Annotated in this window: 48 protein-coding genes, 3 tRNA genes, 1 other RNA gene and 1 pseudogene (1 of these 53 running past the window's edge); 34 read left to right on the top strand and 19 right to left on the bottom strand. The window is 58.6% G+C overall.

What is annotated here, in order from left to right:
• A protein-coding gene (gene htpX / locus MAF45_RS09220; RefSeq protein ID WP_237979786.1) for a protease HtpX crosses the window boundary here: on the top strand, nt 1-306 show its end. The gene continues 588 nt to the left of window position 1, outside the view; 306 of the gene's 894 nt are visible here — the last part of the coding sequence; the start codon falls outside the window, past its left edge; its stop codon occupies nt 304-306.
• 570 nt (nt 307-876) lie between these two features.
• On the opposite strand, the gene MAF45_RS09215 is transcribed toward htpX, so the two are convergent.
• From MAF45_RS09215 to MAF45_RS09200, 4 genes are all read right to left on the bottom strand, one after another.
• Nucleotides 877-2,133 carry an IS110 family RNA-guided transposase gene (locus MAF45_RS09215; protein WP_237979784.1) on the bottom strand — a complete coding sequence of 419 codons (1,257 nt, stop codon included), beginning with the start codon at nt 2,131-2,133 and terminating at the stop codon, nt 877-879.
• Nucleotides 2,134-2,384: 251 nt separating this feature from the next.
• Nucleotides 2,385-3,779, bottom strand: coding sequence for an MATE family efflux transporter (locus MAF45_RS09210; RefSeq protein WP_237979783.1), 1,395 nt, complete (start codon nt 3,777-3,779; stop codon nt 2,385-2,387).
• Nucleotides 3,763-5,520: a glycosyltransferase family protein gene (locus tag MAF45_RS09205; protein ID WP_237979781.1), complete on the bottom strand. Its 1,758-nt coding sequence runs from the start codon at nt 5,518-5,520 to the stop codon at nt 3,763-3,765. The genes MAF45_RS09210 and MAF45_RS09205 overlap by 17 nt, the downstream gene beginning before the upstream one ends.
• A gap of 81 nt (nt 5,521-5,601) precedes the next feature.
• Complete coding sequence (locus tag MAF45_RS09200; RefSeq protein ID WP_237979778.1) at nt 5,602-5,889, bottom strand: type B 50S ribosomal protein L31; 288 nt, start codon at nt 5,887-5,889, stop codon at nt 5,602-5,604.
• Nucleotides 5,890-6,193: 304 nt separating this feature from the next.
• On the opposite strand from MAF45_RS09200, the gene MAF45_RS09195 reads away from it, so the two are divergent.
• Entirely contained in the window at nt 6,194-7,669 is a 1,476-nt protein-coding gene (locus MAF45_RS09195; RefSeq protein ID WP_237979769.1) for an ISAs1 family transposase, read from the top strand.
• 21 nt (nt 7,670-7,690) lie between these two features.
• On the opposite strand, the gene rho is transcribed toward MAF45_RS09195, so the two are convergent.
• Nucleotides 7,691-8,953, bottom strand: a complete 1,263-nt coding sequence (rho, locus tag MAF45_RS09190) for a transcription termination factor Rho (RefSeq protein WP_237979766.1) — start codon at nt 8,951-8,953, stop codon at nt 7,691-7,693.
• Nucleotides 8,954-9,063: 110 nt separating this feature from the next.
• On the bottom strand, nt 9,064-9,390 hold the full coding sequence (gene trxA, locus MAF45_RS09185; RefSeq protein WP_237979755.1) for a thioredoxin: 327 nt from the start codon (nt 9,388-9,390) through the stop codon (nt 9,064-9,066).
• A 436-nt stretch (nt 9,391-9,826) separates the two neighbouring features.
• On the opposite strand from trxA, the gene ffs reads away from it, so the two are divergent.
• The 20 genes from ffs to greB all read left to right on the top strand — a co-directional run bounded on the left by ffs (nt 9,827) and on the right by greB (nt 25,960).
• Nucleotides 9,827-9,925: signal recognition particle sRNA small type (gene ffs / locus MAF45_RS09180), an RNA gene on the top strand.
• A gap of 136 nt (nt 9,926-10,061) precedes the next feature.
• Nucleotides 10,062-11,834, top strand: coding sequence for a DNA polymerase III subunit gamma/tau (gene dnaX / locus MAF45_RS09175; RefSeq protein ID WP_237979753.1), 1,773 nt, complete (start codon nt 10,062-10,064; stop codon nt 11,832-11,834).
• The gene (locus MAF45_RS09170; RefSeq protein ID WP_237979741.1) at nt 11,831-12,148 is read left to right on the top strand and encodes a YbaB/EbfC family nucleoid-associated protein; all 318 of its coding nucleotides are present in this window, start codon (nt 11,831-11,833) and stop codon (nt 12,146-12,148) included. Before dnaX ends, MAF45_RS09170 begins: the two co-directional genes overlap by 4 nt.
• Nucleotides 12,149-12,165: 17 nt before the next feature.
• Nucleotides 12,166-12,786, top strand: coding sequence for a recombination mediator RecR (recR, locus tag MAF45_RS09165; protein ID WP_237979732.1), 621 nt, complete (start codon nt 12,166-12,168; stop codon nt 12,784-12,786).
• A 336-nt stretch (nt 12,787-13,122) separates the two neighbouring features.
• The gene (locus MAF45_RS09160; RefSeq protein ID WP_237979720.1) at nt 13,123-14,160 is read left to right on the top strand and encodes an ABC transporter substrate-binding protein; all 1,038 of its coding nucleotides are present in this window, start codon (nt 13,123-13,125) and stop codon (nt 14,158-14,160) included.
• Between the two features lie 66 nt (nt 14,161-14,226).
• Nucleotides 14,227-15,051, top strand: a complete 825-nt coding sequence (locus tag MAF45_RS09155; RefSeq protein WP_237979708.1) for an ABC transporter ATP-binding protein — start codon at nt 14,227-14,229, stop codon at nt 15,049-15,051.
• Between the two features lie 3 nt (nt 15,052-15,054).
• Nucleotides 15,055-15,876, top strand: coding sequence for an ABC transporter permease (locus tag MAF45_RS09150; RefSeq protein ID WP_237979706.1), 822 nt, complete (start codon nt 15,055-15,057; stop codon nt 15,874-15,876).
• Between the two features lie 81 nt (nt 15,877-15,957).
• Nucleotides 15,958-16,566: a D-sedoheptulose 7-phosphate isomerase gene (gene gmhA / locus MAF45_RS09145; RefSeq protein ID WP_237979704.1), complete on the top strand. Its 609-nt coding sequence runs from the start codon at nt 15,958-15,960 to the stop codon at nt 16,564-16,566.
• Nucleotides 16,567-16,806: 240 nt separating this feature from the next.
• Nucleotides 16,807-17,283 (top strand): transcription elongation factor GreA, encoded by a 477-nt coding sequence (gene greA / locus MAF45_RS09140; RefSeq protein WP_237979693.1) that lies wholly within the window; start codon nt 16,807-16,809, stop codon nt 17,281-17,283.
• A gap of 24 nt (nt 17,284-17,307) precedes the next feature.
• Complete coding sequence (locus MAF45_RS09135; RefSeq protein WP_237979691.1) at nt 17,308-17,766, top strand: YhbY family RNA-binding protein; 459 nt, start codon at nt 17,308-17,310, stop codon at nt 17,764-17,766.
• A 20-nt stretch (nt 17,767-17,786) separates the two neighbouring features.
• Nucleotides 17,787-18,431 (top strand): RlmE family RNA methyltransferase, encoded by a 645-nt coding sequence (locus MAF45_RS09130; RefSeq protein WP_237979689.1) that lies wholly within the window; start codon nt 17,787-17,789, stop codon nt 18,429-18,431.
• Between the two features lie 174 nt (nt 18,432-18,605).
• On the top strand, nt 18,606-20,585 hold the full coding sequence (gene ftsH, locus MAF45_RS09125; protein ID WP_237979687.1) for an ATP-dependent zinc metalloprotease FtsH: 1,980 nt from the start codon (nt 18,606-18,608) through the stop codon (nt 20,583-20,585).
• Between the two features lie 197 nt (nt 20,586-20,782).
• Entirely contained in the window at nt 20,783-21,637 is an 855-nt protein-coding gene (folP, locus tag MAF45_RS09120; protein ID WP_237979676.1) for a dihydropteroate synthase, read from the top strand.
• A gap of 11 nt (nt 21,638-21,648) precedes the next feature.
• Nucleotides 21,649-22,992 carry a phosphoglucosamine mutase gene (gene glmM, locus MAF45_RS09115; RefSeq protein ID WP_237979673.1) on the top strand — a complete coding sequence of 448 codons (1,344 nt, stop codon included), beginning with the start codon at nt 21,649-21,651 and terminating at the stop codon, nt 22,990-22,992.
• 4 nt (nt 22,993-22,996) lie between these two features.
• The gene (locus MAF45_RS09110) at nt 22,997-23,695 is read left to right on the top strand and encodes a response regulator (protein WP_237979671.1); all 699 of its coding nucleotides are present in this window, start codon (nt 22,997-22,999) and stop codon (nt 23,693-23,695) included.
• Nucleotides 23,696-23,719: 24 nt separating this feature from the next.
• Entirely contained in the window at nt 23,720-25,045 is a 1,326-nt protein-coding gene (gene phoR, locus MAF45_RS09105; RefSeq protein WP_237979670.1) for a phosphate regulon sensor histidine kinase PhoR, read from the top strand.
• Between the two features lie 34 nt (nt 25,046-25,079).
• Nucleotides 25,080-25,156: transfer RNA gene (locus tag MAF45_RS09100), tRNA-Pro, on the top strand.
• 28 nt (nt 25,157-25,184) lie between these two features.
• Nucleotides 25,185-25,261: transfer RNA gene (locus MAF45_RS09095), tRNA-Arg, on the top strand.
• Between the two features lie 12 nt (nt 25,262-25,273).
• A tRNA-His gene (locus MAF45_RS09090) sits at nt 25,274-25,349 on the top strand.
• Between the two features lie 65 nt (nt 25,350-25,414).
• The gene (gene greB, locus MAF45_RS09085) at nt 25,415-25,960 is read left to right on the top strand and encodes a transcription elongation factor GreB (protein WP_237979668.1); all 546 of its coding nucleotides are present in this window, start codon (nt 25,415-25,417) and stop codon (nt 25,958-25,960) included.
• Nucleotides 25,961-25,993: 33 nt separating this feature from the next.
• On the opposite strand, the gene MAF45_RS09080 is transcribed toward greB, so the two are convergent.
• The 6 genes from MAF45_RS09080 to MAF45_RS09055 form a co-directional block, all read right to left on the bottom strand.
• A complete protein-coding gene (locus MAF45_RS09080; protein WP_237979647.1) occupies nt 25,994-27,166 on the bottom strand; it encodes a nucleotide sugar dehydrogenase in 1,173 nt (390 codons plus the stop codon).
• A gap of 414 nt (nt 27,167-27,580) precedes the next feature.
• Complete coding sequence (locus tag MAF45_RS09075; protein ID WP_237979635.1) at nt 27,581-28,573, bottom strand: glycosyl transferase family 90; 993 nt, start codon at nt 28,571-28,573, stop codon at nt 27,581-27,583.
• A 3-nt stretch (nt 28,574-28,576) separates the two neighbouring features.
• Complete coding sequence (locus MAF45_RS09070) at nt 28,577-30,877, bottom strand: RelA/SpoT family protein (protein ID WP_237979633.1); 2,301 nt, start codon at nt 30,875-30,877, stop codon at nt 28,577-28,579.
• 117 nt (nt 30,878-30,994) lie between these two features.
• On the bottom strand, nt 30,995-31,198 hold the full coding sequence (gene rpoZ, locus MAF45_RS09065; RefSeq protein ID WP_237979631.1) for a DNA-directed RNA polymerase subunit omega: 204 nt from the start codon (nt 31,196-31,198) through the stop codon (nt 30,995-30,997).
• A 38-nt stretch (nt 31,199-31,236) separates the two neighbouring features.
• On the bottom strand, nt 31,237-31,869 hold the full coding sequence (gene gmk, locus MAF45_RS09060) for a guanylate kinase (protein ID WP_237979619.1): 633 nt from the start codon (nt 31,867-31,869) through the stop codon (nt 31,237-31,239).
• 108 nt (nt 31,870-31,977) lie between these two features.
• The gene (locus MAF45_RS09055) at nt 31,978-32,880 is read right to left on the bottom strand and encodes a YicC/YloC family endoribonuclease (protein WP_237979616.1); all 903 of its coding nucleotides are present in this window, start codon (nt 32,878-32,880) and stop codon (nt 31,978-31,980) included.
• Between the two features lie 156 nt (nt 32,881-33,036).
• On the opposite strand from MAF45_RS09055, the gene rph reads away from it, so the two are divergent.
• The 8 genes from rph to MAF45_RS09015 all read left to right on the top strand — a co-directional run bounded on the left by rph (nt 33,037) and on the right by MAF45_RS09015 (nt 41,817).
• Nucleotides 33,037-33,768: a ribonuclease PH gene (gene rph, locus MAF45_RS09050; RefSeq protein ID WP_237979614.1), complete on the top strand. Its 732-nt coding sequence runs from the start codon at nt 33,037-33,039 to the stop codon at nt 33,766-33,768.
• Between the two features lie 30 nt (nt 33,769-33,798).
• Entirely contained in the window at nt 33,799-34,395 is a 597-nt protein-coding gene (gene rdgB / locus MAF45_RS09045) for an RdgB/HAM1 family non-canonical purine NTP pyrophosphatase (RefSeq protein WP_237979612.1), read from the top strand.
• Nucleotides 34,396-34,448: 53 nt separating this feature from the next.
• Complete coding sequence (gene hemW, locus MAF45_RS09040; RefSeq protein ID WP_237979600.1) at nt 34,449-35,579, top strand: radical SAM family heme chaperone HemW; 1,131 nt, start codon at nt 34,449-34,451, stop codon at nt 35,577-35,579.
• Between the two features lie 26 nt (nt 35,580-35,605).
• Nucleotides 35,606-36,418 carry a glycosyltransferase family 2 protein gene (locus MAF45_RS09035; protein ID WP_237979598.1) on the top strand — a complete coding sequence of 271 codons (813 nt, stop codon included), beginning with the start codon at nt 35,606-35,608 and terminating at the stop codon, nt 36,416-36,418.
• 214 nt (nt 36,419-36,632) lie between these two features.
• Nucleotides 36,633-38,045 (top strand): type I glutamate--ammonia ligase, encoded by a 1,413-nt coding sequence (gene glnA / locus MAF45_RS09030; RefSeq protein ID WP_237979597.1) that lies wholly within the window; start codon nt 36,633-36,635, stop codon nt 38,043-38,045.
• A gap of 67 nt (nt 38,046-38,112) precedes the next feature.
• Nucleotides 38,113-39,225, top strand: coding sequence for a nitrogen regulation protein NR(II) (glnL, locus tag MAF45_RS09025; RefSeq protein ID WP_237979577.1), 1,113 nt, complete (start codon nt 38,113-38,115; stop codon nt 39,223-39,225).
• Between the two features lie 30 nt (nt 39,226-39,255).
• The gene (gene ntrC / locus MAF45_RS09020; RefSeq protein WP_237979567.1) at nt 39,256-40,701 is read left to right on the top strand and encodes a nitrogen regulation protein NR(I); all 1,446 of its coding nucleotides are present in this window, start codon (nt 39,256-39,258) and stop codon (nt 40,699-40,701) included.
• A gap of 42 nt (nt 40,702-40,743) precedes the next feature.
• The gene (locus MAF45_RS09015) at nt 40,744-41,817 is read left to right on the top strand and encodes a radical SAM protein (protein WP_237979565.1); all 1,074 of its coding nucleotides are present in this window, start codon (nt 40,744-40,746) and stop codon (nt 41,815-41,817) included.
• Here MAF45_RS09015 and MAF45_RS09010 read toward each other — a convergent pair.
• From MAF45_RS09010 to MAF45_RS08985, 6 genes are all read right to left on the bottom strand, one after another.
• Nucleotides 41,762-42,520 (bottom strand): glycosyltransferase family 2 protein, encoded by a 759-nt coding sequence (locus MAF45_RS09010; RefSeq protein WP_237979553.1) that lies wholly within the window; start codon nt 42,518-42,520, stop codon nt 41,762-41,764. The two genes, MAF45_RS09015 and MAF45_RS09010, sit on opposite strands and share 56 nt — an antisense overlap.
• Before the next feature lie 31 nt (nt 42,521-42,551).
• Entirely contained in the window at nt 42,552-43,364 is an 813-nt protein-coding gene (gene xth, locus MAF45_RS09005; RefSeq protein WP_237979551.1) for an exodeoxyribonuclease III, read from the bottom strand.
• The gene (locus tag MAF45_RS09000; RefSeq protein WP_237979549.1) at nt 43,361-45,394 is read right to left on the bottom strand and encodes a M3 family metallopeptidase; all 2,034 of its coding nucleotides are present in this window, start codon (nt 45,392-45,394) and stop codon (nt 43,361-43,363) included. Before MAF45_RS09000 ends, xth begins: the two co-directional genes overlap by 4 nt.
• A 109-nt stretch (nt 45,395-45,503) precedes the next feature.
• Nucleotides 45,504-46,367 carry a bifunctional methylenetetrahydrofolate dehydrogenase/methenyltetrahydrofolate cyclohydrolase FolD gene (gene folD, locus MAF45_RS08995; RefSeq protein WP_237979539.1) on the bottom strand — a complete coding sequence of 288 codons (864 nt, stop codon included), beginning with the start codon at nt 46,365-46,367 and terminating at the stop codon, nt 45,504-45,506.
• A 27-nt stretch (nt 46,368-46,394) separates the two neighbouring features.
• Nucleotides 46,395-47,060: a response regulator transcription factor gene (locus MAF45_RS08990; protein WP_237979537.1), complete on the bottom strand. Its 666-nt coding sequence runs from the start codon at nt 47,058-47,060 to the stop codon at nt 46,395-46,397.
• Between the two features lie 255 nt (nt 47,061-47,315).
• Nucleotides 47,316-49,667, bottom strand: coding sequence for a PAS domain-containing sensor histidine kinase (locus tag MAF45_RS08985; protein WP_237979535.1), 2,352 nt, complete (start codon nt 49,665-49,667; stop codon nt 47,316-47,318).
• Nucleotides 49,668-49,821: 154 nt separating this feature from the next.
• Here MAF45_RS08985 and rpiA point away from each other — a divergent pair, with 154 nt between their 5' ends.
• Nucleotides 49,822-50,487, top strand: a complete 666-nt coding sequence (rpiA, locus tag MAF45_RS08980; RefSeq protein WP_237979525.1) for a ribose-5-phosphate isomerase RpiA — start codon at nt 49,822-49,824, stop codon at nt 50,485-50,487.
• A 110-nt stretch (nt 50,488-50,597) separates the two neighbouring features.
• Here rpiA and MAF45_RS08975 read toward each other — a convergent pair whose 3' ends face one another.
• Nucleotides 50,598-50,882: an oxidative damage protection protein gene (locus MAF45_RS08975; RefSeq protein WP_237979523.1), complete on the bottom strand. Its 285-nt coding sequence runs from the start codon at nt 50,880-50,882 to the stop codon at nt 50,598-50,600.
• Between the two features lie 750 nt (nt 50,883-51,632).
• On the opposite strand from MAF45_RS08975, the gene hrpA reads away from it, so the two are divergent.
• From hrpA to MAF45_RS08960, 3 genes and pseudogenes are all read left to right on the top strand, one after another.
• On the top strand, nt 51,633-55,400 hold the full coding sequence (gene hrpA / locus MAF45_RS08970; RefSeq protein ID WP_237979513.1) for an ATP-dependent RNA helicase HrpA: 3,768 nt from the start codon (nt 51,633-51,635) through the stop codon (nt 55,398-55,400).
• Between the two features lie 220 nt (nt 55,401-55,620).
• The gene (locus tag MAF45_RS08965) at nt 55,621-56,787 is read left to right on the top strand and encodes a D-alanyl-D-alanine carboxypeptidase family protein (RefSeq protein WP_237979493.1); all 1,167 of its coding nucleotides are present in this window, start codon (nt 55,621-55,623) and stop codon (nt 56,785-56,787) included.
• 612 nt (nt 56,788-57,399) lie between these two features.
• Nucleotides 57,400-57,671: pseudogene (locus MAF45_RS08960) on the top strand (group II intron reverse transcriptase/maturase); the annotation flags it as partial.

Here is a 57,671-nt window from a genome sequence, read left to right as displayed (position 1 = left end):
GACGCTCCCGGCGCTGGCTACTACATCACCTCGATGATCCTGAATATTGTTCTGGGCCTGCTTGCCGGAATGGTTGTGGCCGCGTTTTCGCGCTGGCGCGAATACCATGCGGACGCGGGTTCCGCCATGCTGCTGGGGTCTCCGGACGCGATGATCGCTGCGCTCCAGAGGCTCGGCTCCATCACTTCCGAGGAGCTTCCGGGCGCTGCGCGCGGCTTTGGAATCACCGGCGGCGTCGGCTCTCTTTTCGCCTCTCATCCCTCCATTGAGGACAGGATCGCGGCCCTGCGCAACCTTCAGGCCTGAGGAAGCAGGCGCGAGGGAAAAGCCCGCAACCCGTTTCTCCGATTCAGCACCCGGAAGGCGCCAGAACGCTTTCCGGGTGTTTTGCAATTGGATTTTGAAAAAAGAATCAGGGCTAGGGCCCTTTGGGCGGCCAGGGGCGCGTAGCAGGACCGGCGCGCTTAAAGCGGCTGCAGGGGGGCACATTTAGCCCCCTATGTCAATTTGTTTCTTTTCGACAACAAAACTCCATGGCTGTTTTAACCAGCCATTGTGATTCTCAATAACCAGAAGTTCCCTAAGTCGCTTTTTGAATTCGAGGTTCGATCGGGAAGTGAAACAATTTACGTCGTGTATTCGGACAGGTACACATCCGGATTCGGGGACTTCTGTTGCCCTCCCCAGCGCCGATTAAAAGGCCTGGGCCATTCACTTCAATCTGGTCCGATTCCAGTCCCAAGTATTTTTTCAGGAATCACAGCATAGTCTCCGCAGAAGCTGCCGCCCGTCGAAGGGTTCAGGAATCGGCCGAATTCACGAATTCAGTTTTGCAACCAATGTTGGGCTTACCGAGTAAGCTCTTCCCAATCGGGGTCAAATGGGTTCATTCACAGAAAGTCTCATCCCCCCACCTCGGGTTTGGAGTTTCTCGGTAAATTCTTTATTCTGAGATTCAGGCTCTGAAAGCGGCCTGGTTCTTTTGACTTTCGATCCGCTGCTGCCAAACAGCATCTCCAGTTGAAAATCCTTTTTATCGCGAAGCATGTAGTACACCGCCCTCGCCAGCATCGCGGCGATCGGTCGTATCGCCCGGCACCTCAAGCCGTTCCGTTTAGAAAGCAGTCTGTCAAATTTTTTCTTGGCCGGCGGATTGAAGCGAACCACAAGATTGGCCAGTTCGGTAAAAGCCCAGCTGAGATAAGCGTTATCGTTTTTAGCGTTCCCTTCTCCTTTGACTTTCCCATTCGACAAACGCTCTGTAGGAGCGAGTCTGCAGCAGGGCACAAAATTTTTTGCATTACGAAATCGCCGGATATCATGAATTTCTGAAGCCAACACAGTGGAGATGACTTCTCCGCAGCCTTTGATGCTCTGAAGAATTTTCAGGTACTGATGACAGTGCTGCGGAGCCTTCCGGGCTGTTTCCACGATGGCCGCCTCGATGCGTTTGATTTCTTCGGAGCAGGAGGTAAACATTCTCAAATTCACCTCTACCTTCCTGAGGATGCAATCATTGTGTAAAGTAGCGGTCAGCTTCTCGGGAAGCTGACCGCTGCGTTGAAGTTCTTCAGCCCAATGGACGATAGCCGTACGATTGATACGCTCGCAGCACTGATTGTTGATCATGTTGATCAATATGACGGCGTACCGCGATCGGTCCTGGATCAACGAGTTGCGAAGACGAACCAAATCCCTGAAAGACCGGGCGTTTCGAGGAATGATTTCAGTTGTTTTCAAGTCATTCAGCCGCAGACGGTCTGCCAAAAATTCAGCATCAGATTTGTCATCCGAAAATTTAGCCTTGAATTTTTTGACTGTAGTGGGGTCAGCCAATTTCAATATCCCTCCGCGGGATTCAAACAAATCGGCTAATCCATACCAGTTGTAGGTTGACTCAACTGTCGCAACGTGAGGAACCGAACAGTAAGGCTCCAGGGCCTCAGCAACATGCTGCAGCCCTGGCTCCAACGGGATTTTCCTCTTATAGATGGCACGGCAGCCCAGCTGACCAGATTGGGGATCGATTGTGTTGACCAGGACGCAGACGAAGATATTGTTGGAAAGAAGATCGATGCCAATGAAATTGGTGCGGTCGATGGTGGGACAGGAATCTGTGGTAGTCTTAGGCATGACGAAACTCCCTTTTTAAGCTATTGAGAACACTTAAAATTTAACGGAGCTTTTCGTCGCTGACAACGCTTCAGAACTTATCTTCTGAGTCGTTGTCTTTTTTGACTTTTCTCTCGTTAGCCCTGCAAAGGGCTATATGAGTATCGGAGTGCAAGCCCGGACAGGAGGCTGCCCGGGCAGGGGGAGAGGCGGTACGCAGCGAAATCTTCAGAGGATGTGTGGGGATCGCGGCCCGCATTTTTTCCCCAGCATCAGTTGCGGGCGTTCAGGCGGGTGACATGTCGCGCGTGAGCCAGCGCAAAGCCTGCCAGGCACAGCGCGGCAAGAATGAGGCCGGCCGAGCAGGCAATCCAAAAGCCCAGCGCCCCCATCGGCCCGTCCAGCGGAGAGCCGCAGAAACCGAGGAAGTAGCCTCCTCCGAGCCCCAGGCACCACAGCGACAGCCCTGAGACCACCATGGGCACCCAGGCGATCTTGTAGCCCCTGAGGATGAAGCTGCTCACTGACTGGGTGGCGTCGAAAGTGTGATAAATCACGCCGCAGAGGATGAGAGTCTGGGCGAGGGCCGCGACGCTGCCTTCGTGCGTGTAGATGCCGATGATCTCTCCTTTGAAGCAGTACAGGAGCGCGCTCGCTGCGGCCGCTGCGAGGATCGTGAAGCGGAGGGCGCGGTGCGTCATCTCTTCAGCCGCTTCAGGGTGTCCGGAACCCAGGCTCTGGGCCACGAGAACGCTTGAAGCAATGCCGATGGAAAGAGGGACCATGTACAGGGTGGAGGTGATGTTGCTCACGATCTGGTGAGCTGAAATCGCCGTTGCCCCGAGCCGCGAGATGAAGATGGCCATCAGAGTGAAGGAGCTCACTTCGAAGAAAACGGAAAGTCCGATCGGAAGTCCGATGCGTAGCTGGGCGCCCATGGCGCGCAGGTCCGGGCCTGACAGGCGCTGTGCGCGCATTTTCCTGCAGGCGGGGTCCTTGCAGAAAATCATCAGGTACAGCAGGGCCGAGGCGAAGACAAGCACTGCGTTGGCCAGCCCGGCTCCGGCGCCGCCCAGGGCCGGGAGGCCGAAAAGACCGTACATGAACACTGCGTTGACCGGGGCCTTGAGCGCGAGGACCAGCAGGGAGACCCACATGGTGGTCCGGGCCCGGTTGATGGCTGCGTTCACGGAAATAAAGATTCGGCTGATCAGGGCGAAGGGCAGGGCCAGTGCGGAAAAAAGCAGATAAAGGGAGGCTATCCTTGCGATGTTTCCGGTGACCTGCCCGAGCGAAGTCCACAGGCCGGTCCAGGCAAGGATGGGGACGCCGAGCAGCGACAGCAGGCACACGATGTAAAAGGCCTGGTTGATCTCATAGCCGATGAGCTCGAATTTACGGGCACCGAAGTGGTGTCCGCAGATGGGCGAAAGCCCTTGGATGATCCCGATCAGCAGCATGTTCAGGCAGGCCGTCGAGGCGCCGCCCAGCGCTATGGCGGCAAGGTGCTCGGCGCCCATACGGCCGGCCATGATGGTGTCGATGGTGACGTTGCCCATGACCGCCATGTTGGCAACGAAAAGGGGGCTCGCCAGCCGTATGAGGCCCCGCAGGGAAATATCGGGGGGCGCAAGGCGCCGGGGCTGGATTTCAGTTGTCTCTGACATGCTGCGCGTAAGACTGCTGAAGGGGTTTGGAGGAGCCGGGGCGGATCAGGTACGCTTCTTCGCTCCGAGGGTAAACCGTCGGAATTCCGATGAGGTCGGAGGGAAGGGCGTCGCGTTTTTTAATCTTCGAGAGGGTAAAGCGGCAGGCTTTCTCTTCTGCCCCGAAATGAACGCCGGAGTAATAAAGAAGCCCCCGCAGGTTCGAAGGGATCCCGTCGGAGAAAACGCAGTCGGCCGGAGAGTAGCCGAACAGCCTCAGCTTGCCGGAAATTTCCCGGGCTACAGGGGTGTATGAGCGGTAGGCGTCCAGTCCCGGGCTGAACAGGGCGGTCGCCTCCACCCAGAAAAGCGTGATGCCCAGGGCCGCGAGCCAGGGGCCGCGCCACAGGGCCTTGGGACGCCGCCTCAGCCTTTTCGCCACAATGGCAAACCACAAGACTGTCATGGCGGCCGTCGCGAAAAGCAGGGAGCCTTCAACCCAAGGGACGACTCCAGGGGCCAGGCGCTCGACGCTGTTGGCCATCTTGGGCGGGAAGCCGGTCCGCCAGGCGATGTAGTAGCACCACAGGCCGACTGCGCCCAGTGAGAAGATGGTCGCCGAGAACCAGTCCAGGAGATTTTCGTAAGAGCGCCGTTTGAGGGCCGCCAGTCCAAAGGCTGCGAGAATGGCCACTGAGGGGGCCGTGGCGAGCAGCGACAGCTCTGGGATTCCGGCGGTGAAAAGCGGCGTCACTAATGCCGCGCCGGCCGAAATGAGCGGGAGCATGATCTGGGTGCAGCCGATGACGCGGTGCCAGGCGTACAGGGCGTAAACGGCAAAAGGCCACATCGGGCAGAGGTACCAGATGAAATTGCGCAGCAGCCATGTCGCATGGTTGGGCGTGATCCAGGCAAAGGCGCTCGACTGCACGGCACTCCAGGCTCCGGCCCAGACATCGATAGGAACGCCTGCGAAGTGGGCGGACAGGGGCCAGATCAGAACAACGGCGGCCATGGATCCGCAGGCAATGCCCGCCCTTGAAAGCCGTCCGCCCTTGAAGGAGCGCACGAAAAAGATGACCGCCAGCTCCGCCGCCAGCAGGCTCCCGCCCCAGGCAATGTTGCCGCAAAGGGTCATTAGCCCGGCGGCTACGCCAGCGGCAACGGCGCCGGCCTTCTTGTGCGCGAGGGACCAGATGACGCCGGCCGTGCCCATGGACCAGCAGCCAAGCACCACGATGGGCAGTCCAATTTCATGGATTCGGCTGAGCAGCCCGAAAGAGGCCACGAAGAGCAGCGTTGCAGAATCTGCGACCGTTCTGCTGTAGTCGCGGGGGCTTGCTTCCTCGCCAAACAGCATGGAGATCGGCTGCGCCTCCTCCCGGCGGGCGAGATGCCAGGTGCCGTACCAGACGGAGCTGGCGGCCAGGGCAAACCAGAGCAGCCCCGAAATCTTCGCTACGGGGAAAGGGGGAAGCACTGAAAGGCTCAGCCGGATGAGGGCCGCCCCCAGCCAGGCGATGCCGGGACCCGTTGCAGAGTAATCTTGTCCGGCGATGTTGGGCAACACCCAGTCCGCCCATGTTCCCCGGGCCATGGTCCACATCAGCCCGAATACCTGCTCGTCCCTGGCATTCCAGAAGAAATGCCCGCTGAATCCGGCCAGAGCGAGGGTTGCGAGCAGAACGAGGAGGGCCCAGCGTGGAAGCCGCGCTGCGGCTGATGCTGAAATAATGAGAGGAGACTGGTGGGAGCTGAGCATTTTGACTTCTTAACGACCAAAAAAGGGGCAGTTCTTAAAACTGCCCCTCTAGACTACTTTCGCAGCGGCTTGAAAGCTGAATTACTTGGCAGCCTTCGCTTTGGCGGCGGCCTCATTCACGGCCTTGGTCTTGGCGGCGAACTTGGCGCGGAACTTCTCAACGCGGCCGGCCTCGACGATGCGGGTCTGGGCGCCGGTGTAGAAGGGATGGCTCTCGGAAGAGGTATCAATCTTGAAGAGCGGATAGGTCTTGCCGTCGATCTCGATGGTTTCCTTCGTCTGCACGGAGGAGGCGATGATGAACGTCTTGTTGATGGAGATGTCGACGAAGGCGACCTCTCTGTATTCCGGGTGAATGCCCTGCTTCATTTTCTTTTAAATTCCTAGTTGAAATGTCGGTCGCCCTGGCGGCCTTGCGAACCTGCCCGTGCGAAACGGGTCTTACAGCAGGCATGCAGCCCACGTGCCAGACTGGGAAAGTTAAATATTATGTACCTTTTTCAAATTTGAATCAACAGGGAACGGAGCATTCCCTGCTTGGACACAGGGCGAACTCATGAAAGACAAGCTCTAAAAAATGAAAATTTTGAAAACTCAAGGGATAGACCTTGGCTTTTTTTAAAGATACATATAATATATATGTGATAATAGATCAAGATCATAGGAGACCCCAATGCCCGTCGACCAGAAGATCCTGAAGCTGATTCCCGAAGGCTGCCGAGTGAACTGGAACGCCACCAACAAGCGCTACTACGTTTTCAAATCGAAGTATGTCTACGATCCATCGAAGAAGCGCGGGAAGGAGATCCGCACGCAGGTCGGCGTCGTGGTTGACGGAAAGTTTCAGTTCTCCAAGAGCTACCTGCTCAAGCAGCAGGTCAAGGAGCTGAAGGAGACAGCTGCCAAAGCCGCAGAGAAATCGTCTGCTCGAACGGGAAAGCAGACGGCCGCGGAAACGAAACCAGTGCCCGACGGCGTAAAGGCAGTGCTTGATTCCGCGTCAAAAGTCAAGGACAGTCGTCAACAGTCCAAGGTCGTATATCCGCTGGATTACGTTTATCTCGTTTCGCTTCTTGCCAGTCTTTCGGGACAGACCAGCTGCGTGCAGATCGCCGATTTCTGGGCATCGAGCCGCCCGGCCTTGGAAGCGCTCTTCGATGATTTTCCCAGGGAAAACATTTCGCATGACACGGTCAGGCGTCTGCTGATGCTGATTGACCCGGCCGAATTTGCCTCGTTTTACAAACGCCTGGTCACCCCGCTGCTGGACCAATATCTCTCGCGCGTTGTGGCCGTTGACGGCCAGGCCGTTCGAGCAAGCCGTACGGAAAAAGCCGCCTCAGGCCGCTTTGTGCTGACCTTCTATGACACGGAAAACGGAGTGGCGCTGTGCCAGAAGGTCGTGGGCGAGAAGGAAAATGAAATCACCCATGCGGCCTCCATGGTCGAAGGACTGGACCTGAGCGGGTGCGTTGTGACTGCGGATGCCATGAATACGCAGAGGAGTTTTGCCAAATCCCTGGTGGAAGCCGGGGCCGATTACTGTCTGGCGGTCAAGGAAAATCAGAAAACCCTCTGGTATGACATCCGGATGGCGTTTCTGGACGTCACTGAAACCCGGGCCAGGTCCTGGACGGGAGACGCCGCGCTGGAGCACGGCAGACTGGAGCGCAGGAGCGTTCGCGTCCTGCCGGGATCCGTGCTCGGGCCGGCGCAGTGCGGGCACTGGATTGGACTGGAGGAAGGCTGCATCATCGCAGCAGTTACCGAGTCAACAGACAAAAAGACCGGCAGAGAATCCAGCCAGGAGCGCTACTTCATCACCACGCTGCGCTGGGACAGCCGGCTGATTGCCGAGCAGGCCGCACGGGCGGTCAGGAGGCACTGGGGTGTGGAGAACGAGCTGCATTACGTCCTCGACGTGGATTTCCAGCAGGACCGAACGCAGTGCAAAAATGCGAACTACCTTTACAACCGCGTCCTGCTCAACAAATTTGCCGTCGGAGTGTTGAACAAGCTTCAGAATGAAGAGAGCAAAGAATCAGCCGCTGAGCCCACAAGCAAAAAGCGTTGGATGAACAAACTGCACTCTGCTCAAACGGCTCTCGCCGCTTTAGCGAGGGTTTACCAGGCGGCTATTCATGCGTAGGCCCTGGCTTGGACAGGGAAATCAGCTCGCCCTTTTCATCATGTCAAAGAATTCGGCGTTGTTTTTCGTCGCCCGGATCTTGTCGAGAAGGAACTCCATGGCCTCAACCTCGTCCATGCTGTACAGAACCTTGCGCAGGATCCACACTCTCTGGAGGATGTCCGGGGGCAGCAGAAGCTCCTCGCGGCGGGTTCCGGAGCGGTTGACATTGATGGCGGGATAAACGCGTTTTTCCGCCAGGCGCCGCTCGAGATGGATTTCCATGTTGCCGGTGCCCTTGAATTCCTCGTAGATCACGTCGTCCATGCGCGATCCTGTGTCAACCAGAGTGGTCGCCAGGATGGTGAGCGAACCCCCTTCCTCAATGTTCCTCGCGGCCCCGAAAAAGCGCTTGGGCCTCTGCAGAGCGTTGGCGTCCACGCCGCCCGTGAGGACTTTGCCGGACGTGGGGACGACCGTGTTGTAAGCACGGGCCAGACGGGTGATGGAGTCAAGCAGGATGACCACGTCTTTTTTGGATTCGGCCAGACGCTTGGCCTTTTCTATCACCATCTCCGCGACCTGCACATGGCGGGCTGCCGGCTCGTCGAAGGTGGAGGCAACCACTTCGCCGCGGACGGAGCGCTGCATTTCCGTCACTTCTTCCGGGCGTTCGTCGATAAGCAGCACAATCAAGACGCACTCCGGGTGATTGGCCGTGATGGCATGGGCGATGTGCTGCATCAGTACGGTCTTGCCGGACTTCGGAGGAGCCACGATCAGGCCGCGCTGGCCTTTGCCGATAGGGGCGATGATGTCGATCAGACGCCCGGTCAGGTTCTCGTTGCCCTTCATGTCGCGCTCGAGCTTGAGCGGTTCATTCGGGAAAAGCGGGGTGAGGTTCTCAAAGAGCATCCTGTGCTTGAGGGCCTCGGGGGGCTGGCCGTTTACTGTGTCGACCTTGACCAGGGCGAAATAGCGCTCGCTGTCCTTGGGAATGCGGACCTCGCCTTCGATCGAATCGCCGGTATGCAGGTTGAAGCGGCGGATCTGCGAGGGGGAGATATAGATGTCGTCGGTGCTGGCAAGGTACGAGGATTCCGGAGACCTCAGGAACCCAAAGCCGTCCGGAAGCACCTCCAGGGTTCCGTCGCCGAAGATCTGTTCGCCGCTTTTGGCTTTTCTTTTCAGGATGGCGAACATGAGTTCCTGCTTGCGCATGCGCTGGGCGTTTTCAATGCCCAGTTCTTGGGCCCGGTCGAGCAGCTCCGTAATGCGCAATGATTTAAGTTCGGAAAGATGCATGGTACGAGAAGAGGGACCCCGCAAGCGGGGACCTGAGGAAGTCAGGCCGCAGCCGTTCAATGAGCGGTTTTTTGTGAGGGTCCCCGCAGTTTAAGAAGGAAGAAGGGAAATTAGAGATTGGACTGTATCCAGTCCGTGAGCTGGTCCTTGTTGACGGCGCCCACCTGGGTGGCGACGGGCTTGCCGTCGCGATAGATGATGACCGTCGGGATGGAGCGGATGCCGAGTTCAGCGGCTATGTTGCCGGACTCGTCGCAGTTGTATTTGCACACCTTGATCTTTCCGCTGAATTCTTCCCCGGCCTCCTCGATCAGGGGGGAAAGCATCCTGCAGGGGCCGCACCACGGAGCCCAGAAATCAACGAGAACAGGCGTCGTCATGGAAGCCTGAAGGACTTCGGCATCATAGGTGTCGTCAGTGACGTTAGTGAAGGACATAATGGTTTTCCTTGGGTAAAGATAAGCCGGCAATCCGGACACTTAACACTTAAGGATCTCCGCCGTTGACAGCGGGCGGACGGCTTACTGACAGATAACTGATGAACGGACCCGCGGAATGGATCCGCAGTGAAAAAACTTCGTGCGTGGTGCATAGTAGCACTTTCAGGCGGACAGCATCGGATTTTCTCCCCGTTCAGGGCGGATTCCCGCGAATTTGGATCCGGGCGGGATAAGAAGCCGACAATGATATGCCAAATGATTGAATTTTTTTATTTTTTATATACCCCATGCAGCTTTGCGGCCGGGTCCGGCTCCCCGGAATGCGGCAGCCTGGCTTTGAGGTGCGCCGCATGCGGCTCCCGCCCGGCCTCCTGCGGGCGGTGGTCTCTCCCGCTTTTGGAATACCCGCGGCGATCGTGTACAATGCTTGGTCGGCGGGTCCCCTCGCATGCGGGCGCCACGAATCTGGTCAGGTCGGGAACGAAGCAGCCATAGTGGAGTGCCAGCAGTGCCGAGGATAAGGCTCGCCATTTTTGTATCTGCACTCCGGGTGCGCGGGCTCTTTCCTTCCCCCCGCTACAATAAATGAAGCGGCCTTCCCGCTCTATCCGCAGTCATCGCGGGAGTCTCGGTGGGCGGGTTGCGGGGAAAAAAACAAGGACCAGCAGATGTCTTATCAAGTTCTAGCCCGAAAATGGCGGCCGCGCGATTTTGACGACGTGGTCGGCCAGGAGCATGTGGTTAAGGCGCTGAGACATGCTCTTCGGGAAAAAAGGCTGCACCACGCATATCTCTTCACCGGCACGCGGGGGGTAGGGAAGACATCCCTGTCGCGCATCCTTGCCAAATGTCTCAACTGCACGGGTCCCGACGGCAAGGGCGGCATCACGGACAAGCCCTGCGGGGTCTGCGAATCGTGCCGGGCGATCGATGAAGGGCATTTCGTCGATTACATCGAGATGGACGCAGCGAGCAACCGTGGCGTGGAGGAAATGACGGCGCTGCTCGAACAGGCCATGTATCCGCCGACCAATGCCCGCTTCAAGGTCTACATGATCGATGAGGTCCACCAGCTCTCGAACACGGCCTTCAACGCGATGCTGAAGACTCTGGAGGAGCCCCCGGATTACGTCAAGTTCATTCTGGCGACGACGGATCCCCAGAAAGTTCCCGTCACTGTGCTCTCCCGGTGCCTGCAGTTCAATCTGAGGAACATGTCTCCTCAGGAAGTGGCCGGGCACCTTTCGCACATCCTTTCAATCGAGAAAATCGAATCCGAGCCCGCCGCCCTGCGCCTGATCGCGGCGGGGGCGCGCGGCTCGATGCGCGACGGGTTGTCGCTGCTCGACCAGGCCATAGCCTTCTCGGATGGAAAGATCACGCTGCAGGCCGTTCAGTCGATGCTGGGCGTAGTGGACTCCTCCGTGCTGGTCGAGCTGCTGCGCGATCTAAAGAAGGGGAATGCCGCCGCGATGATCGGCATTGCGGACCGGATGGGCGAGCGCAGCTTCTCCTATGCCCAGGGGCTCCGCGACCTGGCCGGGCTGCTGCACCGCGTGGCCATCGCTCAGCGTGTTCCTGAGTCCGTCCAGAACGATCCTGAGGCAAAGGACATCCTTTCGCTCGCGAAGGACTTTTCTCCCGAAGAGGTGCAGCTTTATTACCAGATCGTCATCAACGGCCGCAACGATCTGCACCTTGCGCCCGACGAGTACGCCGGCTTTACGATGACGCTGCTACGGATGCTTGCGTTCAAGCCTGCAGGCAGCCGCGCGGCGGCCCGTCTGGCGGCCCGGGAGCCTGCCCGGGAGCCGTCCCGGGAAGGCGGGGAGAGCCTTCCTGACGCCGCACCGCCGGCCCCGAAAAGACCTGCGAATCCGGCTTCTCAGGGAGCGGCTGCCCTTGCCGGGGAGAACACTGCGGAGCCGGATCTGCCGCCCGCGCCTCCGCTGCCGACCGAGGAGGTGCCGCCCTGGGAACAGGGCGGGCCAGTTGAGGAAGAACCTCCTGCGGATTATTCCGCCGAGCCCCAGGAGCTCAACTGGCGAGGACTGCTAGCAGCGGTGAATCTTGGCGGAGTGGAGCGGCAGGCGGCCACCCGCTCCCAGTGTGTCGAGCTGCGCCGAACCGGAGTGGTGCTGCGCAACGACCTGAGCAGTCTTTCCACGGACAGCATCAGGAAATCGCTTGAAGAAATTTTTTCCCGCCATTTCGGGCACCGCTTCACCGTGACCTTTGAGAAGGGAGCGGCGCAGGGCGACACCGTGTGGAATCAGGAAAACAGGGCTAAGATCGCCGAGCACGCGGCCAGAGTCCGGAGCTTTAAGGACTCCCCCGTGGTTCGGGACGCAATGAAGCGCTTCGGCGGCGTGGTGCTGGAAGACACCGTAAGGCCTCTCGAGGCTGCGGAGAATCCTCGAAACAAAAGGAAAGAAGCATGAAAGGAAATTTCAATTCACTGATGGCCCAGGCGGCCAAGATGCAGCAGAACATTCAGCGCCTGCAGTCCGAGCTGGGGAAAATCGTGGTCACCGGCGAGGCGGGAGGCGGCCTTGTAAAGGTGACCATGACCTGCAAGTATGACTGCCGCCAGATTCAGATCGATCCTTCTCTGTATGAAGAGGACCGGGACATGATCGAGGATCTGGTGACCGCAGCCGTGAATTCCGCCCTTAAGGCGGTCGAGGCCACGACGCAGGAGCGCATGCGCCAGGCCACGGCCGGGATGCCTCTGCCGCCCGGGATGAGGTTCTGAGCGGAGGGCCGGTCAAAGTGCCCGTTTTAAGCCCAAGCGTCCAGAGGCTGATTGACGCGTTCAGGGCTCTGCCCGGCATCGGGCCGCTTTCCGCCCAGCGCATTGTGTTTCACCTGCTGATGGAGGATGGGTGCGCCCAGGCCGCCTCGCTTTCCGGAGCGCTGCAGGAGGCGGTTGAGAAGGTTCATCACTGCCCGGTCTGCAACACGCTCTGCGAGTCAGAGCTCTGCCCGATTTGCGCCGACGAGTCCCGCGAAAGGGACAAAATCTGCGTGGTGGAGACTCCCGCCGACCAACTGGTGATAGAAAATTCCCTTGCCTACCGGGGGCTGTACTTCATCCTTGGGGGGCGCATTTCCCCGATTGACGACATCGGGCCCGAGCAGCTTGGCTTCAGAAAACTGCTCGAGAGAGTCGAGCAGGGAGGGGTGAAGGAGGTCATCATCGCCACTTCCTTCACGGCTCAGGGCGACGCCACCGCACACTTCATCGCCCGCGCCATTGCCCGGCACCGCCCCGATGTCCGGGTGACACGGCTCGCGCGCGGAATTCCCTCAGGCGTGGAGCTTGAGTACACGGACGTGGCCACTGTGGCGCAGGCGGTTATTTCGCGGCATGAAACCTTTTCCTCTGAATAATTAGGCAAAATATCCTAATTTTTGCCAAACGGGTGAAAAAGGTATAATGTCCGATACATTGTTTTTAGTTCAGGGACTGAGGATGGAATTCATCCGCCACATTTCAGCAGTCTTCGCCTGCAGCACCGCGTGTGCCGCCGGTCTGCTGCTGTCCCTGCTGCTACTACGCGGCTCGCTGCTGTCTGCGCGCCGTGTCGTTGCGTAACAAGAGGTTGCCGATTTGATTTAACAGTCGGTTAAACAGTTTCAAGCAGCGGATACACGGATCGCATCAGCGAGTTGTGTATCCGCTTTTTTATTATTGATGGTTCAGCAGCCAGCACTTTGGAGAATGAAATGAGCATTTCCCGCCGTGAGTTCCTTACCGCCGTCTCCGCAGCGACGGCACTGTCCGCCTTCCCCTTTGGAACGGCGGGCGCCGCTTCCCTTGAGAAAAAAAGCGTCAAGATTGCCGTAGGCGGCCGCCAGCTGATTTACTACCTCCCGCTTTCAGTCGCGGCAGGCCTCGGTTACTTCAAGGACGAGGGCCTGAATGTCGAGATCATCGATTTTCAGGGCGGCTCGAAGTCCCTGCAGGCTGTCGTCGGCGGATCGGCCGACATCTGCTCGGGTGCTTTTGAACATACCGTGGTGATGCAGACCCGCGGTCAGAGGATGCAGGCCTTTGTGCTTCAGGGGCGCGCTCCCCAGTGCGTCCTCGCCATCAACAACCACACGATGAAGCACTACAAGAGCCTCGCCGATCTGAAGGGCAAGAAAATCGGCGTGACTGCTCCGGGCTCCTCCTCGCAGATCATGGCGAATTTCTGCCTGCATTCCGCCGGCATCAAGCCCTCCCAGGTTTCCTTCATTGGGATCGGCACTTCCTCGGGAGCGATAGCCGCCATCCGTTCCGGTCAGGTGGACGCCTTCGTGCAGCTCGACCCCGTGATCTCCATGCTGATGGAGCACAAGGAAATCACCGTCGCCGTGGATACCCGGAAGGTCAATGTGAGCGATAAGCTCTACGGCGGGCCGATGGTGGCGGGCTGCCTGTATGCCCCTGAAGCGTTCATTAAAAAGAACCCCAACACGGTTCAGGCCATTGCCAACGCCATTGTCCGCGCCGACAAATGGATTGCGAAGGCGAAGCCGGAGGACGTGCTTAAAGTCGTTCCCCAGAGCTACCAGCTCGGCAACCGCAAGCTCTACATCCAGTCGTTCCTCGCCAACAGGCCGGCCCTGTCGAAGGACGGACTGATTCCGGCCCAGGCTCCTGAGACCGCCAAGCGGGCTCTTGCCACCGTGAATCCGCAGATCGCCAACGCGAGGATTGACCTTTCGGCGACGTTCACAAACCGCTTTGCGGAAGCCGCCAACAAGCGCTATCGCTGATAAGGAACAATCAGGCGGCGGCCCCGGGACGTTCAGCCCGGGCTGCCGCCGCTGCCTGAAAGCAAAATGAAAACTCCTGCCATCGAAATTAAAGACTTGGCCTGCACGTATGTTTCCGAAGACGGAAAAAACGAAGAGCACTATACGGCGGTCAAGGATGTCAATCTGAATATCGCCGAGGGTGAATTTGTAAGCATCGTGGGGCCCACGGGCTGCGGCAAATCCACAATTCTCAACATGACGGCCGGGCTGCTCCAGCCCTCGCACGGCACCATCCGCATTTTCGGCGAGCCGCTGATCGGGCTCAACAGAAGAGCCGGCTATATGTTTCAGGCGGAAAACCTGATGCCCTGGAGAAACGCTCTCGACAATGTCATTGCGGGACTCGAATTCAAGGGCGTGCCCAAAAGCGAAGCCGAAAAAAGCGGCAAGCAGTGGCTGAGGAAGGTGGGGCTGGCCGGTTTTGAAGACCGCTATCCGCACCATCTTTCCGGCGGCATGCGCAAGAGGGTCTCCATGGCCCAGACGCTCATCATGGACCCCGACATCATTCTGATGGACGAAAGCTTCTCCGCGCTTGACATCCAGACAAGGCAGCTCATGGAGAACCTGCTGCTTGATCTCTGGTCGGCCAAGAAAAAGGCTGTTTTGTTCATCACCCATGACCTGGATGAGGCCATCTCCATGAGCGACCGGGTGATTGTCATGTCAGCCGGCCCGGGCTCTCATCCGATAGGCGAGTTTGTCATTGATCTTCCCCGGCCCAGAGACGTGACGGAAGTGCGCGCGGATCCGCGCTTTGTTGCGCTTCACAGGGCGATCTGGAGCGTGCTCCGCGAGGAGGTTCTCAAGGGTTACGAGCGGCAGAGCCAGCGTCGGCAGGGAAAGTAGGACATGTTTAAAAACAAGTGGATTCTTCATTTCTGGCAGCTGGTTCTGCTCGCTGCCGTCTTTGTGTTCTGGTGGGCGATGACCAAACCGGGTCTCATCCCCCCCTTCTTTTTCGACAGTGACACGCAGGCGGCGTTTTTCTTTGGCGAACCGGTCGTTATCTTCCAGAGAATCTGGAATTGGTTCGTCGTTGACCGCGACATTTACGAGCATCTCGCCGTCACCCTTTGGGAAACGGTGCTTGCCTTCGGCATCGGCACGGTTTCCGGCCTTCTCGTGGGTCTGTGGCTGGGCCTTTCCCCCCGGGCCGCTGCCATCGCGGATCCCTTCATCAAGGGCCTCAATTCCTGCCCGCGCGTGATTCTGGCGCCTATTTTTGCAGTCTGGTTCGGCCTCGGACCTGCCTCGAAGGTCGCCCTCGGCGTCACCATCGTGTTTTTCATTGTGTTCTTCAACGTGTTCCAGGGCGTCCGGGAAGTCAACGTGAACGTCCTCAACTCGGTCCGGATGCTGGGCGCGAGCCGCACGCAGCTGCTGACGGCTGTGTACCTCCCGTCGGCCATGAGCTGGGTGTTTTCCTCGCTGCACTCTTCGGTGGGCATGGCTTTCGTGGGCGCCGTGATCGGCGAGTATCTGGGGTCGGCCCGCGGCGTTGGCTATCTGATTCTTCAGGCCGAGGGGGTTTTCGACATTAATACCGTCATGGCCGGAATCCTTGTGCTCACGCTGTTTGCTGTCATTCTCGACTGGTTCGTCGGGTTGGCAGAATCCCGCCTGATGCGCTGGCAGCCCAAGGCTTCGGCGGCGAGAACCGAAAGGATATGAGCGCAGGAAAGTCCCCGGGCGGCCCGCCGGGGGCTTCCTTATAATCCCTTCACCAGCTTTTACACGCATGAGGCGCAACAAGTGAAAGAAGATCTGACAGAAGTCGTGGCTAGGGATCTCAGCGATGCGGCGAGCGCGCTGGAGGCTCTGCGCAACCGCCCGGAGATGCTGGCAGCCATAGCCAGCGCCGGCCGCCTTCTCGCGGAGTCCATGGACAAGGGCGGCAAGGTGATGAGCTGCGGCAACGGCGGAAGTCTTTGCGACGCCATGCACTTTGCGGAAGAGATGACCGGCCGGTATCGCAATGACCGGAGGCCCTACGCTGCAGTCTCCATGGGGGACGCCTCCCACATGTCCTGCGTGGGCAATGACTACGGCTACGAGCAGGTGTTCGCGAGGTATGTCGAGGGGCTCGGCCGGCCAGGCGACGTCCTGCTCGCCATCAGCACGAGCGGCACGAGCCGCAACATTCTTCTGGCAGCGCAGGCGGCCAGGGCAAAGGGCATGAAGGTTATCGGCCTGACGGGCAGGGAGAATTCCCCGCTCGCCCAGGCCTCTGACATCGCCATAGTGACCCCTGCCGGGAAATACGCCGACCGTGTCCAGGAGCTGCACATCAAGGTCATCCATATCCTGATTGAGATCACGGAGCGGCTCAGGGATCCGCAGAATTATCCCGACGCCGAGTAAGCCCGGCCGCAGGAAGCGGTTTGAGTCTTTGCAATGCGGGAAAATTACGTGCAAAATAGCATGTACTTGTGAAACGATGACTTTCGGCAGACGCGAAGACGCGTCCCGCCTTTAGCTGACGGGACGGATGGATTTCCGCGCGAAGCCGGCCGAAGGTTTTTCCTCTTTAATTTTTTAATTCCCCTGCCTGCCGCCTTGCAGGCAGGAGAGTTTTTTACGCTTGGAAAGGATTGAACGACAATGGAACGAATTCCTATAACCGTGGCCGGGGCTGAGAAGCTGAAGGCTGAGCTCGACCATCTGCGTCGGGTGGATCGCCCGGAGGTTGTGGCCGCTATTGAGGAGGCCCGTTCGAAAGGCGATCTTTCTGAAAACGCAGAGTATGACGCGGCCCGTGAGAAGCAGAGCTTTATCGAGGGCCGGATAGCGCTGCTGGAAGGGAGGATTCCCGCCCTTCAGGTCATTGATCCTAAAACTCTCAATGCCGGCTCGAAGGTTGTCTTCGGCGCCACCGTGACGCTGGTTGATGTCGAAACGGACAAGCAAGTGACCTATCAGGTCGTCGGCGTTGACGAAACAGACATCGAACACAACAAGGTTTCCGTTTCCAGCCCTATCGCCCGGGCGCTCATCGGCAAGTCTGAAGGCGATGAAGTGGTGGTGCATGCGCCCCGCGGCGATATTGATTACGAAATCCTGTCTGTCCGCTATATCTGACTGGTGCCGCCGCGAGGGCCTGCTATGACTGAACTCATTATTGATCGAGACGAACGCTTGAAGCTGAGGGCTCAGAGCCACGACCTGGCCCCCGCGGTCCTGCTTGGGCAGAACGGCCTCACGGAGGCGGTGCTCAAGGAGATAGACAAGGCAATGAATGCCCGCGGCCTTGTCAAGATTCGCATTCCCGGCGACGACCGCGAGGCACGCTCGGAGATCATCGCCCGAATACTTGACCAGCTGAACGCTGCGCTCATTCAGGCGATCGGCAAAACGGTGACCGTCTGGCGCCCCATTCCCGAGCAGAAGAACGAAGAGAAGACCGAACAGCGCCCGGATCGGGAGGCGCGCAAGCCGAGAAGCCGGGGCGGAAAGATCCTGAAGACGGACAAGAAGCGCCTGGCGCAGGCTAAAAAGCCTGTCCGCAGGGCTCATCCGAAGCGCGGGAGGCTTGTGAAAAAGGCGATGGGGGCTAAGCAGTAAGCTGCTTCGAAGGAGTCGCAATGCCGGTAGCCACCAAAAAACTTCGCTCAAACAGGGCATGGCTTGAGCGGCACCTGACGGACCGCTGGGTCAAGCTCTCGCAGAAAGAGGGCTATCGCGCTCGCTCTGCCTACAAACTTATACAGATCAACGAAAAGGAGCACATTTTCCGGCCGGGACTGACCGTTGTGGACCTCGGCGCCGCTCCCGGCAGCTGGTCTCAGGTCGCCAGAAAGCTGTTGACCGGCCGGGATGGGAAGCTCTCGGGGCGCATCGTCGCCATGGATATTCTTCCCATGGACCCGATAGACGGCGTGGCGTTTCTGCAGGGGGATTTCCGTGAGCAGTCGGTGTGTGACGAGCTCGCCCGGATCGTCGGCGATGACAGGGTCGATGTCGTGATGTCGGACATGGCGCCCAACCTCTCGGGCATAGCGGCGAGTGATGCGGCCCGCTCAATGCTGCTGTGCGAGCTCGCCTTGGATTTTGCTCTGGAACACCTCAAGAAAAACGGCTTTTTCATCACGAAGGCCTTCCAGGGCTCCGGCTATTCCCAGTTCGTGGAGGCCGTGAAGCGCTCTTTTGTGAAGGTTCACGCCCTGAAGCCCGAAGCAAGCCGGGATTCATCCCCCGAGCAGTACATTGTCGCCAGGGGATTGAAGTAGCAGCCCTGCCCGCGCGGCGGAAGTGCTAGGGTTAAAGGCAGTTTGGCGGTCTCCCCATCAGCCGCTTTTTCCATTAGGCTTATAAATCGACAGCCAGTAAATAGCCGGTTCTGTCTGTTGAGCCTGGCAAGGTATGCCTGCACCGGCAAAGCTTTTTATGCATGGAGTTTGGCTTTGGATAATAAATTGCTTGGACGCGTAGCGGTCTGGGTCCTCGTTGCCGTCGTTTTATTTACGGTGTTCAAACAGTTCGACAACCGTACCACGGCAGCTGTCGACACCACGAGCTACACCCAGTTCATGGATGACGCCAAGGCTGGGAAAATAAAGCGGGTCGACATTCAGGGGCACAAGATTTTTGTGAAGCCCAACTCCGGGGCCGAATACCAGATCACTTCTCCGAACGATCTGTGGATGGTGGAGGATCTTCGCAAGGCGGGCGTGGCTGTCTACGGCAAGGCCGAGGAGGAGCCCTCCGTCTGGACGACGATCTTTGTGTCATGGTTCCCCATGCTTCTTCTCATCGGCGTGTGGATCTTCTTTATGCGCCAGATGCAGGGGGGCGGCAAAGGCGGTGCGTTCTCCTTCGGAAAGAGCAAGGCCCGCATGCTCGACGGCTCCAACAACACGGTGCGCTTCTCCGATGTGGCCGGCTGCGACGAGGCCAAGGAAGAAGTGCGTGAGGTGGTGGATTTTCTGCGTGATCCCTCGAAATACCAGAAGCTTGGCGGTCATATTCCGCGCGGCATCCTTCTCGTGGGTTCTCCGGGAACCGGCAAAACGCTGCTTGCAAAGGCGATAGCCGGCGAAGCGGGCGTTCCTTTCTTCACCATTTCAGGCTCGGACTTCGTGGAAATGTTCGTGGGTGTCGGTGCAGCCCGTGTCCGCGATATGTTTGAAAACGCCAAGAAGAACGCCCCCTGCATCATCTTCATCGATGAAATCGATGCCGTGGGTCGCCAGAGAGGCGCGGGACTCGGCGGGGGGAACGATGAGCGAGAGCAGACCCTGAACCAGATGCTGGTTGAGATGGACGGCTTTGAAACGGGCACCAACGTCATCGTCATTGCGGCCACCAACCGCCCTGACATTCTGGATCCGGCGCTGCTGCGTCCGGGGCGCTTTGACCGCCAGGTGGTCGTTCCTCTGCCGGACATCCGCGGCAGGGAGCAGATTCTGAGGGTTCATATGCGCAAGGTGCCGATCGGCCAGGATGTCCGCGAAGACATCATCGCCCGCGGGACTCCCGGTTTCTCCGGTGCGGATCTGGCGAACCTCGTCAACGAGGCGGCGCTTTTCGCTGCACGGAGAAATGCGCGTCTTGTCGAAATGGTTGACTTTGAAAACGCCAAAGACAAGATCATGATGGGGGCGGAGCGCAGGGGCATGGTGATGACCGAGGAAGAAAGACGTAACACGGCGTACCACGAATCCGGCCACGCCGTGGTCGCCCGTAGCCTGCCCAACGCGGATCCGGTTCACAAGGTCACCATTATTCCCCGCGGCCGCGCGCTGGGCCTGACCATGCAGCTGCCCGCCGAGGACCGCTACTCCTATGACGACAAGTACATCCTCACGCAGATCGCCATCCTGTTCGGCGGGCGCATTGCTGAGGAAGTGTTCATGCATCACGCGACCACGGGCGCTTCCAACGACTTCGAACGGGCGACGTCTCTTGCCCGCGACATGGTGACCCGCTATGGCATGAGCCCTGATCTGGGGCCGATGGTGTACGCCGAAAAGGAGGGTGAAGTTTTCCTTGGCCGCTCCGTCACCAAGACCCAGCATATTTCTGAGGCGACCATGCAGCGGGTCGATAACGAGATCCGCCGCATTCTGGACCAGCAGTATGCGCTCGCCCGGAAGATCATCGAGAGCAACCGCGACAAGATGGAGGCCATGGCCGCCGCTCTTCTGGAGTGGGAGACCATTGACAGCAACCAGATCGATGACATCATGGCCGGCCGCCCGGTTCGTCCTCCTCACAAGGTGGAATCCGGCGACCAGCCCAAGGTGGACGCGGAAAGGACGGCTCACAGCGCTCCGGCCGCCGGGGATGGCGCAGCGGGGGCGGCTAAGCTGGAGGCTCCGGCTCCCCGTCCGTCCGACTCCCCGGATCGCAATGAAAGCCAGAACGGGGGCGAGGGTCGCTGAGGCCTGCCGGCAGTGTTGAAAAACCGGCGTGAGCTGACCCCGTACTGGCAGACCGCAAGAAGGCCTGAGCGGCCGGTTTGAAACCGGCGCCGGGCCTTTTCCTTTAAGCGAGATCCGGGAGGCTTTGGCCGGTATCCACAGTCCCCGGGGTTGCGGGCTGGTGGAAGAAAATTGTTTTTGCAGCAAGGAGAACTCTTATGCCTGTTGTTCGTCACTGGCAGTGTGGAAGCCGGAATTTCTCCCTGGACCAGCCTCTGGTGATGGGAATACTCAACGTCACGCCGGATTCGTTCTCGGACGGCGGCGAGCACAACTCTTTCCAGAGCGCCGTCGCTTGGGGCCGCATGATGGTGGCGCAGGGTGCGGATATCGTCGACGTCGGGGGCGAGTCCACCCGCCCCAACGCTGAGCCGGTGTCAGAGCAGGAGGAGCTGGATCGGGTGATCCCCGTGGTGGAGGCGCTGTCGAGGCAGGGCTGCACGGTTTCCGTGGATACGAGCCGTGCCTCGGTGATGCTCGAGAGCGTGAAGGCCGGAGCCTGCATCCTGAACGATGTGAGGGCCTTTACGGAGCCTGGAGCGCTGGATGCGGCGGCTTCGACAGATGCGGGGCTGATCATCATGCACGGCTGGAAGGCGGCCGAGGAGGACAGGCGCCAGGCCGGCGAGGGTTCGCTAATAGAGTCAATCATCGGGTATTTGAAAGCCCGGCAAACGCTTTTAGAATCCAAGGGGGTTGACCCGGCGCGCATCTGCTGGGACCCTGGATTCGGTTTTGGCAAGACGGTGCGGCAGAATTTTGAAATACTGGCAGCAACGTCTCGCTTCGTGAAAGAGGGGCAGCCCTTTTTGATGGCTCTGTCGCGTAAAAGCAGCCTGGGGGCTGTCACGGGAGTCGAGGTGCCTGCCCGGAGGGTAGCCGCATCGGTTGCAGGAGCTCTAATCGCGATCGAGCGGGGTGCACAGCTCGTGCGCGTGCATGACGTTGCGGAAACCATCCAGGCGATCAAGGTGCTGCAGGCTGTTCGTTCTTCGTCTGACAACAAACAATAGGAAGCTGGATTATGGCCCGTCGTTATTTCGGTACGGATGGTGTAAGAGGGAGAGTGGGATCGTTTCCCATTGTTCCGGACTTCGTGGTCCGTCTTGGCCATGCGGCCGGCCTGGTTCTTGCGCGGCACAGCAAAGACGCCCATCCGACGGTGCTGATCGGAAAAGACACCCGTATCTCTGGCTACATGCTGGAAGCCTGCCTGCAGGCAGGCTTTTCTAGCGCCGGAGTCGACATCGTACTCTGCGGCCCCATCCCCACCCCGGCAGTGGCTTACCTGACGCAGGCCCTGCGTCTCACGGCAGGAGTTGTCATCAGCGCCTCGCACAACCCCTATACGGACAACGGCATCAAATTCTTCTCCTCCGAGGGGCTGAAGCTGCCCGATGAGATCGAGCAGGAGATCGAGTCTGAGCTTGACCGGGGCATGCAGAGCATCGACAGCGACCAGCTGGGAAAGGCCGTGAGGCTGGACGACGCCCAGGGGCGCTACATCGAGTTCTGCAAATCGACAATCTCGGGGAAAGTGCACTTCAAAGGCATGAAGCTTTACCTCGATACGGCCAATGGAGCGGCATACAAGGTCGCCCCCGCGGTATTCCACGAGCTCGGCGCCATCGTGACGGTTGAAAACAATCATCCGAATGGCCTCAACATCAACCTCAACTGCGGAGCCACGCATACGGAGACTCTGTCTGACCGGGTGCGCAAGGCCGGCTGCGATGTGGGGCTTTCGTTTGACGGTGATGCGGACCGCCTGATCATGGCGGACGCGGAGGGCAGGGTCTACAACGGAGACCAGCTGCTTTACATCATCGTCTGCGACCGGCTGCGCAAGCATCCGGTGAAGGGCGTGGCGGGAACCCTGATGTCCAACTACGGGTTGGAGAAACGGCTGCGCGAGCTCTCCATTCCTTTCGAGCGCACCAAGGTGGGGGATCGCTACGTTGTGGAAAAGCTTTTGGAAAAAGGCTGGCTGTACGGCGGAGAGAGCTCGGGGCACGTGCTGTGTCTCGACCGGCAGACCACGGGCGACGGCATTGTCACGGCCATGCAGGTGCTCTCTGCCATGCGCAGGACCGGCCAGAGCCTTGCGGAGCTGACAGCGGATCTGCACATGCTCCCCCAGGTTCTCATCAACTGCAGGCTCGAGCCAGGATTTGACTGGATGCAGCAAAAGCCGCTGCTCGAGGCCAAGGCGAAGGTAGACAGCCTTTTGGAGGGCAGGGGGCGCGTCCTGATCCGCCCCTCGGGCACGGAACCGGTGCTGCGGATCATGGTCGAGGCTCCGGAGGAAGCCGAGGCGAGGAGGTTGGCCGAGGAAATTGCCTCGACGCTCAGGCAGCGGAAAAATTAAGCAAATGGAAAAAATTCTCATAGTTGAAGATGAACGCGCGATCAGCGAGCTGGTGGCGTTCTCGTGCAAGACAGCCGGCTTCAGCGCCGTTCAGACCGGCAGTGCGGAAGAGGCGGACCAGCAGCTGAGAAGCTCCGTGCCCGATCTCATCATCCTGGACTGGATGCTGCCGGGATGCTCCGGCCTCGAATGGCTTGTGAGGCTTCGCTCTTCAGAGAACTATTCCAATGTGCCGGTCATTCTGCTGACTGCGCGCGGTAGCGAGTCCGACCGCGTGAGCGGCCTTGAGGTGGGCGCCGACGATTACGTCGTCAAGCCTTTTTCCCCCAGAGAGCTTGTGGCGAGGATCCGGGCGGTACTGCGCCGCCGTTCCTCCTCCGAGGGCGGGAAATCCTCCGGCAAAGAGGTCTCGATCGGTCCGCTCGCGATGAATGAGGAAAGGTTCGAAGCCCTGGTGGACGGCACACAGATCCGGCTGGGCGTGATTGAGTTCAGAATTCTCTTTCTCATGGCTTTTCATCCCGGCCGCGTTTTCAGCCGCGGGCAGCTGCTTTCGCTGATTTGGGATTCGTCTGATGAAATTGATGAGAGAACGGTAGACGTCCATATCCTGAGGCTTCGCAAGCAGCTCGCTAAAACCTCGGCCTGCAGCATGGTGGAAACCGTGAGAGGCTTGGGCTATCGAGTCGTGAATCCGCACTGACCGGTTAAAGGAGGAGCTGCGGCTATGAATGTGAGAGAGACTCTGTCGGAGATGCTTATCTTTCTCGGCATCGTATCCGCGATTTTCCTGACCGGACTCGTGTTCGCCCTGAGCTTCGATCTCGTTTACGGACTGGCCGCAGCCCTGGCCTGCTCACTGCTTTTCCTTTTCATCGATTTCCGCCGCATCGACTGGATCACGCGCTGGCTGGAAAAGCCCTCGCTGGCAGAAATCCCCGAAGTGAGCCAGTACAACAGCTGGTATAGGGTTCTGGAGCGCCTTCGCCAGAACAGGATCCAGTTTGAGAAAAACACGAAAAAGATGAAATCCCGCGAAACACGCTACCGCCGGACGCTTTCGACTCTTCCCGACGGAGTGGTGCTGATCAAGACGGGATGGCTTTTGGACTGGTGCAATGAGGCTGCGGAAAAGCAGCTTGGTATCGACCCTGAAACCGACCACGGACGTTCGGCCCTTGATATTTTCAAGGACACCCCGCTCGCGTCTTATCTGGAGAAGGGGGATTTTTCCAAGGCCCTTATGCTGACATTTGCCGACCGGGCGGTGTCGCTCGAGATCCGTGTGACAGTTCTGGGAAGGAAGAACATCGTGCTTTTGTCCCATGACGTCACGGAGCGGGAGCGGCTCGACTCGGTGAGGAAGGACTTTGTCGCAAATGTGAGTCATGAACTGCGGACCCCGCTCACTGTGATCAGTGGGTTCCTGGAGCTTGCCGGGGCCGGTGCGGCTGACGGAAAAGTTTGCATGGACCGGGAGCATTTCGCCCTTATGCAGGATCAGGCTCACAGGATGAGCAACCTGGTGTCGGATCTGCTCACGCTCTCACGGCTCGAGCAGGGCATTGAGGAGCCTGCAGATGACGAGATTGATATGGACAGCCTGCTCAGGCAGGCCGTGGAAGAGGGCCGGGCTGTCTCAGGCGGACACCATGAGATCACTTGGAGCGCGCAGCCCTGCCGGCTGAAGGGCAATGAGGCGGAGGTTCGCAGCGCCCTGGCCAATCTGGTGTCCAACGCGGTTCGCTACACGCCGCACAATGGGCACATCCATGTGGACTGGAAGGATGCCGGGGCGGGCAGGGGGCTTGTTCTTTCGGTGGCCGATGACGGCATAGGCATCGACCCGAAGGACATACCGAGGATTACCGAAAGGTTCTACCGGGTCGACAAGAGCCGCTCGAGGGACACCGGCGGCACGGGGCTCGGGCTGGCGATTGTGAAGCACATCATGATCAGGCACGGGGGGCGCTTGGAAATTAAGTCCACGCCGGGGAAGGGATCTGTGTTCTCCATGGTCTTTCCGGAAGACAGAAAACTTTCTCAAAGTTGATTTTCGGTTGGTTTTATGTATAATTCAATTCTCTCGGGGTGTGGCGCAGTCTGGTAGCGCGCCTGCTTTGGGAGCAGGATGTCGGGAGTTCGAATCTCTTCACCCCGACCAGACCGAAGGTCTGCAGGTTGCGATCGATCCGCCCGTAGCTCAGCTGGATAGAGCATCTGCCTTCTAAGCAGAGGGTCGCTGGTTCGAATCCTGCCGGGCGGACCAGCAAATTTTATGGTGGGTGTAGCTCAGTTGGTAGAGTCCCGGATTGTGATTCCGGTTGTCGTCGGTTCGAGTCCGACCTCCCACCCCATTTTTTAAAAAGTCCGTGTCGGTTCAACCCGAGCGGACTTTTTTCGTTGCTGAGACGGATTCACCATGGCTGAAGAACAGGATGAGGACGAAGTAAGCCTTCCAGGGCTGCCTGCCCATGCGCCTAACTACATGACCCCCGAGTGCTACAGACGCATGCTCGATGAAAGGGAAAACTTGGTGCGCGTCGAGCGCCCGTCCGTGGTGAACATTGTTTCCTGGGCTGCGTCCAACGGCGACAGATCGGAAAACGGGGACTATCAGTACGGGAAAAAGCGCCTTCGCGAGATAGACCGGCGGATCCGCTTTTTAAACAAGCGCATTGAGTCGGCTCAGGTGGTTGATGTCCGGAACCGTCCCCCGACCGATCAGGTGTATTTTGGCGCAACGGTGACTTATGAGGAGAGCTCGACCGGGACCGAGCGCACGGTGCGTATAGTGGGGATCGATGAGATGGACCCGGACAAAGGCGACGTGTCCTGGATCAGCCCGATAGCCCGGGTGCTGCTGCGGGCGCACGAGGGAGACGAGGTCCGGCTGCCAACCCCCAGGGGCGTCGAGACCATCGAGATCCTCGAGGTCAAATACACCGGCGAGTCCCCCCGGAAATAATCGCCGGGCCTTAGCGGCCCGCATCGCCCGGCGTCAGTTGTTGCCGAAGATGTCCCGGGTGTAGACCTTGGAGCGGACGTCCTCCAGCTCGTCGTTCCAGCGGTTGGCGATGATGAGGCCGCACTCCTGCTTGAGCTTCTCCAGGCTGTGGGTGGCCGGGATTCCTTCGAACTCGTCCGTCTTCAGCGTAGGCTCGTAGATGAGCAGTTCTGCGCCTTTCGCCTTGAGCCTTCGGATGACGCCCTGGATGCTCGATTCGCGGAAATTGTCTGATCCGGATTTCATGATGAGCCTGTAGACGCCGATTCTGCCGGCTTTTTTCTTCAGTATTTCCTCGGCAATGAAGTCCTTGCGGATTCTGTTGGTCTCCACGATGCTCCGGACGAGGCGCTCAGGAACAGCGTCGTCGGTATAGTTTGCGAGCAGCTGCTTGGTATCCTTCGGCAGACAGTATCCGCCGAAACCGAAAGAGGGGTTGCAGTAAAAATGGCCGATGCGGGGATCCAAGGTCACTCCGTCGATGATCTCCCGGGTGTTAAGTCCTTTGCGCACCGCGAAGGAGTCCAGCTCGTTGAAATACCCGACCCGCATGGCGAGATAGGTGTTGGAGAAAAGCTTGATGGCCTCGGCTTCAGTCGAGCCGGTGAAAAGAACGGGCGTGTCCTTCTTCCTGCCTCCCTCCAGCAGCAGCCTGGCGAACTCGTGCGCCTTGGGAGTCGAATCACCGATGATGATTCTCGAAGGATACAGATTGTCGTAGAGCGCCTTGCCTTCACGAAGGAACTCGGGCACGAAGATGATGTTGCTCACTCCAAGCCGCTCCTTGAGCGCTTTCGTGTATCCGATCGGAATGGTGGATTTGATGACGATGGTGGCCCCGGGGTTGATCCTGAGGACGTCGCCGATCACGGATTCCACGGAGCGCGTGTTGAAATGGTTGGTCTCAGGGTCGTAGTTGGTCGGCGTTGCGACAATGACGAAGGACGTCCCTTCATAAGCCGCTCGGGGATCCGTCGTAGCCGTGAGATTCAGATCGGCCTGGGCCAGAAACCTGTCGATTTCCGGGTCGACGATGGGGCTTTCCCTTGCGTTAATGAGCGCCGCTTTCTCCGGGACCACGTCCAGGGCTACAACTTCGTTGTGCTGGGCCAGCAGCACTGCGTTGGAGAGGCCCACATAGCCGATGCCGGCGACTGCTATTTTCATAATCGACTCTTATCTGACTGAAGAACCTGTAATTGACTTATTATAGGGGGCCGCAAGGCGCGGCTCCTGCCCGCTCAAAGAACTGCTGCCTCTATCCCGGGAAAATGCTCGGAGATTTCCTCCAGGCCCCGGCGCCAGTGGCGCGTGCCCTGAGGGCGGCGCAGCAGCGGGCATGCCCTGTACGCCGGCTCGCGCCCGATGTCTGTGTCAGGCAAGGAGAAGACGAGCCTGATGCCGCGTCCTGGGCTTCTGGGAGACTTTTTTGTGCACCACCCCTGCCGATGAAGGGCGCGCCGCTCAGGTCGATGCTCTCTGAAGGCATTGGTGTGTATAAAAACGAACAGGCGGCATGAAGTAAAAAAATCTTAGCCCGGATCCAGGTTGTGCGCTCCGGGGGTCGATTCCCCGCGGCCTTCAGTCCTCGAGATCGAAGTACCTGCGCATCACCAGCAGGGCGGTCAGTAGCTCCCGGTCCGGATCGAGAAACTGCCGCACCCATTCATTGGCGTGGCGTGCGATCGCCTTCGCTTCCTGTGGATGCGCAATGTAGTAGCGGAGCTTTTCCTCCAGGTTGCTGAAGTCGTCCCGGATTTCGATGTAGTGGTAATTCGGGATCAGCCGGCCTTCCATAAACCACGTTTCGTAGCGCGGGCGGGGCATGACCGCCACCGAGTTCGAAGACATGGTCCATTTCAGGTTCGTGGCCACGTCGTTGCCTTCAATGCACAGGATGAACTTGTACTTCAGGTGGTCATAGAGTGTGATCAGGGGCTTGTGCCACTCGGGGTTCTCAGTCACCTTGTCTCTGCGACGGGTGTCTCCGCAGTCGATGAACGGGCGCCCGAAGTACATTTCCATAAAGCGCTTTCTCTGTGGTTGGAAGCACGCGCCGCGGAAAATGGCAAGGTCGGACTTTTGCTCGAACGGGATATGGTCTTTTAGAAATACGAAATGCCGGATTTTGTTCAGGTTCAGCAGGACGCAGTTGGCGTTGTCGCCGTCAATGGGACGGGATTTGCAGATGGAAGGAACGGCGGGGACGCGCGTGTTGTCGCCGAAGGCGGTGGCGATTTTTTCCTCAGGGCTGAAGAAGCGAAGGATTTCGTAAGCATCCCGCGCGTAGTTGCTGCCTCCGTTTTTTATGTTGCCTGCCGCTGCGGCCTGCGCCGGCAGGAGAAAGCGCGAGCAAAGCTTGTTGTAGTAAGCGGCGCGCTCGAGGATTTCCCTGCGGTCGGGCCGGGTGGCGAGCGAATTGAGAAGGCGGTCTTTTTTTATTCTGAGAAGGAAGCGCGGGGTGAGGCTACGAAGTGCGCAGCGCACGTAATAAAAAAGCTTGATGTGCTTGCCCCTCGGCTTGAGGATATAGCTCGGGCGTATTTTGTATAAATTGAAGTCTTTTCTCAACATGGATTACTGCCCGGACCTGTCCGCGTAGAGATCCTCGGAGTTCAGCTGGGAGGTCAGGCTGGATTTCTGCTCTTCGGCTGCCCCTGCAGCCGATCCCTTGAAATGCTCGGATGTCCGGCGGTGGACCTCCTGGATGTCCTTAACGTGGGAGAGCCGCCTGATCACCCGCGCCAGGTGCAGTCGGTCGTGGACCATGACCATCAGGTGCAGGTAGCAGGTGCTGCCGCTTCCCTGGTCGACGGTCAGCCCGACGATGGAGGAATTCTCCTCGGCGGCGGCGGTGATGCAGGCCGCCACTGTGGCGCGCTCGTTGACGGCGGTGATGTCCACCGGGACGCGGAATCGGGCGGAAGCCGGCACTGCGGCCCATTTGGCGGTCATCCAGCGCCCGGGGTCGGAGGCCTTCCCCTTTACGGTGTGGCTGCATTCCGTGCGATGGATCGAAAGCCCTTTACCCGGTCTCATGAAGCCCCAGATTTCATCGCCGGGAATGGGGTGGCAGCAGGAGGCGAGCGTGACGGCCATGCCTTCGTTTCCTGTCACTTCCACGGTCTTCTGCAGCACCGTGCTCTGCCCTTCCTCGAGGGATTCGCGGGTGTTCATGAGAACGGCAAGCCGGTTGACGACTGCTTCGGCCACGTATTTGCCCAGCCCCAGGTCGGCAAGGAATTCGTCCCGGCTGGAGGCCCCTATTTCCTTTTGGATGGACTCCCAGATGGCGGGAGGAATCTGTTCAATATCCAGGGAGATGTCTTCTCCGGCTTTTTTGAGCAGATCAAAGCCGAGCTTCGCGGAATCCGCGAATTTCATAGTTCTCAGGAACTGACGGATTTCCGCCCGGGCTTTGCCGCTGCCCACCGCCTTGACCCATTCAGGCCGCGGTGTTGCGGACGGATCGGTTGTGATTTCGACCATGTCCCCGTTGTGCAACTCCTGAGTGAGCTCCGCTTCGACGCCGTTGATTCGGCAGGCCGCAGCGTGGTTCCCCACATCGGTGTGAATCTGGTAGGCGAAGTCGATGGGCGTCGAGCGCTTGGGCAAGGAAATAATCTTTGATTTCGGGGTGAAGACGTAGATGCGGTCGGGGAACAGGTCGATTTTGATGTTTTCGATGAACTCAGACGAATCCGTGCTCTGGCGCTGGATCTCGAGCAGGGACTGCAGCCAGGCGGTGGTCCTGGCCTGAATTTCGTTCGCGCTGGCCCCGTCGTCGTTGAACAGCCAGTGGGTGAGGATGCCGTACTCGGCGATCCGGTGCATTTCTTCGGTGCGGATCTGGTACTCGATCGGGGTGCCGTTCGGTCCGATCACAGTGGTGTGGATGCTCTGGTACCCGTTGGTTTTCGGAATGGCGATGAAGTCCTTGAATCGCCCGGGCACTGGCTTGTAGAGCGCGTGCAGAACACCGAGCGTCAGGTAGCACTCCTCCCGGGTCTTCACGATGACCCTGAAGCCGTAGATGTCTAGGGCTTCCCTGAACCCGATGTGCTTGTCGCGCATCGTGTTGTAGATCCCGTAAAGGGTTTTGTCGCGGCCGAGCACTCGGGCGCGGATCCCTGCCTTGGGGAGCGCCCTGCGGGTTTCCTGCAGTATCCGCTCCAGAATCTCCTTGCGCTTTTCTCTTGTTTTGAGGACAGCGTCGTGCAGCACGCGGTAGCGCACGGGGTGCATGTTGAGGAAGGCCAGTTCCTGCAGTTCCCTGAAGACGTGGTTCATGCCCAGGCGGTGGGCGATGGGGACGTAGATGTCAAGCGTCTCGCGCGAAATGCGGCACCGCTTCTCGAATCTCATGATTCCCAGCGTGCGCATGTTGTGCACGCGGTCGGCCAGCTTGACCAGAATGACCCTCACGTCCTTGGCCATGGCGAGCAGGAGCTTGCGGAAGGATTCCGCCGCAGCGGTCTGAACGCTCCGGAACTTGAGCTTGTCGAGCTTGGAGACTCCGTCAACGACGTTGGCCACTTCGATGCCGAAGAGTTCCGCCATCTCCTTTTTGGAAACGCCGGTGTCTTCCAGCACGTCGTGCATGAGGCCCGCCTGGATGGTCACGCAGTCCATGTGCCAGCTCGCCAGAATGGAGGCGACTGCCAGAGGATGGGTGATGTAAGGCTCGCCGGATTTCCTGAACTGCCCGAGATGATGCTCGTCGGCGTATCGGTAGGCCCGCAGGATGGTCTGGCAGTCAGTTTCGGACAGATAAAGGCGGCAGCGGTTCAGAAGGTCATTTGCGGAAACGATCTTGACTTCGGCCGGCCTCATGTACAGGGGCAGGTCGTCCTGCTCCGGCTCTTGTTCTGTTTCCAAGCTTCGGGAGCGGATGTCCGCCGCTTTTTGTTCTGTCAAAAAAGGCTCCCTTGAAAAAATAAGGTCCTGAGCTATATCTTCGCACAGGACCTTTTTATTGTCAGGACGGACAAACGCTCAGCGGGGAACCTTGTCAAGCATTTCCTTGCCGGTGAGCCCTTCGGCGATTTCGCGCAGCGCAACCACCGTCGGCTTGTCCTTCGCATCGATCTTAGGGGCGTAGCCCTGAGCGATCTGCCTGGCGCGGTAGGAAGCGCAGAGCACTAGCTCAAAACGGTTCGGAATCTTTTCCAGACAGTCTTCAACGGTAACACGAGCCATTATTCACAATCTCTAAAATAAAAAAACGCCGACCCCGATCAGCCGGGAACGCCGAGGCGGGAGAAAAGCTCCCGATTCCGCATCTTCTGCTGGGAGAAGCGCAGCCTTGCTGCCGCAACAATGGACTGCAACTCACGGGCTGCTTGATCGAAATCGCGGTTTATTATAACGTAGTCGAACTGCGGGGCGTGAACTATTTCGGCCCCTGCGCCGCTGAGTCTTTTGGCAATGACTTCCGGAGCGTCCGTGCCCCGGCCGACCAGGCGCTGTTTCAGCGTCTCGATGGAAGGCGGGAGGATGAAGGTGGAGATGACGCCGGGGAATATTTTCTTCACCTGGAAAGCCCCCTGCCAGTCGATTTCGAGCATCACGTCGTGGCCCGCGGACAGTTCCTTTTCGATCCAGAGCTTGTTCGTCCCGTAGTAATTGCCGTGAACGAAGGCCCATTCCAGAAATTCGCCGCGCTGCTTGCGCTGCTCGAACTCCTCGAGGGAAATGAAGTTGTAGTCGCGGCCGTCGGCTTCTCCCGGGCGGATGCCGCGCGTGGTGAAGGAAATGGAAAGATGAACCCGGGGATCGCTTTCGATCAGCGCGTGCACAAGGGAAGATTTGCCCGCCCCGGACGGAGCGGAAACAAGAAACAGAAGGCCAGTGTTTTGGGCGGTAGCCATGCCGTATCGGTCCAGTAAAGAATGACTGAGCCGCGCCAGGCGACAGCGGCTCAGCAATGGATGAATGACGGCATTTTACGCTGGCAAAAGCGCAGGGTAAACCGCGTCTTACTCAAGGTTCTGGATCTGCTCGCGCATTTTCTCGATGGTGGTCTTCAGGTCGAGCGACGCATTCGTCATTTCGATGGCGACCGCCTTGGAGCCCAGCGTGTTGGCCTCGCGGTTAAGTTCCTGCATCAGAAAGTCCAGTCTCCTTCCGACTGGACCGCCTGCCGACAGCACTCGGCGAACCTCGTTGGTGTGCGTAATCAGCCTGTTGATCTCTTCGGCCACGTCCATCCGGAGCGCGTAAAGCGTCAGTTCGCTTTTGATGCGCTCGTTCACTTCCTCCTTGGTGAGGCTTGAGGCTTCGCTCAGGGACCGCCCGAGGGCTTCCTGCATCCTCTCCTCGAGCTTGTCGTTCATGTTTTTGAGGATGTCGGGCACCCGGGCCGCGATGCTGCGGGTGATTTTTTCCACTGTGTCGCAGTAGCCGAGCAGAACTTTGGCCAGGGCTGCTCCCTCGCGGGCTCTTGAAGCGGTGAAGGACTCGAGCGCAGAGCCGACCGCGGAAAGGACATCCCGCGAAAGCTGCTCGGCGTTGATTTCAGGCACAGCGAGAACGCCCGGGTAATTGAGAATTTGGAAAACGGAGAGTTTCTCGGCCTCGGGGAATGACTCCAGGACGGGGTCCTGAAGCGCACGAAGTCTGGCCGCAGCAACGGGGTTTAGCCGGACGCTGTCCGCCGCCTCGCTGCTTTTCAAGGAAATGCGGCATTCCATTTTTCCGCGGTGCACGCGGGTGCCTATTGCCTCGCGGATCGGTCCCTCCAGCTGCCGGAGCTCATCGGGTAGCTTTAGCGCGAGGTCCAGAAAGCGAAAGTTGACGGACCGCAGCTCTATGGTGAGGAGGCCTGCGGGGGAAGGGGCTTGCACGGTGGCATAGCCCGTCATGCTCGAAACAGCGGCCATGGTAGTGTCCTTTTGATGGAAAATAGCCTCTGCCTGTCAGCAGAGAAATGTTCAGCAGGCGGAAGGATGAACAGCAACAGCATTGTATTCTGTTTGCCAGGCGCTTCCCCCCGAGGGGAAAATCACTCATCGTTTCGACAAAGGACGCAAGGGGTCATGGAAAACGCAAAAAGGCATGACGGACGCACGTTTGATGAAAAGAGGCAGACTCGCTTTACCAGGCACTTTACCTGTTATGCCGAGGGATCCGTTCTCGTTGAGCAGGGCGGTACGCGGGTCTGCTGCACGGCTTCGGTGTTGCCGGGCGTTCCGGCTTGGCTGAAGGGCCAGGGCCGCGGCTGGGTCACCGCTGAGTACGGCCTTCTGCCCCGGGCGACGGGGACCCGTACTGAAAGGGAGGCCGCCAAGGGCCGCCAGAGCGGCAGGACGCAGGAGATTCAGCGGCTGATCGGCAGAAGCCTGCGGGCAGTTGTTGATCTGCAGAAGCTAGGCGAAAACACGATCAAAATCGACTGCGACGTGCTGCAGGCCGACGGCGGTACCCGCTGCGCCTCCATTTCGGGAGCCTATGTCGCGCTGGTCGATGCGCTGCGTTGGATGAAGCAGCGGGGGATGGTGAGTGAAAGCCCCCTGAAAGGCGCAGTTTCGGCGATTTCCGTCGGCATGAGCGAGGGCTGCCCCGTGCTGGATCTGGACTATATCGAGGACTCGGGCAGCGACACCGACATGAACGTGGTGATGACGGGAACAGGCCGTTTTGTTGAAATTCAGGGAACAGCCGAGGGGGAGCCCTTTTCCCGCGAGGATTTGAACCGGCTGCTCGACCTGGCGCAGAAGGGAAATCGTGAAATACAGCAGGAACAGCAGAAGGCGCTCGCCGAACCTTAAAGCTTCGTCACTCATTTGCAGGACAGACCCATGAATAAAATAGTTCTTGCCTCTGACAATCCCGGAAAAATAAGAGAATTCAATGAACTTCTGGCTCCGCGCGGCATTCAGGTCGTCGCTCAGGGATCGCTTGGAGTTTCTCCTGCGGACGAGCCCTTCGGCACGTTTCTGGAGAACTGCCTGGCCAAGGCGAGAAACGCCGCCCGGCAGACCGGCCTGCCGGCTCTGGCCGATGACAGCGGAATCTGCGTTGACGCTTTGGACGGAGCGCCGGGAGTTCACTCCGCCAGGTTCGCGGGGGAGCCAAAGAGCGATATGCGCAACAATGAGCTGCTGATCTCCAGGCTAAAGGGCTGCGGGAACCGCTCTGCTCACTATGTCTGCGTGCTGGTCGCACTTAAAAAATCCGATGACCCGGATCCGCTGGTCGCTTCCGGATGCTGGGCGGGCGAAATTGTCGATGAGCCGCGCGGCAGCAACGGCTTTGGCTATGATCCTTACTTTTTCTTAAAGTCCGATGGGAAAACCGCGGCTGAGCTGAGCGATGAAGAAAAAAATGCGCGAAGCCACCGCGGTCAGGCTATGCGGATGATGTCCGCCCTGATGAAAGAGCGCTGGGGATGGTAGAAAAAACCTCGAGATTTCTGAACAGGCCGGTCCCCGTTCCGGAGCCGGAGTCAGTGCCTCTCTCGCTTTACGTCCACTGGCCCTGGTGCGTGCACAAATGCCCTTACTGCGACTTTAACTCCAGGGCCTGCCCCGGCGGGCTTCCCGAGGATGACTACATCGACTGCCTGCTCAAGGATCTGGACGGAGAGCTGCAGTGGGTTCAGCGCCGCGAGGTCCGTACGGTTTATCTGGGAGGGGGAACTCCCTCGCTGATGAGGCCGGAATCGGCTTCGAGGCTCCTCTCGGGAATCAGAAGCAGGATGCCTCTTGCGCCCGGCTGCGAGATTTCCATGGAGGCCAATCCGGGAGCCGTGGCCAGCGGCAGACTCGGCGCCTTTTCGGAGGCCGGCATCAACCGTCTCTCGGTGGGCGTCCAGAGCTTTCAGGATCCACAGCTGCGCTTCCTTGGCAGAATCCATACCTCCCGTCAGGCCGAGGAGACCCTCGGGGAGGTCCGCAGGTGCTTTCCCAACTGGAATCTCGACCTGATGTTCGGGCTCCCAGGCGAGGATCTGGAACTGCTGAAAGAAGATTTGTCGAGGGCCGTGGGCTGCGGGAGCACGCACCTGTCGGTTTATCAGCTTACGATTGAACAGGGCACGGCTTTTGCCCGCAGGCCGCCCCCGGGGCTGCCGGATCCTGACGAGCTCTGCGACATGGCCGACGCCGTGGTTTCCATCCTCGGCAGAGCAGGCTTCAGGCGCTATGAGGTCTCGGGCTACGCTCAGGAGGGCCGGCAGTGCCGGCATAATCTGAATTATTGGCAGTATGGCGACTACCTGGCCATTGGAGCGGGAGCCCATGGGAAGGTTTCGACCAAGAAAGGAGTCCTGCGCTTCGCCAAGCATTCATCGCCAGGCAGGTACATGGACAGCGTTCGCCGCGGCCAGGGGCCGGCGCACTTCAGGTGGGTCGCCGACAGGCAGCTCCCGTTTGAGTTTATGCTCGATGCGCTGCGGCTCACAGACGGGGTGCCCCGGGTCTATTTCGAGAGCAGGACGGGGCTTCGGGAGGAGGCTATCGGGCCCGAGCTCGACGAAGCGAGGCACCGGGGGCTGCTGGTCGACGCGGGCGACAGATTCCGGGCTACGGAAAAAGGATTGGACTTTCTTTCTGACCTGCAGGAGATTTTTTTAATTTGACCGCGCCTGGATGACTGGAGAAAAAAGTGCTGATCAGTGTCATCGTCACAACCTACAACCGGCCCAAAGCTCTGGATCGGGTTCTTTCGGCCTTAAGCGAGCAGGAAGACAGGGACTTTGAGGTCATCGTCGGCGATGACGGAAGCCGCGAGGAGACGGGCCTTCTTGTCAGGCAGTGGGCCGGGAGGTTTCCAGTCGCGCTGAAGCATGCGTGGCAGGAAGACCGGGGGTTCAGGGCGGCGCGCGTCAGAAACCTGGCCGCCTCTGAAGCCTCGGGGGAGTATTTTCTGTTTCTGGACGGCGACTGCGTCCCGCAGAGGCACTGGGTTTCAAGGCACAGAGGCCTCGCCGAGCCCGGCTGGATGGTGGCCGGCAACCGGGTGCTGCTTTCCGAGAGGTTCACGGCCCGGGTTGAAGACGAAAAAATCAGCCTGCCGGATCTGGGAGCGATGGAAATCGGCCGGCTGGTTATGCGAAAGGACCTCAACAGGCTGCTGCCGCTCGTAAGCATTCCAACCAGTCTCTTCCGCAAAATAGGAGCGGGGCGTTGGCAGAAAGTCCGCACCTGCAACCTCGGGGTCTGGCGAGAGGACTTTGAGCGGATCAACGGATTTGACCAGGTTTTCTCCGGCTGGGGCTATGAGGACACGGATCTGGCAGTCCGTCTGCTCAATTCAGGCGTCCGGCATAAGAGCGGGGCCTTCGCTACCTGCGTTTTCCATCTCTACCATCCTGAGAACGACCGCTCGAACCGCGATGCGAATTTCATTCGCGTCATGGACCGCCTGAAAAGCGGAGTCACTCAGGCTGAGATCGGATTCAGGGAACTGAAGAAATAAAAAAGCATCGCACAGGTGCATTCCGCCATTCAAATGCACTATTATGGGGCGTGCAGGTTTGAATTGATGCCCCGAAATGAGGCGGGGCGGCATCCTTCTTGTGCAGAAGCCCCGTCATTCCGCGGTTTCAATTCTGGCACGCTTTGTGCTTATATCCCAGTAAATCCACTTTTCAGGCTGCGGCCTGTATCTGCAGATTCTTTAGGAGAAAGCGATGACGACGGCAAATGACGTCCTCCAGATGATAAAAGACAACGACGTAAAGTACGTTGGCCTTCGTTTCACTGACACTCGCGGCAAGGAGCAGAACCTGTCCATTCCGGCCGAAGAGCTCAATGAAGACACGTTTGACGTCGGTCAGCCTTTTGACGGATCCTCCATTGCAGGCTGGAAGGGCATTGAAGCTTCCGACATGCTTCTGCTTCCCGATCCTGAAACCGCTCGCATGGATCCTTTCCGCGAGCAGAACACGCTGCTGCTCACCTGCGATGTCCTCGAGCCGGACACCGGCAAGGGCTATGACCGCGATCCGAGGTCGCTCGCCAAGCGCGCGGAGGCTTACCTGAAAACAACGGGCATCGGCGATGAGGTTTACTTCGGGCCGGAGCCTGAATTCTTCATTTTCGACAGCATCCGCTACGGTACGGACCCCTCGGGCAGCTTCTTCAAGATCGGCAGCGAAGAAGCTCCTTGGTCGAGCTCTCTCAAGTTCGAAGGCGGCAACCTGGGCCATCGCGCGCAGCCGAAGGGCGGCTATTTCCCGGTCCCCCCGATCGACACCCTGATGGACATCCGCGCCGAGATGTGCACGCTGCTCACTCAGCAGGGTGTTCCGGTTGAAATTCACCACCATGAGGTGGGCGCGGCTGGCCAGTGCGAGATCGGCACCCGGTTCAGCACTCTGGTGCAGAGGGCCGACTGGACGCAGATCCTGAAGTACACCGTCTGGAACGTGGCGGCCTCCTATGGCAAAACGGCCACCTTCATGCCGAAGCCCTATGCGTTTGACAATGGCTCGGGCATGCACGTCCACCAGTCCGTCTGGAAGGACGGCAAGAATCTGTTCGCGGGCAACGGCTATGCCGGACTGTCCGAGCTTGCGCTCTACTACATCGGCGGCATTATCAAGCACGCCCGCGCCCTGAATGCGATCACGAACCCGACGACCAACTCCTACAAGCGCCTGGTGCCGGGTTTCGAGGCCCCGGTGAAGCTCGCCTATTCGGCCCGCAACCGCTCCGCCTCCATCCGCATTCCGAAGGTGTTCAGCGAAAAGGCCCGCCGCATCGAGGTGCGCTTCCCCGACCCGATGGCCAACTCCTACCTCGCTTTCTCCGCTCTGATGATGGCCGGCCTCGACGGCATCCAGAACAAGATCAACCCGGGGGATCCGGCCGACAAGAACCTTTACGATCTCCCGCCGGAGGAAAACGCCAAGATCCCGACGGTCTGCTGCGAGCTGGCCCAGGCTCTGGAGTATCTCGACAAGGACCGCGAGTTCCTTACCCGCGGCGGCGTGTTCAGCAACAGCATGATCGACGCCTACATCGCCCTGAAAGAACAGGAGGTTCAGTCCTACCGGGCGGCGGTTCACCCGATTGAGTACGACATGTACTACTCCGGCTGATATCCGGGGCGGATGACAGCAAGGGGGCGCGAGCCCCCTTTTTTTCAACCATCGGAGGCTCAGGGCCATGGATTCCAGACATTCCTCGGCGGCCAAGGGCATTTTGGATCTTGATTTGATCACGACGGCGGTTTTCCTGACGGACAGCCGGGGGGCCGTACTGTACGCGAACGCCTCAGCCGAAATCCTGACCGGGTTGTCAAAAAATACGATCTGCGGCCAAGATGCCTCGCTTTTTTTCCGTGCTCTTCCTCAGTGGCTGAAGAGATTCAGCCCGGGTGGAGCGGAACCGGAGCGGCAGAGCCAAGACTCGATCTCTGAGATTGTGAATCTTTATGTGCCGCAGTACTCAGAGGCCGGCCATCCCGTCCGGGCGGCGGTGAGCGCAGGACCTCTGATCCGCGGGCAGCCGACGCTGCTCATAGAGTTCACCGATTATGAGATGACGCTGCTGGCCGCGCGTCAGGAGCACCAGTTCGGGTTCTCTGAGGCCAACCGCCAGGTGCTCCGCAATCTGGCCCATGAGATCAAAAACCCTCTGGGAGGAATACGCGGCGCGGCCCAGCTGCTCGACAGCGAGCTCACTAACCCGGAGCTGAGGGAGTACACCTCCGTCATCATCGGGGAGGCTGACCGCCTGCAGGGACTTGTGGACAAGCTGCTCGAGCCCTACCGCGCCAAGCGTCAGGTCACGTCCGTGAACATCCATGAGGTGCTTGAAAGAGTCCGGCAGCTTCTTCTGGCGGAATTTCCACAGGGTCTCACTTTTGAGCGCGACTATGACGTTTCGGTTCCCGATGTCAGCGCGGACCGCGAACAGCTTATACAGGTGTTTCTGAATCTTGCCCGAAACGCCGCTGAAGCCCTGGAGAAAAAAATAAAAGACGGAACCGCACGGATCCGGCTCACGACCCGCGTCGTGCAGCAGGCTGTCATAGGGATGCGCAGGTATCGCCTGGCGCTTTCCGTGCACGTGATAGACAACGGGCCGGGCGTGCCTCCGGACATCAAGGACCGGATTTTCTTTCCTCTTGTGACGGGAAAGCCGCAGGGCAGCGGCCTGGGGCTGTCCCTCGCGCAGAATTTCATCCAGCAGCAGGGCGGAACGATCGATGTGGACAGCGTGCCGGGGCGGACGGATTTTTCCGTCCTCATCCCTATTTCTGAGCCGTCGAAGTGAATTTGAACTCAGTTGAGGAGACCCGAAAAAATGCGAGAGGTTTGGATTGTAGACGATGACAAATCCATCCGATGGGTTTTGGAAAAAGCCTTGACCAAAGCGGGCTTCGACTGCCGGACTTTCCAGGACGGCAGCATGGCTCTGGCCGCTCTGAAAACGGATCTTCCCGGGGTGCTTGTGTCAGACATCCGGATGCCGGGCATCAATGGCATTGACCTTCTGGGGAAAATCAAAAGCGAGTATCCGAAGCTGCCGGTCATCATCACCACGGCCTTCTCGGATCTAGACAGCGCGGTTTACGCGTTTCAGGGGGGAGCCTTTGAATACCTTCCCAAGCCTTTTGACATCAACAAGGCCGTTGAGCTTGTCAGACGCGCAATGGACGAGTCGGAGAACCAGGAGCGGGGCGTCTCCGAGCCTGCCGCCGAGCGGACGGCTCCGGAGCCTGCGGGCATCCTGATAGGACAGGCGCCGGCCATGCAGGAGGTGTTTCGGGCTATCGGCCGGCTGTCTCAGTCAAGCATCACGGTCCTCATCACCGGACAGTCGGGCGCTGGCAAGGAAATTGTGGCCCGGGCCCTGCACAGGAGCAGTCCGAGAAGCCATGCTCCCTTCATAGCTCTCAACATGGCCGCCATCCCCCGTGAGCTGATGGAGTCGGAGCTCTTCGGACATGAGAAAGGCGCCTTCACGGGAGCCACCTCCACGAGGCCGGGGCGCTTTGAGCAGGCCGACGGCGGCACGCTGTTTCTGGATGAAATCGGCGATATGCCCATGGATCTGCAGACCCGGCTTCTCAGAGTGCTCTCAGACGGCTATTTCTACCGGGTCGGAGGGCACCAGCCCCTGCACGCCGATGTGCGCATCATTGCCGCGACTAACCAAAATCTGGAGAAGCGGGTTGCGGAAGGGCTGTTTCGCGAGGACTTGTATCACAGGCTCAACGTCATCCGGATTCGTCTGCCTGCCCTGAAGGACCGTGCGGAGGACATTCCGCTGCTGACGCGGCATTTTCTCGCCAAAACGGCCCGTGAGCTGAACACCGACGTCAAGCGCCTTACGCCTCAGGCACAGGAGGCGCTCAACCGCTTTCCCTTTCCCGGCAACGTGAGGCAACTGGAAAATCTATGCAGGTGGATCACCGTGATGGCGCCGGCTCAGCTGGTCAAGGTCGAGGATCTTCCCGAGGAGATCACGAAGGGAATCAACGTGATTGCCGACCAGGCGGCCTCCGGAGCCGAGCCGGTTGCAGAAAAAGCCGAGTCCTGGGAAAAGGCGCTGGGGGAAGAGGTGTCGCACTGCCTGGACGCCAATCAGCCGAACATTATGGATACGCTGCGGATGCGCTTTGAGAGAGTGGTCATTCGCTGCGCTTTGGACAAAACCGGAGGGAGGCGGGTCGACGCAGCCGAGAGGCTGGGACTCGGGCGCAACACGATTACCCGGAAAATTCGGGAGCTGAACCTGGATAAATAACGGGATACACTTGCCGTATCTTTCTCAGCCGGTACAGTGCACGTGCAGCAGAAAATCTCTTCGTTTGCCGATCTTGCAGAAATAAGCGCGTGGCTTCGGGAGCGTAGCGCCAAGCCTCAGCATGAGAGGCTTGTCTACAGGGCGTGGTTGCGCCGTGCAGCCTGGCCCGAGCCCGGAGCCGGGAAGCTGCCGCGGACGCTGTGCGCCGGTCTGCCTTTCTTGCGTGAAGAGCTGGCCGCGCTGGCTGTTTCCGCTCTGCGGCGCGAAGGCGGGGACGGAGTTTCCAGCAAAATGCTTCTTCGTCTGTCCGACGGACGTACAGTGGAAAGCGTCGTGCTCCCCAAAAACGCTGTCTGCGTCTCCACTCAGGTCGGCTGCGCGGTGGGATGCGCATTCTGCATGACGGGCAGGGGTGGGCTGACCCGCCAGTTGGGCAGCGCAGAAATTGTGGCTCAGGTCGCGGCGGCCAGGGAGATCAATCCGGCAATTCGGAAAGTAGACTTTATGGGCATGGGTGAGCCGGCGCATAACCTGCGGGCCGTGATGGAAGCCGTCCAGTTTCTGGGAACTTACGGGGATTTCGGCCACAAAAGCCTGATGATCTCCAGCTCGGGCAGCCGCAGGCTTTTTCAGCATCTGATGGCCCTGCCGCGCCAGGCCGTCAAGCCCGCTCTTGCCTTATCCCTGCACTCGACCCGGGACGAGCTCAGAAGCGCCCTGATGCCTCATGCCGACAAAATGACGGTGCGGGATCTGGTGGCTGCAGCAGAGGCCTACTCCCGCATGGCTCGCACGCCCGTCCAGTACGAATGGGTTCTGCTCCAAGGCGTCAACGACGGGGTGCAGGAGGCCGACGGGCTTATTGCGCTGCTTGCCGGACGCAGTGCGATGGTCAATGTGATCCCTGTCAATGAGGTGAGCGGCTTGCCGTTCAAAAGGCCGCCTAAAGCAGCCTGCCTCGGTTTTGTGCGGAGGCTGCGGGAAGCGGGAATAGTCTCCACGATCAGGCAGAGCGCGGCGCAGGACGTTCTGGGCGGCTGTGGCCAGCTTCGCTCGAGGTTTATTGAGGGCGCCGCTGGTTCTGCAGCTCGTAGAGCTTTAGATATTTCAGCATGACGTAAAAGAAATGCGTGCAGCACACGTACGAGCCTATGGCACCGTCCAGAAAGCCCGCCCTGAGGCAGAACATCTTGAAGAAGCCGGCCATGCTGTGGCCCAGGATTCCGCCCAGCGAGGTTCTGACCCCGTTTTTGTACGCTTCCTGGGCCCACAGCGTCGTGTAAAGGCCGAGCTTTCTTTCCCAGTCGTCCCAATTGGAATAGGTGTAATGCTCCATGAAGCCCCCGAGAGTCTGAACGGGCAGGGGGCAGCGCGGGTGCTCATGGACCTTGCGTTCCCATTTGACCGAGAGGCGGGGGAAAAGCCGCATGACATGGTCGTGTTTGAGCACGCCGTGGCGGAAGACGATTCCGAAGGCGACGCTGCGCCTTTCGATCCTGCACTGGCAGGCGGCGCCTGAGCGAATGACTTCGAGCACTGCGGAGGCGAGCTCGGGCGTGATCCGCTCGTCGGCGTCGAGATAAAAGACCCAGTCGGCCTGCGTCTGCTGCAGTGCGAAGTTCCTTTGGGCGGAGAAGTCATCGTCCCAGGCCCGGAAAGCAGTGCGTGCGCCGTGCTCCCTGGCAATCCGGACGGTCGCGTCCGTGCTTCCGCTGTCAATCACGACGATTTCCTCGGTGACGAGCTTTGCGCTGTCGGCTGCGGCCGCGATGTTTTTTTCTTCGTTCTTGGTGAGGATAAGGACGGCCAGGGAATTCATTTTGTTCTCTTTTGAACGGAGCTCTGAAGCATTATAGGGGCAGGGACAGCTCGCCCTCCTGCAGCGTGCAGACGACCGGCGCATGGTCGGAGGGTTGAGGCAGGGCTCGGAATGACCTGTCGATCACGACTTGCGACACATCCGGAACCAGCGGCTGCGACACGAGTATGTGGTCGATCCTCAGCCCCTGGTTCTTGAGAAAGGCGCTGTGGCGGTAATCCCACCAGCTCCAGGATCCTTCCGGCTGCTGCGCCAGCCTGAAGGCATCCTTCAGACCCGTCGCAAGCAGGGAGGCGAAAGCGTCCCTTTCGCCCTCGGAGACTAGAATGTGGCCCTTCCAGCCCTCAGGGTCCCAAACGTCCCGGTCCTCTGGCGCGATGTTCATGTCGCCCGCAAGAACCAGGCGCGGATGGGACTTGAGCTCATCGGCGAGAAAATTCTGCAGGGCGGCGAGCCACTCCATCTTGTATAGATATTTTTTGCTTCCGGGGGCTGTCCCGTTGGGAAAATAGGCGCTGAAGAACCTCACCGGTTCGCAGCCTTCCTGTGAAAGAGTGACGCCGATGAGGCGCTTTTGCTCGTCGGGGTATCCGGGAATCCCGCGCACCGGATCGCTGGCGCGAGTTGTGCTTCGGCGAACAAGGACAGCCACGCCGTTGTAGGTTTTCTGGCCTGAGAAAAAGCAGCCGTAGCCTGCTTTCTCAAAGGCCTCCTCGGGGAAAAAATCGTCCTGCAGCTTAGTCTCCTGCAGGCCGAGCGCATCGCATTTCGTCTTCTCCAGGAAGGTGAGCACCTGTTCAAGGCGGACCTTGAGGGAGTTGACGTTCCAGGTCGCGATTTTCATTTGTCAGCCATCCCGCTCAAGCGCAGGAGCGCGTCGGGAGTCGGACGGCGGCCCCTGAAAGCGACGAAGCTTTCCATCGCGGGCCGCGACCCACCCCTTGAAAGGACCTCGTCAAGCCATCTGCGGCCGATCTCGGGCGAGACCACGCCATGCTCTTCAAACATGGAGAAGGCATCGGCGGATAGAACCTCTGCCCACTTGTAGCTGTAGTAGCCGGCGGCATACCCGCCCGCGAAAATATGCGAGAAGCTCATCGGGAATCGGTTCTCGGGAATGACCGGAATCACGCACACCTCGCGGCGTACCTTCTCAAGCAGCTGCATGAAGTCGTCTTTCTCTGGGTCGAACTCGGAATGAAGCAGCATGTCAAACAGCGCGAACTCCAGTTGGCGCACCATCGCCATGCCCGATTCAAAGTTCTTGGCGGCGATCATTTTGTCAAACAGCGTGCGCGGCAGCGGCTGCCCGGTGACGTCATGCCGGGAAATGGACTGTATGACGGACCAGTCCCAGCAGAAGTTTTCCATGAACTGAGAGGGCATTTCCACCGCGTCCCACTCGACGCCGGAAATCCCGGAGACCGCAGCCTCGTCGACCCTCGTGAGCATGTGGTGCAGGCCGTGGCCGAATTCATGAAACAGCGTCTGGACTTCATCATGGGTCATGGTGGCGGGGCGCCCTGCAGCGGGTTTGGTGAAGTTGCAGACCTGATAAGCGATCGGCGTTTCAAGTCTGCCCTTGTACAGGCGCCGGGTACGATCCCCGTCCATCCATGCGCCGCCGCGCTTGGAGGCGCGAGCATACAGGTCGAAGTAAAACTGCGCGAGCAGCTGTCTCTTGGAGTTCTCGATTCGGAAGAAGCGGACGTCAGGATCCCAGACGCTCGCCTTGTCTTCCCGGATGTGTATCCCGTACAGCTTCTCGACCATCTTGAAGAGTCCGGAGAAGACGGCGTCCTGGGTGAAGTAATGCTTCACTTCCTCATCGGAGTAATCGAATTTGGCCTGGCGAAGTTTCTCCGAAGCATAGGCGATGTCCCAGGGTTCCAGATTCGCGATGCCGAGGCTTTCTTTTGCAAAACTTCTCAGCTCTTCAATGTCTCTCAGCGCGAAGGGGCGGCTCTTTTCATTCAGATCCCGCAGGAAGCCGATGACCTGCTGGGGAGTGTCGGCCATCTTAGTGGCAAGCGAGAGCTCCGCATAGTTGCCGAACCCGAGTAGCCCGGCTTCTTTCTTTCTCAACTTCAGTATCTCCCGGATGACGGGAGTGTTGTCGAACTGAGCAGGCCCCAGCTCCGAAGCACGCGTCGTGAAGGCCCGGTAGACCCTCTCACGCAGCCGGCGGTCCCTTGCGTACTGCATCAGGGGCAGGTAGGAGGGAAACTGCAGCGTGATCCGGTAGCCCGTCTTGCCCTTCTGGGCAGCAGAGGCCTGGTAAAGGGCGAGCGTATCGGAGGGGATGCCCTCCAGGCGGGTGGCGTCCGGAAGTACTTTTTCCCATGCGTTGGTGGCGTCCAGGAGGTTTTCGGAAAACTTCTGGGACAGTGTGGACAGGCGCTCCTCGAGCGCTTTCACCTCGAGCCTTTTGTCGGGCGGCAGGGCAGCACCGGCGAGCCTGAAGTCCCGCAGCTCGTCGTTCACGATTTTCCGGCGGACCGGGGGCATGGAGGCAAATGCCTCGCTGTCTCTGATGGCCTTGAACTTCTCGAAAAGTTTTTCATTCTGGGAAAGGGAAACCCAGAAATTCGTGACGACGGGTAGCATCTCGTTGAAGACCTTTCTGAGGGCTTCGCTATCGTTGACGGACATCAGGTGCCCCACGGCCCCCCATGCGCGCGACAGCCGCAGCGTGGAAGTGAGCAGCGTCTCTTCCACCGCGTCGAAGTCGGCGGGCGTGTCTTCGGAGGTGACCTGCGCCAGGGTGCCTTCTGCTTCATGAAGGAGCTGCGTGATTGCCGGTTTCACATGCTCGGGCGTAATGGCTTTCCAGTCGAGAAGTCCATCAAGCTGAAGAAGGGGATTTTTTTCCATTGTTGTTCCTGTTTTTGAAATGCGGCTGCTGCGGCTGTAAATAAAAAAGGCTTCCAGCGGCGCTAGGCGGCGCATGGAAGCCTTTTGAGAGTAACCGCGCAAGGTGCTTTTATTTTAGCCGCGCGGCGAATCGGGCTGAGGCCGCATCAACCGTGTTCGCCAGAAGCATGGCGATCGTCATGGGGCCGACGCCGCCGGGGACGGGGGTGATGTAGGAGGCTTTCTCAGCAGCAGATGCCGTGTTCACGTCGCCGCAGAGCCGGCCGTTCTCGTCGCGGTTCATGCCGACGTCGATCACGACGGCTCCCTCCTTGACATAGGAAGCATTGATTATTTTTGCCCGCCCGACCGCCGCGACCAGAATGTCAGCTTCCCGGCAGAGAGCCCTCAGATCGGCTGTGTGGCTGTGGGCGATGGAGACGGTGGCGTTTTTTTCCAAAAGCATCAGAGCCATCGGCTTGCCGACGATGTTGCTGCGGCCCACCACGACAGCCCGTTTTCCCTCGCAGGAAACGCCGCTTGCCTCAAGCATTTTCATAATGCCGAAGGGGGTGCAGGGGCGAAGGCCGGGGCGGCCCACAAGCAACCGGCCGGCGTTAACCACATGGAAGCCGTCGACGTCTTTGTCGGCCGAGATGGCGTCAATCACTTTGAGGCTGGAAATATGCCGTGGCAGCGGCAGCTGCACGAGGATGCCGTCAACGTCCGGATCCTTGTTCAGGTCGTCGATGATGCCGAGCAGCTCCGCTTCGCTGGTGTTCTCCGGAAGCCTCTTCTCTATGGACCGGATGCCGGTATCTGCGCAGGCTCGCACCTTATTTCTCACATAGACCTGGCTGGCCTGGTTGCTGCCCACGAGCACCACGGCCAGGCTGGGTTCATGCCCCTGCTGCTTTAAAGCCTCTACCCGCGGCTTTAGCTGGCTGCGGATCCTGGCGGCAATGGCCTTTCCATCGATAATTTGCGCTGTCATAAGATGGCGGGAATTCAATGCGAAAAATTATTTCTGTGCGCCGTCGAGAAACTTGGCCGGCTGAGAGGTGTCCATGACCACCCGCATCAGATCGGCCACGGTTCCAGAGTTCGTTTTGTCCATGATGCTTGCGCGATGAGCTTCCACTGTTTTGATGGAGATGCCCAGATCATCGGCAATCTGCTTGTTGAGCCTGCCGGCCACAATGCGTTCGAGGACCTGCTGTTCGCGCGGCGTGAGCTTTGCCAGCAGGGCCTCGTTGAGGCTCTGGCGCTCGTTTTTCATGCGGCGCTCCCGTGCTTCGGCAAGCATGTGCTCCACCTGAGCCTTCAGCGCCGCCTGCTGGAAAGGCTTCTCAATGAAGTCCACGGCCCCTTTTTTCAGAGCCCGCACAGCCATGGGCACGTCGCCATGCCCGGTGATGAAGATGATGGGGAGATCGGCTTTCCGTGCCAGCAGATGCTCCTGGACTTCCAGGCCGCTCATGCCGGGCATCCGCACATCGAGCACCAGCACGGCGATGGCATTGGGGTCGTATTTGGCGATGAACGATTCCCCGCTGTCGTAGAGCTCGACCTTGTAGTCATTCGCTTCCAGCAGCCAGCGAAGCGAGTCGCGGATCGCATCGTCATCATCCACGACATAAACGGTGCCTTTCGTGTCCTGGGGAGATGCGCTCGAAAAAACTGTCATCTTGCTGTCCTCAATGCTTCAGGCGAGGGCCTGAAATTTATTCTTCAGTTTCTCCCGGAGTTGAGCCGGAAAAATTCAAATGCCTTTCCCGCGTTGCGTAAGCCGCGCCAGTCCGGTGTGCTCCCCTGGACCGGCCGGTTTCCGCTCGTGGGGCTGAAACGGCACATGGAAAATACTACTACAAGAAACCTCGTTTCACCTTTTGCCGGGAAGGGTTTCTGCGCCAGGGGCGCGGCCGGGGTGCTCTCTGCAGGTTTATGAGCCGGAGTCGTTTTCAGGCTTCGTCGGCAGCGTGAACTTAAAGACTGCTCCTCCGCCGGGGTTGTCCTCTACCTTCAAGGTTCCCCCGTGCATTTCAGCGATTGAGCGGCAGATGTTCAAACCGATCCCCATGCCTTCGGATTTGGTCGAGAAGAAGGGTTCGAAAAGCTTTTCCTTCGTCTCGGGTGAAATGCCGGGTCCATGATCTGCTACTTCGAAAAGCACCTGCTGGGACGAGGCCTTTGAAATGCGGAGGGTGATCGTATGGTCTTTGCAGGGTTCTGCGGCTTCCATGCCGTTTTTCAGAAGATTGAGCAGCACCTGCTCCACCATTACTGAATCGCAGACGACGTCAGGAAGATGTTCCTCAATTTCCGTCCGGATGGAGGCGTGGCGCTTCTTCGCCTGAATCAGGGCAAGTTCCATGGTCTCTTCAACCAGCCTGGACACAGAGACGGCCTGCATTTCAGGCGCTGTCCGCTTGGCAAATGAGCGGATGCGCTTGATGATGGACGCGGCGCGCTCCGCCTGCCGGGAAATTTTGGCGAAAGCCTCGGTGCAGTTTTCCACGGTGAGTTTTTTCATCTGCACCAGCGTGAGCGCAGCAGAGGCGTAGTTTGTGATCGCGCCCAGAGGTTGGTTCAGCTCATGGGCCAGGGAGCTCGCCATTTCCCCCATGGTCATCAGGCGAGAAGAAAGCTCGGCTTTCTTTTCCTGCTGGGCCATCAGCTCTTCATTTTTCTTTTTCTCAGTGATGTCTGTCGCAATCTGGAGTTTGGCGGATTCGCCGTCCGTCCACAGGAGCTCCCTTTCCCTCACCTCGAACCACTGGCCTGTGGAGTCAAGTAGCACGGTTCCAAAGCGGGTTTCTCCCGGAGAGGACTGACGCGGCAGGGCCTGCAGCAAAGCAAGATGCGGGCCGGGGTTCGTGCCCCAGAGTGCGCTGTAAGTCGGATTGGCGTAGAGAAGCTGGTCGGTGCCTGAGCGGTTTCCGAGCACGCTGACTGCGGAGTCGATGGAGTCGAGCACTTTGGTGATCCGCTCGCGGTTGCGCGCCAGCTCATCGGCTATTTTTTTCGCCTCTGTGATGTCCGACACCATTTCAAGCCAGCCGATCTGCTTCCCTTTCTCGTCGATGAGAGAGGTGATGGTGATGGACGCGTCAAACTTCGTGCTGTCGCTTCTGCGCGCCGTCGTGTTGAAATGGAATCCGTTGGGGCTGTCGGCTTTCCCCGAGCCTAGTTTGAGCTTCAGCCATTCGGGCGCCTCGGGACTCGTTCCGATCAAGTCTTTTTCAGGTGTCCTGAACAGTTGCGTATAGGCCTTGTTGACATAAAAGACCCTTCCTTCCTTGTCGGTCACTTTCAGACCCGAGGCGATGCTCTCTGAAATTGCGCTTCGGATGGCGGACTCGGTAATCAGTCTGCGGGACGTGCGGCGCTGTCTCAGCTGAAAGGTGATCAGGCCGAGAAACGCCACCAGGAGCGCGGCGCCCAGCCCCAGAATGGCTACGGTCGAGGCGTCCCGAGTAAAGAGCAAGGGTCTGCTGTAAGGCGCAACTGACAGGGTGACGGCAGGCGGCAGAGGCGGCAGGTGCAGCGAAAAAGGCGCCGTCGTGCCCTGCTTTTCGGGAGCGGAGGCGAGGATGCTCTTGCCGTTCAAGTCGAGCGAGAGATAGGCGCTACTTGCGAGTGAACTCGGGACGAGCTGGTGCATCAGAGCCGGCAGTGAGATTCTCGCAATAATGATGTTTGATTTGACAGCGGCCGGCACCACAAGGTCGATATAGGAGGTCTTGCCGTTTTCTATGAAGTACGGCGTGGAAAAAAGCGCCGTTCCGCTGGCCCTGGCTTTTGCGAGGGTGTCAAGTGTGTCGGGATTGGAAAGCGTGAGTCCCGGCGGAAGACTGAGAGCCTCGAAAGCGTAGTTGGAGGCGAAGGACATCACGGAAAGCCCTTGACCGTTCAGGATGCTCAGCTCGACGATTTCCGGCCTGGAGTTCAGCAGCCGCTTGGCGATGGCGGGGGTGTTGCTTGAATTGATCCAGTCTGATCTGTGCTGGAAGCCAAAGGAAAATCGGGATACGGCCTCCCGGGTTGTGGACAGGCGCGCGTCAACGGTCTCTGCCAGCAGCTCTGCGGACTGGACGACAGCGCGCCGCTCCGTCGTCTTGTACATCTGGGACACATACATGGCCGAGACGATAAAAACGGCCAGTATGATGCCGAGCGCGAGCCATGTGGCATAAAAGCTGAAGTTGTTGGTTGAGATTTCACCGGGCTTGGACAGCCCTGTGTAAGTTTTTTTTCTGAAAGCCTGAAAAATTCTGAAGCTGCTTTTTTCCATTTTGGGGGTAGTCCAAACAAGCCGGGCAGAGGAAGTGTAAGTCGAAAAAATGCCGGTATGGGGAAAGACAAATAAAATGAAGCTCGCCGGCAGCGCAAGGCCGGTCCGTTGGTTTTTCGACGGAAGACCCACGTTAACAGCAGGGACAAATCCCATGAACCAGAATGAACAGAAAAAAGCGGCGGCGGAAAGAGCTGTCGCCTACGTAGAGGAAGGCCAGGTACTCGGAGTGGGTACGGGTTCGACGGTTGATTTCTTCATTGATGCCCTGGCCGGGGCGGGGCTTCGGATACCGGCCTGCGTTTCCAGCTCCGAGCGTTCCTCGAAGCGTCTTCAGGAACGCGGGTTCCGGATCCTGGACCCCAATGAAATTGACGGCATAGGGGTCTATATTGACGGTGCCGATGAGATTGATCCCGGCTTCAATATGATCAAGGGCGGCGGCGGAGCGCTCACCCGGGAGAAGATTCTCGCATCCATGGCGAAAAAGTATGTCTGCATTGCCGACGGCAGCAAGGCGGTGCGGATCCTGGGGCGCTTCCCGCTGCCGGTCGAAGTGATTCCGATGGCGGTGCATGCGGTGGCTCGCCGACTTGAGGCAATGGGCGGCAGACCTGTACTGAGGGACTTCACAACGGACAACGGCTGCAAAATCCTGGATGTGCACGGCCTGTCCATTCAGGACCCGGTAGGCCTCGAAAGGGAAATGAACCAGATTCCGGGCGTTGTCACGGTGGGTCTTTTCGCGCAAAGAAAAGCGGACGTTCTCCTGCTCGGGACGGATGAAGGAGTGGTGGAAAGCACCCGGGCTTCGGCTTGAGAGGAGGCCGCGGACAGTGTAGAAAAAAACGGCTGGACGGCGCGCGCTTTTTTATCCTCTGGCTTTCTGCCCGGGCCGCGACCGAGGAAGGCGCCGTCCGGGCAGCCTGGTCATTTATCCTCTGTTTTGGGGACGTAGTTGGGAACTTCCGAGGGATCAATCCCATCCCCAAAAAAATACTTGTCGCACTGGTTCAGCAGGTGCTTCCTGACATTGGGATCGGCGAGATTCAGCTGATATTCGTTGACCATCATGGTCTGCAGCTGCTGCCAGTTCTTCCAAGCTTCCTTCGAAACGTTCAGCCAGATCTTTTTCCCCAGTTCGCCGGGGATCGGGGGGTAGTCCAGTCCTTCGGCCTCTTTCCCCAGCTTGATGCATTTCACCATATGGGTCATGACAAATTCCTCTTTGTGAGATGGCTGAAGCTCTCAGCCGTTTATGGTCAATCTAACATTTATACCTTTTTTGAGAGCCGGCGGTGAGAAGACGAGTCTAAAGGGGCCGAGGCGGAAATCATTTTTTATAATGGCCGCAGCCAAAGTAACGTCACTCCCTCCTTTCTTTCTATGTCTTTGAAAAATTCAAGCAGCAGCCTTTCTGATCTGGGCAAGCTGCTCGGTAGCCTTCAGCAGGGAAAAAATACGACTGGTCCCAAAGCTTCAGCGAATCAGCCCGTCGACCCCCTGCATCCGTTTACCGCCAGAAAAAAGCGCAGGGCGGCGCCAGCCGCCCCTTCGCAGGATTTTCAGGCGTTGCCGCGAAAGCCCCTGCAGGAGCCTGCCGCCCGAAAGACTGAAAAAAGCGGATCCCGGCGTTTTGCGGTGTTTCCGGGAAGGCCCGTGCCTGCGGCAGCTAAAAAAACACCGGGGCTGCGGCCCTCTGCCCACGCGGTCCGTCAGCCAGAAAGAAGCAAAAAAGACAGCGGCGGCCCCGCCGCGGCGGAGAGAAGGCAGCCCGCGGAAGGCGGTGAGAAGCAAAGTGCGCAGCGCTCAGTCGAACCCCTGGATTTGGCGCCGTCCCTGGCTCTTTTGAGCAGGGGAAAGCGGCAGGAAACCGGGAAAAGCGCGCCTGGGAAGGGAAAGCGCCCCCCGGCTTCGGGCGGGCGTCCCGCTGCTCCTGAAAAGAAGGACAGCCCTGGCGCCGAGATGGTCAGGACGCCGGTCGGCCCGGTAGAGCTGGCCCCGGGGCTGCCGGTTTCTCAGCGGGGAGTGGAAATTGTCCGCGCCATTGAGGAGAATCAGGTTCTTATTGTTGCGGGCGAAACCGGATCGGGGAAAACAACCCAGCTGCCCAAGCTGTGCCTGATGGCCGGGCGCGGGCGAACCGGCCTGATCGGCCATACCCAGCCCCGGCGTATCGCGGCCAGTTCCGTGGCCCGGCGAATTGCCGAGGAGCTTCACACAGAGCTTGGCACGGTTGTGGGCTACAAGGTCCGCTTTACGGACCACACCAGCCCCGGAGCCACGATCAAGCTGATGACGGACGGCATTCTTCTTGCTGAGACGCAGTCCGATCCCCTCCTGCGCCGCTATGACACTCTCATTATTGACGAGGCGCACGAGCGCTCCATCAACATTGACTTTCTTCTGGGGTATTTGAAGAGAATTCTGCCCAGGCGCCCGGACCTCAAGCTCATTATTACGTCGGCCACCATTGACACGGAAAGATTTGCGCGTCATTTCGGTGCGGACGACGAGCATCCTGCTCCTGTTATTCATGTTTCGGGCCGGACCTATCCGGTGGAGATCCGCTATCGCCCCATTGAAGAAGATGACAGCGGCGATGACCATAATCTGATGACGGCCATTTCCTCTGCTGTCGATGAACTCGAGATGACGGGCAGGGGCGATATTTTGGTTTTTCTGCCGGGAGAGCGGGAAATCAGGGAGGCGGCCGACGAGCTGAGAAAGTCGCACCCAGCCGGGAAGCTGGAAATTCTGCCCCTTTACGCCAGACTGCCGGCTGAAGACCAGGGAATAATTTTTAAATCCGGAAAAGGGCTCAGAAGAGTGGTGCTCGCGACCAACGTGGCGGAAACTTCCATCACGGTTCCCGGCATCCGGTTCGTCATTGACTCCGGGCTCGCAAGGGTCAAGCGCTATTCCTATCGAAACAAGGTCGAGCAGCTGCTGATCGAGCCGGTTTCAAAGGCCTCGGCCAACCAGCGCAGCGGCCGCTGCGGGCGCGTGGCAGACGGTGTTTGCATCCGCCTGTACAGCGAGGAGGACTTTAACCGCAGGCCCGACTACACCGATCCGGAAATCATGCGCAGCAACCTCGCGGCGGTCATCCTGCGGATGAAATCCCTGGGACTCGGGGATGTCAGGGAGTTCCCTTTTGTACAGTCTCCTACAGCGAAGGCTATAGCGGACGGCTACGCCATTTTGAACGAATTGAACTGCGTGGACGAGCAGGGCGACCTGACCCGGATCGGGCGCATGCTGGCGAAACTGCCCGTGGATCCGAAGCTCTCCAGAATTCTTTTCGCGGCCTCGGAGTCCGGCGCCTTGGCCGAGGTGCTGATCATAGCGGCCGGCCTTTCGGTGCAGGATCCCCGCGAGAGGCCTCCGGAGCATGCCGCTGCGGCCGACGAGGCTCATAAAAAGCTGTCGGATCCCCGCAGCGACTTCCTGTCCTACCTGAAATTGTGGAATTTTGTGAGCCAGGCCTTCAGAAACAAGGAGTCGAACCGGAAGTTCGAGGACTTAATGAAAAGGAACTTCCTGTCTCCGCGGAAACTGCGGGAATGGAAGGATGTCATCCGTCAGCTGCTTGAGATGGTCAGAGAAATTGGCTGGAGGCTTAACACGGCGCCCGCCACGTTTGAAGAGATTCATCGTTCACTGCTTTCGGGACTGCTCGGCTCGATTGGGATGAGAAGGGTTGATTCAGACTTCAGGGCTCCTCCCTACGCCGGAGCCCGGGGGATCAAGTTCTGGATCTGGCCTGGCTCCCCGAGGGCAAAGAAGTGCGGTGAGTGGATTGTCGCGTCTGAGATTGTCGAGACTTCAAAGCTCTACGCCCGCTGCGTGGCGGATGTGAATCCCCTGTGGATTGAGCAGGCCGCGGCTCATATTCTGAAGAAAAGCTGGGCGGAGCCGCACTGGGAAAAGAAAAGAGGGGAGGTTGTCGCCTTGGAGCGGGGAACCGTCTACGGTCTTCCTGTCTATTCCGGTAGGAAGGTTTCCTTTGCCAGACATGATCCGGCGTCTGCAAGGGAAATTTTCATAAGAGAGGCCCTGGTGGCCGGCGATTTCGATTCTCAGGCTCCTTTTTACAGGCACAACGCGGCCCTCATAAAGGAAATTCAGGACATTGAGCAGAAAAGCCGCCGTCCCGACATACTCGTGGACGATGAGGACATTTATTCTTTCTATGACGAGAAGTTGGGGCCGGAGGTGTGCAGCGCGGCCACGCTCGAGAAGTGGCGGAAGGAAAAGGAACCGGAGAATCCTAAAATTCTGTGGCTTTCCCGCGACGAGCTGATGCAGAGAACCGAGCATGGCGTCACCCTCGATCTCTATCCCAAGACCATTGAAATGTCTGGGATTGTTATGTCGCTCAATTATTACTTTGATCCCGGCAGCCCTCGCGACGGCGTGACGCTCACGGTTCCTCTCTATGCGTTGAATCAGGTCGACGAGGTGAGGTGCGAGTGGCTCGTCCCGGGAATGCTGAAGGAAAAAATCCACTGCCTGGTCAAAAGCCTTCCGCCGAGAATGAGGCGCAGCTGCGTCCCGATAGCGGATTACGCGAACAGCTTTTTCAAGAGACATTCGGACAGCGACAGCCAGAGCACGCATCTTCTGGATGCCCTGATCAGCGATCTGAGGAAGGAAAAAAGCGTTCTGGCCGAAAGGTCCGACTTCAAGATGGAACAAATTCCTCCTCATTTGAGGATGAATTTCAAAGTCGTCGATGAGCATGGCCGACAGCTGGGGATGAGCCGCAGCCTTGCGGAACTGCGGGCTGAGCTCGGGGTGCAGGCGAGGAAAGACTTCCAGCATATTGCGGATAAGGACGCAGATGCCGTCAGTGAGCTCGAGGATTCTCTGACAACCTGGTCTTTCGATGAGCTGCCGGAACTGATGGAGATCCACCGCAAAGGCCAGACTCTTATCGGAATCCCTGCTCTGGTGGACCACGGCGATAGCGTTTCAATCGAGGTGTTTGACGATCCGGTCCAGGCGGCCAGAACGCATCGTGCGGGGTTGAGGAAGCTGTTTAGGCTGCAGCTGAAGGAGCAGATCCGCTTCATCGACAAAAGCCTGCGGGGGTTGCAGAACGTCATGCTCCAGGCGGCCTCAGTCCCGCCGATAGGCAGGAATTTCGAAAGCTTCGATGATTTGAAAACCCAGCTGATCGACGGGGCGCTGGAGCGCACGGCCCTGTCCGAGCCTCTGCCTAAGAATCGCGGTGAGTTCTTCCGCAGGCTTGAAGATACCCGCGGAAGGCTTTCGCTTATTGCGCAGGATCTGGCTCGGACAATGGCGGACATCGTGGGCAAGGGAGCGCAGATCACCAAGAAGCTGAATGCCTATAAAAATCAAAAGCCGCTTTTGGAAGACGTGAACAACCAGTTGACTCGTCTGTTCCCCAAGAACTTCATTATCGATATCCCCTCAAAGTCCTTCTCAAATTACCCGAGGTATCTGGAAGCGATTTCTTGGAGGCTTGAAAAATATAGAGATTCTCCAGAGTCCGATATGGAGAAAATGAGGAATATTCAAAAACTGGAGGTTCCGTTTTTAAGGAAGCTCGCCGAATTAAAAGGACAGAAAGACCCCCGCGTGGAGGAATTCAGGTGGCTGCTGGAGGAACTGCGCGTTTCATTGTTTGCGCAGAAGCTTCGTACGCCGATGCCGGTGTCGATAAAACGGTTACAAAAAATATGGGACACGATCAAGTATTAAGTTGAATAAGTCATAACTTATTGAAATATATTAAATTAAAGTTTCAGATTCTGACGATCGAAAATAATGTATCCGCAGTTTTTGAGTCAGTTGTAAATTGCAGACATACCTTGAAGAAGGTATTATCGTTTCATACTGCGTTAGTTTCGCTGGATTCAGCTGGTAATCGGCGTTTTTTGATTGAAAAAACGGCCAGAGACGTTAAGAGGCAAAGATTTTCATGCCCTGCTCGTTGAAAAAAGTATTTCTGGGGGTTCTTCTGAGTTGCTTCGCCTTAACGGCAACTCAGTCGGCCAGCGCTCGAGCCGAGCGCGGGCAGCGCGTGGAATCGGCAGGTCAGAAGGACAAGGCCCCTAGGAAAGTCGCAGTTCAGAAAAAGAAGGCGAAGGCCCTGTCGGCTTCACAGAAACGACGCGGGGCTGCGGAAGCGGCGCCTAAAATAAGTGCGTCCAAGGGAACCAAAAAGTCCCGAAAAGCCCGCGGTGCAGCTTCTTCCGGCGTTGTCAAAACCTCCCTTAACCGTGCGCCTGAATCGGCCGCGAGCCAGATACCTGCAGATCAGTTTGTCGCCCAGAATCTTCGCTCTAAGCCTTCTTCTTCCGGAAAGCTGATGCTTGACGCAGCCTGCGCCTTCATGCTCAATCAGGACAACGGCAGGATCCTGTTTGAGAAAAACGCAGATTCCCAGCTTCCCGTGGCGTCTCTGACGAAGCTGATGTCGGCGCTTGTGATCATGAGATCCAACCTGTCCATGAGCGAGCCCGAGACGGTTCAGAAGGAAGATTACTATCTCCCTTCATCATCTTTCTCGCGGCTCCGCATCGGCATGACCCTGTCACGGTCAGATCTGCTGCATGTGGCATTAACCGGTTCGGACAACAGGGCGATTCACACTCTTGCACGCACGTTTCCCGGCGGGATGAACGCCTTTGTTCAGAAAATGAATGACACAGCCAGGGAACTCGGTCTGAAGAACACCTCCTTTGAAGAACCTACAGGCCTGTCGGTCCATAATCGCTCTACAGCGAGAGAAATCGCCCGGATAGCAGCAGAAGCCTACCGTTATCCCACCATCAGGGAATATTCGACAACCCCGAATATTGAACTGCCGACGCAGGCGGGCATTATTCACGTCAGATCCACCAACCGCCTGATCCGAGAAGGCAGGGATTGGAATATCGGGCTGCAGAAAACCGGCTATACCGGCGCCGCCGGGCATTGCATGGTGTTGCAGTCTCAGGTGGATGGCAACCGCGTGCTGATGGTTGTCCTCAACTCAACCAGCAACAACGCCCGCATCAACGATGTGAAAAAGCTTAGAAGCTGGTATGAGCAGCAGCTGGGCGTCAAGATGGGGGCCGCCAGGCTGCCCTACAATTTGATGTAGGCATAAAAAGCTCAAGTCAAGCAAAAGCGCATTGCTTTAAAAAAGCAATGCGCTTTTTTGCGGGTGCGCCCAGCAGCGCACGTGTGACCAGTGGTGAAAGTCCACCGTCCGCCCGATCGAGGGAAGGACTAGCGACTCGGCAGAGTCAGGGAGGTAACAAACTGATGAAGGAAGCCGACAGCAAAACGTCAGCCTGACGAACAGGAACTGGATATGAGGCGGCGACTCCGGGAGAGCAGGCCCGATTCTGTTAACCCCATATCGATACGGAAAGAGCCGGCGTAGATCCAGCAGACAGGACGCGAAGCGCACGTGTGAGACCTGGGGAGATCCTTGACGATACCGCAGGGCTGCCGCGGTCGAGAGGCCAAGGGATATCGCCAAGGAAGTCAGCAGAGGCCGTAGTAGGCGGAAGCGCCGAAGGGCCGAATTTGAACTTGTAAGTAGAGCGTACAGCTCTCCCGAACCCGGCGACAGCAGCTGTAAAAGTCGAACGATAGGAAGCAGATCGCCTCCGGCGGCAATGGACGGAATCCGAAACCGAACGAGAGCGGCCAGATGGGTCGAAAGGGCGACGGGGCCTGTGCACTGGACGAACACAGGAGGCAACCAGTGATAACGCTGGAAGAAGTCCTATCACCCGAAAACATGCGCGAAGCATGCCGCAGGGTGATGGCAAACAAGGGAGCCGCGGGGGTTGACGGCATGACCGTCAGACAACTGCCGGCCCACTTTGAAAGACATGGAGCAAGCATCTGCGCGCACATCCGCGAGGGCAGGTATATACCTGCCGCGGTCAGGCGCGTCGACAATCCGAAACCGAACGGGGGCACGCGAATGCTCGGCATCCCGACGGCGCAGGATAGAGTGATCCAACAAGCCAT

It is taken from the genome of Mesosutterella porci (assembly GCF_022134585.1).
Classification (GTDB): Bacteria; Pseudomonadota; Gammaproteobacteria; order Burkholderiales; family Burkholderiaceae_F; genus Mesosutterella; species Mesosutterella porci.
Note: the sequence above shows the minus strand (reverse complement) of the source record. Positions and strands in the feature narration are given on the sequence as shown.

Bases quoted from the DNA above. Each gene is read 5' to 3' on its own strand.
- folD (WP_237979539.1), bottom strand. From the start codon at position 46,367: ATGACAGCGCAAATTATCGATGGAAAGGCCATTGCCGCCAGGATCCGC.
- MAF45_RS09200 (WP_237979778.1), bottom strand. From the start codon at position 5,889: ATGAAGCAGGGCATTCACCCGGAATACAGAGAGGTCGCCTTCGTCGAC.
- MAF45_RS08990 (WP_237979537.1), bottom strand. From the start codon at position 47,060: ATGACAGTTTTTTCGAGCGCATCTCCCCAGGACACGAAAGGCACCGTT.
- rpoZ (WP_237979631.1), bottom strand. From the start codon at position 31,198: ATGGCTCGTGTTACCGTTGAAGACTGTCTGGAAAAGATTCCGAACCGT.
- MAF45_RS09135 (WP_237979691.1), top strand. From the start codon at position 17,308: ATGACTGAACTCATTATTGATCGAGACGAACGCTTGAAGCTGAGGGCT.
- MAF45_RS09205 (WP_237979781.1), bottom strand. From the start codon at position 5,520: ATGCTCAGCTCCCACCAGTCTCCTCTCATTATTTCAGCATCAGCCGCA.
- glmM (WP_237979673.1), top strand. From the start codon at position 21,649: ATGGCCCGTCGTTATTTCGGTACGGATGGTGTAAGAGGGAGAGTGGGA.
- xth (WP_237979551.1), bottom strand. From the start codon at position 43,364: ATGAAAATCGCGACCTGGAACGTCAACTCCCTCAAGGTCCGCCTTGAA.
- hrpA (WP_237979513.1), top strand. From the start codon at position 51,633: ATGGTCAGGACGCCGGTCGGCCCGGTAGAGCTGGCCCCGGGGCTGCCG.
- rph (WP_237979614.1), top strand. From the start codon at position 33,037: ATGGAAAACGCAAAAAGGCATGACGGACGCACGTTTGATGAAAAGAGG.
- MAF45_RS09080 (WP_237979647.1), bottom strand. From the start codon at position 27,166: ATGAAAATAGCAGTCGCCGGCATCGGCTATGTGGGCCTCTCCAACGCA.
- MAF45_RS09110 (WP_237979671.1), top strand. From the start codon at position 22,997: ATGGAAAAAATTCTCATAGTTGAAGATGAACGCGCGATCAGCGAGCTG.
- MAF45_RS09215 (WP_237979784.1), bottom strand. From the start codon at position 2,133: ATGCCTAAGACTACCACAGATTCCTGTCCCACCATCGACCGCACCAAT.
- glnA (WP_237979597.1), top strand. From the start codon at position 36,633: ATGACGACGGCAAATGACGTCCTCCAGATGATAAAAGACAACGACGTA.
- folP (WP_237979676.1), top strand. From the start codon at position 20,783: ATGCCTGTTGTTCGTCACTGGCAGTGTGGAAGCCGGAATTTCTCCCTG.
- MAF45_RS09075 (WP_237979635.1), bottom strand. From the start codon at position 28,573: ATGTTGAGAAAAGACTTCAATTTATACAAAATACGCCCGAGCTATATC.
- MAF45_RS08975 (WP_237979523.1), bottom strand. From the start codon at position 50,882: ATGACCCATATGGTGAAATGCATCAAGCTGGGGAAAGAGGCCGAAGGA.
- MAF45_RS09000 (WP_237979549.1), bottom strand. From the start codon at position 45,394: ATGGAAAAAAATCCCCTTCTTCAGCTTGATGGACTTCTCGACTGGAAA.
- rdgB (WP_237979612.1), top strand. From the start codon at position 33,799: ATGAATAAAATAGTTCTTGCCTCTGACAATCCCGGAAAAATAAGAGAA.
- MAF45_RS09010 (WP_237979553.1), bottom strand. From the start codon at position 42,520: ATGAATTCCCTGGCCGTCCTTATCCTCACCAAGAACGAAGAAAAAAAC.
- MAF45_RS09130 (WP_237979689.1), top strand. From the start codon at position 17,787: ATGCCGGTAGCCACCAAAAAACTTCGCTCAAACAGGGCATGGCTTGAG.
- glnL (WP_237979577.1), top strand. From the start codon at position 38,113: ATGGATTCCAGACATTCCTCGGCGGCCAAGGGCATTTTGGATCTTGAT.
- trxA (WP_237979755.1), bottom strand. From the start codon at position 9,390: ATGTCCTTCACTAACGTCACTGACGACACCTATGATGCCGAAGTCCTT.
- MAF45_RS09160 (WP_237979720.1), top strand. From the start codon at position 13,123: ATGAGCATTTCCCGCCGTGAGTTCCTTACCGCCGTCTCCGCAGCGACG.
- MAF45_RS09170 (WP_237979741.1), top strand. From the start codon at position 11,831: ATGAAAGGAAATTTCAATTCACTGATGGCCCAGGCGGCCAAGATGCAG.
- MAF45_RS09055 (WP_237979616.1), bottom strand. From the start codon at position 32,880: ATGGCCGCTGTTTCGAGCATGACGGGCTATGCCACCGTGCAAGCCCCT.
- dnaX (WP_237979753.1), top strand. From the start codon at position 10,062: ATGTCTTATCAAGTTCTAGCCCGAAAATGGCGGCCGCGCGATTTTGAC.
- greA (WP_237979693.1), top strand. From the start codon at position 16,807: ATGGAACGAATTCCTATAACCGTGGCCGGGGCTGAGAAGCTGAAGGCT.
- rpiA (WP_237979525.1), top strand. From the start codon at position 49,822: ATGAACCAGAATGAACAGAAAAAAGCGGCGGCGGAAAGAGCTGTCGCC.
- phoR (WP_237979670.1), top strand. From the start codon at position 23,720: ATGAATGTGAGAGAGACTCTGTCGGAGATGCTTATCTTTCTCGGCATC.
- ntrC (WP_237979567.1), top strand. From the start codon at position 39,256: ATGCGAGAGGTTTGGATTGTAGACGATGACAAATCCATCCGATGGGTT.
- MAF45_RS09210 (WP_237979783.1), bottom strand. From the start codon at position 3,779: ATGTCAGAGACAACTGAAATCCAGCCCCGGCGCCTTGCGCCCCCCGAT.
- greB (WP_237979668.1), top strand. From the start codon at position 25,415: ATGGCTGAAGAACAGGATGAGGACGAAGTAAGCCTTCCAGGGCTGCCT.
- MAF45_RS09195 (WP_237979769.1), top strand. From the start codon at position 6,194: ATGCCCGTCGACCAGAAGATCCTGAAGCTGATTCCCGAAGGCTGCCGA.
- MAF45_RS09150 (WP_237979706.1), top strand. From the start codon at position 15,055: ATGTTTAAAAACAAGTGGATTCTTCATTTCTGGCAGCTGGTTCTGCTC.
- rho (WP_237979766.1), bottom strand. From the start codon at position 8,953: ATGCATCTTTCCGAACTTAAATCATTGCGCATTACGGAGCTGCTCGAC.
- gmk (WP_237979619.1), bottom strand. From the start codon at position 31,869: ATGGCTACCGCCCAAAACACTGGCCTTCTGTTTCTTGTTTCCGCTCCG.
- MAF45_RS08985 (WP_237979535.1), bottom strand. From the start codon at position 49,667: ATGGAAAAAAGCAGCTTCAGAATTTTTCAGGCTTTCAGAAAAAAAACT.
- MAF45_RS08965 (WP_237979493.1), top strand. From the start codon at position 55,621: ATGCCCTGCTCGTTGAAAAAAGTATTTCTGGGGGTTCTTCTGAGTTGC.
- MAF45_RS09155 (WP_237979708.1), top strand. From the start codon at position 14,227: ATGAAAACTCCTGCCATCGAAATTAAAGACTTGGCCTGCACGTATGTT.